This window comes from Mesorhizobium sp. M0496, assembly GCF_040321205.1.
Classification (GTDB): Bacteria; Pseudomonadota; Alphaproteobacteria; order Rhizobiales; family Rhizobiaceae; genus Mesorhizobium.
The window spans coordinates 1-55,903 of the sequence record NZ_JAMYRC010000002.1 but is presented as its reverse complement, the minus strand read 5'-3'; the positions used below and the strand labels follow the sequence as shown (position 1 = coordinate 55,903).

At 58.6% G+C, this 55,903-nt stretch carries 55 protein-coding genes and 4 pseudogenes (1 of these 59 cut by a window edge); 34 read left to right on the top strand and 25 right to left on the bottom strand.

Going from position 1 to position 55,903, the window contains the following annotated elements; genetic code table 11:
• Positions 1-170 carry the 5' portion of an ATP-dependent DNA ligase gene (locus tag NKI73_RS03365; protein WP_352627416.1) on the bottom strand. It extends 712 nt beyond the left edge of the window, so 170 of the gene's 882 nt are visible here — the first part of the coding sequence; its start codon is at positions 168-170; the stop codon falls past the left edge of the window.
• 138 nt (positions 171-308) lie between these two features.
• Between NKI73_RS03365 and NKI73_RS03360 the strand changes: the two genes are divergently transcribed.
• Positions 309-599 (top strand): DUF982 domain-containing protein, encoded by a 291-nt coding sequence (locus NKI73_RS03360; RefSeq protein ID WP_352627414.1) that lies wholly within the window; start codon positions 309-311, stop codon positions 597-599.
• Positions 600-771: 172 nt separating this feature from the next.
• On the opposite strand, the gene NKI73_RS03355 is transcribed toward NKI73_RS03360, so the two are convergent.
• From NKI73_RS03355 to NKI73_RS03345, 3 genes and pseudogenes are all read right to left on the bottom strand, one after another.
• Positions 772-972, bottom strand: coding sequence for a KTSC domain-containing protein (locus tag NKI73_RS03355; RefSeq protein WP_352627412.1), 201 nt, complete (start codon positions 970-972; stop codon positions 772-774).
• 507 nt (positions 973-1,479) lie between these two features.
• Positions 1,480-1,575, bottom strand: a pseudogene (locus NKI73_RS03350) (transcriptional regulator); the annotation flags it as partial.
• Between the two features lie 120 nt (positions 1,576-1,695).
• Positions 1,696-3,096: a phospholipase D family protein gene (locus tag NKI73_RS03345; RefSeq protein ID WP_352627410.1), complete on the bottom strand. Its 1,401-nt coding sequence runs from the start codon at positions 3,094-3,096 to the stop codon at positions 1,696-1,698.
• A 392-nt stretch (positions 3,097-3,488) separates the two neighbouring features.
• Between NKI73_RS03345 and NKI73_RS03340 the strand changes: the two are divergent.
• From NKI73_RS03340 to NKI73_RS03330, 3 genes and pseudogenes are all read left to right on the top strand, one after another.
• A pseudogene (locus tag NKI73_RS03340) lies at positions 3,489-3,764 on the top strand (FdhF/YdeP family oxidoreductase); the annotation flags it as partial.
• Between the two features lie 715 nt (positions 3,765-4,479).
• On the top strand, positions 4,480-5,007 hold the full coding sequence (locus NKI73_RS03335) for a YciE/YciF ferroxidase family protein (protein ID WP_352627408.1): 528 nt from the start codon (positions 4,480-4,482) through the stop codon (positions 5,005-5,007).
• A 209-nt stretch (positions 5,008-5,216) separates the two neighbouring features.
• Positions 5,217-7,022: a PAS domain S-box protein gene (locus NKI73_RS03330; RefSeq protein ID WP_352627407.1), complete on the top strand. Its 1,806-nt coding sequence runs from the start codon at positions 5,217-5,219 to the stop codon at positions 7,020-7,022.
• A gap of 13 nt (positions 7,023-7,035) precedes the next feature.
• Here the strand turns inward: NKI73_RS03330 and NKI73_RS03325 are convergent, their stop codons facing one another.
• Both NKI73_RS03325 and katE read right to left on the bottom strand, forming a co-directional pair.
• Complete coding sequence (locus NKI73_RS03325) at positions 7,036-7,215, bottom strand: hypothetical protein (protein ID WP_352627405.1); 180 nt, start codon at positions 7,213-7,215, stop codon at positions 7,036-7,038.
• Positions 7,216-7,519: 304 nt separating this feature from the next.
• The gene (katE, locus tag NKI73_RS03320; protein ID WP_352627403.1) at positions 7,520-9,631 is read right to left on the bottom strand and encodes a catalase; all 2,112 of its coding nucleotides are present in this window, start codon (positions 9,629-9,631) and stop codon (positions 7,520-7,522) included.
• A gap of 801 nt (positions 9,632-10,432) precedes the next feature.
• Here katE and NKI73_RS03315 point away from each other — a divergent pair.
• Positions 10,433-10,609: a hypothetical protein gene (locus tag NKI73_RS03315; RefSeq protein WP_352627401.1), complete on the top strand. Its 177-nt coding sequence runs from the start codon at positions 10,433-10,435 to the stop codon at positions 10,607-10,609.
• 965 nt (positions 10,610-11,574) lie between these two features.
• Here NKI73_RS03315 and NKI73_RS03310 read toward each other — a convergent pair.
• Positions 11,575-12,651: an FAD-binding oxidoreductase gene (locus NKI73_RS03310; protein ID WP_352627400.1), complete on the bottom strand. Its 1,077-nt coding sequence runs from the start codon at positions 12,649-12,651 to the stop codon at positions 11,575-11,577.
• 91 nt (positions 12,652-12,742) lie between these two features.
• Positions 12,743-13,600 (bottom strand): LysR family transcriptional regulator, encoded by an 858-nt coding sequence (locus NKI73_RS03305; RefSeq protein ID WP_352627398.1) that lies wholly within the window; start codon positions 13,598-13,600, stop codon positions 12,743-12,745.
• Between the two features lie 132 nt (positions 13,601-13,732).
• Here NKI73_RS03305 and NKI73_RS03300 point away from each other — a divergent pair, with 132 nt between their 5' ends.
• From NKI73_RS03300 to NKI73_RS03275, 6 genes are all read left to right on the top strand, one after another.
• Positions 13,733-14,815: an amidohydrolase family protein gene (locus tag NKI73_RS03300; protein ID WP_352627396.1), complete on the top strand. Its 1,083-nt coding sequence runs from the start codon at positions 13,733-13,735 to the stop codon at positions 14,813-14,815.
• 11 nt (positions 14,816-14,826) lie between these two features.
• Positions 14,827-15,180: a Rieske (2Fe-2S) protein gene (locus tag NKI73_RS03295; protein ID WP_352627394.1), complete on the top strand. Its 354-nt coding sequence runs from the start codon at positions 14,827-14,829 to the stop codon at positions 15,178-15,180.
• Positions 15,181-15,455: 275 nt separating this feature from the next.
• Positions 15,456-16,910, top strand: coding sequence for an ABC transporter substrate-binding protein (locus NKI73_RS03290; RefSeq protein WP_352627392.1), 1,455 nt, complete (start codon positions 15,456-15,458; stop codon positions 16,908-16,910).
• Positions 16,911-16,998: 88 nt separating this feature from the next.
• On the top strand, positions 16,999-18,045 hold the full coding sequence (locus NKI73_RS03285; RefSeq protein ID WP_352627390.1) for an ABC transporter permease: 1,047 nt from the start codon (positions 16,999-17,001) through the stop codon (positions 18,043-18,045).
• The gene (locus NKI73_RS03280; RefSeq protein ID WP_352627389.1) at positions 18,042-18,926 is read left to right on the top strand and encodes an ABC transporter permease; all 885 of its coding nucleotides are present in this window, start codon (positions 18,042-18,044) and stop codon (positions 18,924-18,926) included. The genes NKI73_RS03285 and NKI73_RS03280 overlap by 4 nt, the downstream gene beginning before the upstream one ends.
• The gene (locus NKI73_RS03275) at positions 18,916-20,547 is read left to right on the top strand and encodes an ABC transporter ATP-binding protein (RefSeq protein ID WP_352627388.1); all 1,632 of its coding nucleotides are present in this window, start codon (positions 18,916-18,918) and stop codon (positions 20,545-20,547) included. Before NKI73_RS03280 ends, NKI73_RS03275 begins: the two co-directional genes overlap by 11 nt.
• 545 nt (positions 20,548-21,092) lie before the next feature.
• Here the strand turns inward: NKI73_RS03275 and NKI73_RS03270 are convergent.
• Both NKI73_RS03270 and NKI73_RS03265 read right to left on the bottom strand, forming a co-directional pair.
• Positions 21,093-21,767, bottom strand: coding sequence for a protein-L-isoaspartate(D-aspartate) O-methyltransferase (locus tag NKI73_RS03270; RefSeq protein WP_352627386.1), 675 nt, complete (start codon positions 21,765-21,767; stop codon positions 21,093-21,095).
• 575 nt (positions 21,768-22,342) lie between these two features.
• The gene (locus NKI73_RS03265; RefSeq protein WP_352627385.1) at positions 22,343-22,945 is read right to left on the bottom strand and encodes a hypothetical protein; all 603 of its coding nucleotides are present in this window, start codon (positions 22,943-22,945) and stop codon (positions 22,343-22,345) included.
• A gap of 585 nt (positions 22,946-23,530) precedes the next feature.
• Here NKI73_RS03265 and NKI73_RS03260 point away from each other — a divergent pair.
• From NKI73_RS03260 to NKI73_RS03240, 5 genes are all read left to right on the top strand, one after another.
• The gene (locus NKI73_RS03260; protein ID WP_352627383.1) at positions 23,531-24,871 is read left to right on the top strand and encodes a DUF6600 domain-containing protein; all 1,341 of its coding nucleotides are present in this window, start codon (positions 23,531-23,533) and stop codon (positions 24,869-24,871) included.
• A 249-nt stretch (positions 24,872-25,120) separates the two neighbouring features.
• Positions 25,121-25,345: a hypothetical protein gene (locus tag NKI73_RS03255; protein ID WP_352627382.1), complete on the top strand. Its 225-nt coding sequence runs from the start codon at positions 25,121-25,123 to the stop codon at positions 25,343-25,345.
• Positions 25,346-25,523: 178 nt separating this feature from the next.
• Positions 25,524-26,591 carry a glycosyltransferase family 2 protein gene (locus tag NKI73_RS03250; RefSeq protein ID WP_352627710.1) on the top strand — a complete coding sequence of 356 codons (1,068 nt, stop codon included), beginning with the start codon at positions 25,524-25,526 and terminating at the stop codon, positions 26,589-26,591.
• Entirely contained in the window at positions 26,566-27,258 is a 693-nt protein-coding gene (locus tag NKI73_RS03245) for a class I SAM-dependent methyltransferase (RefSeq protein WP_352627380.1), read from the top strand. Before NKI73_RS03250 ends, NKI73_RS03245 begins: the two co-directional genes overlap by 26 nt.
• Positions 27,236-27,685 (top strand): GtrA family protein, encoded by a 450-nt coding sequence (locus NKI73_RS03240; RefSeq protein ID WP_352627378.1) that lies wholly within the window; start codon positions 27,236-27,238, stop codon positions 27,683-27,685. The genes NKI73_RS03245 and NKI73_RS03240 overlap by 23 nt, the downstream gene beginning before the upstream one ends.
• 28 nt (positions 27,686-27,713) lie before the next feature.
• On the opposite strand, the gene NKI73_RS03235 is transcribed toward NKI73_RS03240, so the two are convergent.
• From NKI73_RS03235 to NKI73_RS03220, 4 genes are all read right to left on the bottom strand, one after another.
• The gene (locus NKI73_RS03235) at positions 27,714-28,337 is read right to left on the bottom strand and encodes a hypothetical protein (RefSeq protein ID WP_352627376.1); all 624 of its coding nucleotides are present in this window, start codon (positions 28,335-28,337) and stop codon (positions 27,714-27,716) included.
• Positions 28,324-29,454 (bottom strand): putative hexosyltransferase, encoded by a 1,131-nt coding sequence (locus NKI73_RS03230; RefSeq protein ID WP_352627374.1) that lies wholly within the window; start codon positions 29,452-29,454, stop codon positions 28,324-28,326. Before NKI73_RS03230 ends, NKI73_RS03235 begins: the two co-directional genes overlap by 14 nt.
• 574 nt (positions 29,455-30,028) lie before the next feature.
• On the bottom strand, positions 30,029-30,901 hold the full coding sequence (locus tag NKI73_RS03225) for a ferritin-like domain-containing protein (protein WP_352627709.1): 873 nt from the start codon (positions 30,899-30,901) through the stop codon (positions 30,029-30,031).
• 328 nt (positions 30,902-31,229) lie between these two features.
• A complete protein-coding gene (locus NKI73_RS03220) occupies positions 31,230-31,484 on the bottom strand; it encodes a hypothetical protein (protein WP_352627372.1) in 255 nt (84 codons plus the stop codon).
• Between the two features lie 233 nt (positions 31,485-31,717).
• Here NKI73_RS03220 and NKI73_RS03215 point away from each other — a divergent pair.
• The 5 genes and pseudogenes from NKI73_RS03215 (at position 31,718) to NKI73_RS03195 (ending at position 35,359) form a co-directional block, all read left to right on the top strand.
• A pseudogene (locus NKI73_RS03215) lies at positions 31,718-32,142 on the top strand (Hsp20 family protein).
• A 315-nt stretch (positions 32,143-32,457) separates the two neighbouring features.
• The gene (locus NKI73_RS03210) at positions 32,458-32,889 is read left to right on the top strand and encodes a hypothetical protein (protein ID WP_352627370.1); all 432 of its coding nucleotides are present in this window, start codon (positions 32,458-32,460) and stop codon (positions 32,887-32,889) included.
• Between the two features lie 583 nt (positions 32,890-33,472).
• Entirely contained in the window at positions 33,473-34,009 is a 537-nt protein-coding gene (locus NKI73_RS03205) for a GNAT family N-acetyltransferase (RefSeq protein ID WP_352627368.1), read from the top strand.
• Between the two features lie 941 nt (positions 34,010-34,950).
• The gene (locus NKI73_RS03200; RefSeq protein WP_352627367.1) at positions 34,951-35,130 is read left to right on the top strand and encodes a hypothetical protein; all 180 of its coding nucleotides are present in this window, start codon (positions 34,951-34,953) and stop codon (positions 35,128-35,130) included.
• Between the two features lie 10 nt (positions 35,131-35,140).
• Complete coding sequence (locus NKI73_RS03195; RefSeq protein WP_352627365.1) at positions 35,141-35,359, top strand: hypothetical protein; 219 nt, start codon at positions 35,141-35,143, stop codon at positions 35,357-35,359.
• A gap of 60 nt (positions 35,360-35,419) precedes the next feature.
• Here NKI73_RS03195 and NKI73_RS03190 read toward each other — a convergent pair whose 3' ends face one another.
• Positions 35,420-35,860 (bottom strand): hypothetical protein, encoded by a 441-nt coding sequence (locus NKI73_RS03190; RefSeq protein ID WP_352627363.1) that lies wholly within the window; start codon positions 35,858-35,860, stop codon positions 35,420-35,422.
• Positions 35,861-35,917: 57 nt separating this feature from the next.
• Positions 35,918-36,190 carry a hypothetical protein gene (locus tag NKI73_RS03185; RefSeq protein ID WP_352627361.1) on the bottom strand — a complete coding sequence of 91 codons (273 nt, stop codon included), beginning with the start codon at positions 36,188-36,190 and terminating at the stop codon, positions 35,918-35,920.
• 311 nt (positions 36,191-36,501) lie between these two features.
• On the opposite strand from NKI73_RS03185, the gene NKI73_RS03180 reads away from it, so the two are divergent.
• From NKI73_RS03180 to NKI73_RS03170, 3 genes are all read left to right on the top strand, one after another.
• A complete protein-coding gene (locus tag NKI73_RS03180; protein ID WP_352627359.1) occupies positions 36,502-36,690 on the top strand; it encodes a DUF3008 family protein in 189 nt (62 codons plus the stop codon).
• 517 nt (positions 36,691-37,207) lie between these two features.
• On the top strand, positions 37,208-37,465 hold the full coding sequence (locus tag NKI73_RS03175; protein WP_502909540.1) for a hypothetical protein: 258 nt from the start codon (positions 37,208-37,210) through the stop codon (positions 37,463-37,465).
• Positions 37,447-37,647, top strand: coding sequence for a hypothetical protein (locus tag NKI73_RS03170; RefSeq protein WP_352627357.1), 201 nt, complete (start codon positions 37,447-37,449; stop codon positions 37,645-37,647). Before NKI73_RS03175 ends, NKI73_RS03170 begins: the two co-directional genes overlap by 19 nt.
• Before the next feature lie 379 nt (positions 37,648-38,026).
• Here NKI73_RS03170 and NKI73_RS03165 read toward each other — a convergent pair whose 3' ends face one another.
• Positions 38,027-38,329, bottom strand: a complete 303-nt coding sequence (locus tag NKI73_RS03165) for a hypothetical protein (RefSeq protein ID WP_352627355.1) — start codon at positions 38,327-38,329, stop codon at positions 38,027-38,029.
• 1,216 nt (positions 38,330-39,545) lie between these two features.
• Between NKI73_RS03165 and NKI73_RS03160 the strand changes: the two genes are divergently transcribed.
• From NKI73_RS03160 to NKI73_RS03140, 5 genes are all read left to right on the top strand, one after another.
• Positions 39,546-39,845, top strand: coding sequence for a DUF1236 domain-containing protein (locus NKI73_RS03160; RefSeq protein ID WP_352627707.1), 300 nt, complete (start codon positions 39,546-39,548; stop codon positions 39,843-39,845).
• 171 nt (positions 39,846-40,016) lie between these two features.
• A complete protein-coding gene (locus NKI73_RS03155) occupies positions 40,017-40,382 on the top strand; it encodes a hypothetical protein (RefSeq protein ID WP_352627354.1) in 366 nt (121 codons plus the stop codon).
• Between the two features lie 517 nt (positions 40,383-40,899).
• Positions 40,900-41,148, top strand: a complete 249-nt coding sequence (locus NKI73_RS03150) for a hypothetical protein (protein WP_352627353.1) — start codon at positions 40,900-40,902, stop codon at positions 41,146-41,148.
• A 476-nt stretch (positions 41,149-41,624) separates the two neighbouring features.
• Entirely contained in the window at positions 41,625-43,370 is a 1,746-nt protein-coding gene (locus NKI73_RS03145) for a thiamine pyrophosphate-dependent enzyme (RefSeq protein WP_352627352.1), read from the top strand.
• Between the two features lie 167 nt (positions 43,371-43,537).
• Positions 43,538-44,638: a flavodoxin family protein gene (locus NKI73_RS03140; protein ID WP_352627351.1), complete on the top strand. Its 1,101-nt coding sequence runs from the start codon at positions 43,538-43,540 to the stop codon at positions 44,636-44,638.
• A gap of 60 nt (positions 44,639-44,698) precedes the next feature.
• On the opposite strand, the gene NKI73_RS03135 is transcribed toward NKI73_RS03140, so the two are convergent.
• Together NKI73_RS03135 and NKI73_RS03130 are read right to left on the bottom strand one after the other, a co-directional pair.
• The gene (locus NKI73_RS03135) at positions 44,699-45,301 is read right to left on the bottom strand and encodes a diguanylate cyclase (RefSeq protein WP_352627350.1); all 603 of its coding nucleotides are present in this window, start codon (positions 45,299-45,301) and stop codon (positions 44,699-44,701) included.
• Between the two features lie 95 nt (positions 45,302-45,396).
• Positions 45,397-45,639 (bottom strand): hypothetical protein, encoded by a 243-nt coding sequence (locus NKI73_RS03130; RefSeq protein ID WP_352627349.1) that lies wholly within the window; start codon positions 45,637-45,639, stop codon positions 45,397-45,399.
• A gap of 138 nt (positions 45,640-45,777) precedes the next feature.
• On the opposite strand from NKI73_RS03130, the gene NKI73_RS03125 reads away from it, so the two are divergent.
• From NKI73_RS03125 to NKI73_RS03115, 3 genes are all read left to right on the top strand, one after another.
• A complete protein-coding gene (locus tag NKI73_RS03125) occupies positions 45,778-46,311 on the top strand; it encodes an inorganic diphosphatase (protein WP_352627347.1) in 534 nt (177 codons plus the stop codon).
• Positions 46,312-46,503: 192 nt separating this feature from the next.
• Positions 46,504-47,538, top strand: a complete 1,035-nt coding sequence (locus NKI73_RS03120; RefSeq protein WP_502909539.1) for a YihY/virulence factor BrkB family protein — start codon at positions 46,504-46,506, stop codon at positions 47,536-47,538.
• 451 nt (positions 47,539-47,989) lie between these two features.
• The gene (locus tag NKI73_RS03115; RefSeq protein ID WP_352627346.1) at positions 47,990-48,907 is read left to right on the top strand and encodes a hypothetical protein; all 918 of its coding nucleotides are present in this window, start codon (positions 47,990-47,992) and stop codon (positions 48,905-48,907) included.
• Between the two features lie 258 nt (positions 48,908-49,165).
• Here the strand turns inward: NKI73_RS03115 and NKI73_RS03110 are convergent, their stop codons facing one another.
• The 4 genes from NKI73_RS03110 to NKI73_RS03095 all read right to left on the bottom strand — a co-directional run bounded on the left by NKI73_RS03110 (position 49,166) and on the right by NKI73_RS03095 (position 51,920).
• On the bottom strand, positions 49,166-49,375 hold the full coding sequence (locus NKI73_RS03110; protein WP_352627344.1) for a hypothetical protein: 210 nt from the start codon (positions 49,373-49,375) through the stop codon (positions 49,166-49,168).
• A 93-nt stretch (positions 49,376-49,468) separates the two neighbouring features.
• Positions 49,469-49,657, bottom strand: a complete 189-nt coding sequence (locus NKI73_RS03105) for a DUF3606 domain-containing protein (RefSeq protein WP_352627342.1) — start codon at positions 49,655-49,657, stop codon at positions 49,469-49,471.
• A gap of 151 nt (positions 49,658-49,808) precedes the next feature.
• The gene (locus NKI73_RS03100; RefSeq protein WP_352627340.1) at positions 49,809-51,053 is read right to left on the bottom strand and encodes a PRC-barrel domain-containing protein; all 1,245 of its coding nucleotides are present in this window, start codon (positions 51,051-51,053) and stop codon (positions 49,809-49,811) included.
• Positions 51,054-51,320: 267 nt separating this feature from the next.
• A complete protein-coding gene (locus NKI73_RS03095; RefSeq protein ID WP_352627339.1) occupies positions 51,321-51,920 on the bottom strand; it encodes a cupin domain-containing protein in 600 nt (199 codons plus the stop codon).
• 432 nt (positions 51,921-52,352) lie between these two features.
• Between NKI73_RS03095 and ligD the strand changes: the two are divergent.
• Positions 52,353-54,125, top strand: a pseudogene (ligD, locus tag NKI73_RS03090) (DNA ligase D).
• Positions 54,126-54,210: 85 nt separating this feature from the next.
• Here the strand turns inward: ligD and xth are convergent.
• Positions 54,211-55,008 (bottom strand): exodeoxyribonuclease III, encoded by a 798-nt coding sequence (gene xth, locus NKI73_RS03085; protein WP_352627337.1) that lies wholly within the window; start codon positions 55,006-55,008, stop codon positions 54,211-54,213.
• 51 nt (positions 55,009-55,059) lie between these two features.
• On the bottom strand, positions 55,060-55,263 hold the full coding sequence (locus NKI73_RS03080; RefSeq protein ID WP_352627335.1) for a hypothetical protein: 204 nt from the start codon (positions 55,261-55,263) through the stop codon (positions 55,060-55,062).
• 58 nt (positions 55,264-55,321) lie between these two features.
• Between NKI73_RS03080 and NKI73_RS03075 the strand changes: the two genes are divergently transcribed.
• Positions 55,322-55,843: a hypothetical protein gene (locus NKI73_RS03075; RefSeq protein ID WP_502909538.1), complete on the top strand. Its 522-nt coding sequence runs from the start codon at positions 55,322-55,324 to the stop codon at positions 55,841-55,843.
• The last annotated feature ends 60 nt before the right edge of the window (positions 55,844-55,903 follow it).

The window sequence follows — 55,903 nt, the reverse complement described above, 5'->3', positions numbered from 1 at the left end:
CCGCGCCTGGTGTGGATGCGCACGCCGGCATCGTCGATGACTATCTGAGAGCGGTATCCGTCGAATTTGACTTCATGAATCCAGTCGGCGCCTTCGGGAGGTTTCTCCACCAAGGTCGGCATTAACGGCTCGATAAACGCCAGCCGCCGGCCGCCTGCCCGCTTAAGCATTCGAGCCCCACACCACGCAACCCGTGATTCAATTAGCATGCGCTAAAATGGTTCCGAAATTTTATCTAAAGTTGGACCCGCAACCAAAAATGCCCCTGTTGCGTTATCGGCGCTTCAATGATCGGGAGGTCAGGCATCATGGGCAACTTTTTACCGCTTTCGATTAAGCTGGTGGACGCGAAATCAATGACGGTTTCTTCTATCTGCGAGGCTGAGGCAGCGCTCCAAGGTCAGTGGCCAAATAAGGGAGCGGCACCCTATAGGGATGCGTGCCGGTTAATCGCGGCTGCCAAAGGTGGAAGCTGCAGTCCGGCCATCGCTTTCGCGGCGTTCAAGGCCGCCGCTATCGACCAGCGCCTACTGCAACCCGCAGAGAAGAGTGATGCACTCAAAATGCTGGATGACGTGAGCAAGGACATACAGATATGAAGCTGTCGGATTTAGGTCCGATCATCCCTCGTAAGCGGCACGGCGCCGAGCCTGCGGACGAGCGCGACAAATTTCATGACCTGTCCCGTATGCGGCCAGCGGCTCGACCTGCGCGACTTCCGCCAGGTCGCTTGGCACGATCAGCCCGAACATGAGCCTTGGAGTTGGAGCTTTATGTCACCAACCGGAACGCGTAGCGGTTGCGGATGTGGTCGTTGAAATAGCGGCCCTTGGCAAAGGCGGAATTGAACGCGGCAAACGCCTCAACCGGTACGTCCAAGAACTCGTAGTGCTTACCGCTCGCTACAAACCAGACCGAGAGAACCTTGGTGTTCGGGTCATAGTCGAACTTGCGTATCGAGGTCGACGGCATGGTAGGGTCCAAAAGAGCCCGCCAGCCGAAGCCGGCGGGAGAGTCTGAAGGTGCCAGAGAGTGTGGGTCTGGCACCTTGCAAACGGTCCGACCCGGCTTTTGTTTCAGGTTTTGCTAAAATGCCCTTGGGATATCGCCAGCGCGCATCAATGCCGGCCGCTGTCCTACAGCGCTGGAGCGTCCGGCGCGTCCTGGCGCCCGCCTGTGGCCAGGCCCATGCATTGCGAAGCCATCGCCCGGGAAAGCCCTTCCTGCTTGTCGAGCCAAGGGCCGAAATGGCCATGTGGCAGCGAGGCTTTGTTGCGCAGAAGCCAGCGGCCGATCTGCTCGAGCGACAGATGCCTGCGGGGAATTAATGCGGGTCTCGGCCGGTTTGGGGTCGGCCAGCGGTGCGAGATGGCCGGCGACATGAGGGCAAGACAGGCCCGGTTGCACCTCGGCTTGCTTTTGCGGCGGCAGCTGGTTGAACTGCCGGACCGTCATCCCGCAGCCGAGCGCCAGAACGGCCGTCACGGAAAGTTCGTTCGCCGCCCTGGTGAAGTTTTCGTGGCGCGCCGCCTCGAAGGCTTTAAGGGCGTTGAGTGATGGCAGCCGGCGGGCCAATTTCACACCATGTCATGCCGCTGACAGGTGGGTTGCTGTGGCGCAAGTACGCAGGATAATCATCATGACCTCGATCTGCTGGTCGATGCTCAAGGCCGTGACGGTCCGGAGTATTGCTGCCTAGAGCTGAGACTCGATCGGAAGGTGGCGCACGAGGACCGCCAAAATACGGCGGTAAATTCCGGCTTCTGGTTCGTGGATATAATGCTGGACCCTGCCTTCGTCACGACCATGCCAGTGCAGCACATTGTTTCTCAATTCGAGCCGATAACTCGTTTCCGGTGAGATCTCTGATTGAAATTGCCGTCGCAATTCGGCGACCAGCTTCTCATCCTCAAAAAGCACACCCATTTCCGAATTCAAAGACACAGACCGTGGATCGAAATTGAAGGAGCCGACGAAACCCATCCTGTCGTCAACGCTGAAAGTCTTGGTATGCAGACTGGCGCCCTTAGAGCCGAACACCGAGATCGCCTGTTGCCGGCTAAAGGGCTGAAGCTCGAAAAGTTTGATGCCGTTTCTGAGCAATCGCTTGCGATAATTCGCATAGGCACCGTGGACCGCGGCGACATCGGTAGCCGCCAAGGAATTGGTCAGCACCGCGACGTCCACCCCGTTGTCAACGAGATCGGACAACATCGCGGCCCCCCTTTTGCCTGGGATAAAATAGGGGGAAACGATTTCCAGGCAAATACGGGCTGACTGAATGTGGAGAAGCAGTTCCTTCATCAGCCAGCTGCGGCGCCTCCAACCGCGGACCTTCTCCGGAGGATCGGAAATCACTCGAACATGCTTTATCCAATGCACGTCGTTACTGGTCGCGATAAACTGCGCGATGGATGCTTGGTCACAGATCCCGTCTAAAAGCTTTGACTCGGGTCCCGCATCGCTTCCTTCAAATAAGTCGGCAAGCATGGTCTCAGCGGATGGGCCAAGTTCGCCAATCGGCTTGGCATCTTTGCAAGCCCAGAACTTCTCAAATATTTGGGCGGTTTGCTGCACGGCAGGACCCAGGAGCAGCACGTCGAGGTCACGGAAGTTAGTTTCTGCGGCATCAAAATAGGCATCGCCTATGTTTCGCCCACCGACGATGGCGACGTTGCCGTCGGCGATCCACGCCTTGTTATGCATCCTGCGGGTCAATGCAAAAAGCCGCAGGAGAACTTCCATACTGCGTACAATGCCTCGTGCCCTGACCCCACTCGGGTTAAAGAGCTTCAGCTCGATGTTTGGATGGCTGCCCAGCGCCAGATAAGAAGAATCGCTCTTACGCGGGTTCACGTCATCAAGAAGCATCCGCACGCGCACGCCCCGCTGAGCGGCTTGGAAAACTTCCTGAAGAAGCGAGCGCCCGGTACGGTCGTCATGCCAGAGGTAGTACATAAGGTCGAGAGTGCGAACCGAGCTTCTTGCCGCGAGAACGCGCATGGTGAAGGCATCACAATTGTCCGAGACGAGCAGCAAGCCGCTCTTGCCCGCTTTGATATTGGCGTCCGTTGTCAGCGCGATGGGAACGTCCATGAATTGGTTGCCTTTGGACGGCAACAGAAGTTGCCCTTGCTCAAAATCATAGCAAGAACCCTCGAAGGGCAATCTAGTTGCATGAGGAGCGTCTAATCCTTCGTGGAACCACGCGCCAGATTCCAAGTCCTATGTATCCGGGCTCGGCAGACTGAGCAGTATCCTGGATCATTCCGGTACGTTCTCGAATGTCGCTTCACTTGCCGGCGGGCATCGCGTCGATATGGGTAAGACCAAGTCTGGCCTCGCTTTATGCAAACGAGGCAGAAATGACATCGAAAACAAGGTCGACCACAATTAGACGCTATGGCGGACCGGTCGGCGGCTGGGGCTCAGCGAAATCTGTGGGCGCGACCATCGCGAGAGAGCACGTCCCTCTATAAGCGCCAAGGCTGCTTTCGATCCAGAATAAGCCAGAAGGGTATATATGCGTCAGTTGTGCCTGCGCAAAACCCGCCCAATCGCATCCGCTCGAATTCTGCGAAAGCGGAGCAAAGGCGACAGCTCGGGAAATCACGTCCCGACGGGCCGACCCCGCGTTCTTCGAAAAACACACGCTAAGCGACTTGGAACGCTGGCCAGATCACGACTTGGAGGAACAGGGCCGGTTGACCCATCCTATGCGCTGGGATGCGATCAGCGACAAGTATCTTCCGGTGGCGTGGGCAGAAGGTGGTGTCGCAATCGAGATCGCTGAAATGCCCGAGCAGCGAATATTTGCATCAGCCTGCGTTGGCATTCCCGTCCGCTCATCTGAGTAAAGCTGCTGCGGTCGGAAGGTTCCGCCGCGCTCACAAATTCGCCTGCGGGGACCGATTGCATGCTTGTTGATGACGCTGGCATTGACAGGCTTCGCGACAAGCTTCTGCCTATGCGGCTCCGCCGGCCCTCGCAAGAAGGGGGTCGAGAACGACTACCGGCTCGATAGTTGGGTTGAGCTTTGAACAACTGTTAGCCGTCGCCAAAGAGTACAGTAACGGACCTGAATACAGCCCAGACATCCGCCTCGTTGCTACTTTCCTCGAATGCGGAGGCTGAGCTAGCAGGAGGGAAGCGATGATAAACGGATGTTAAAAACGAAAACGCCGGCGCTCGTAGAGGCCGCCCTTCGAGGCCCGCAGCGCAAAAACGCGCTTGCTCCTATTCCAGGAAAACAGCCACATTGCCCTTCAGTCCGGCTGGCCCTGAAATCGGCATCGCGCTCTCGCGCTGTCAGCGGACCAGCTGAAAAAACTCGGATACGGCCAAACGGCGAACCGACGTTCCGAAGTTTCCTGGACGAGCCATTTAAATAGTTTTGCAAGGGAACCGCCGGCTTCTATCCGAGTTAGGAAATGCCCCTGACGGTTCATTTCAAGCAAGTCAAACAAGGAGGACGCAGCGATGGCAACCACCAAGAAGGCAAGTGCGAAGACCAAGGGCCTTGAGGATCTGTTCCTCGACGGTCTCAAGGATCTCTATTACGCCGAGAAGAAAATTCTGAAGGCCTTGCCGAAGATGGCCAAGGGCGCGGATGATGGGCAGGTCACCGCAGCCTTCGAAAAGCATCTTGCCGAAACCGAAGGCCAGGTGGAGCGGCTTGAGGAGGTTTTCGAAATCCTCGGCGCGGCTGCGCGCGGAAAAACCTGCCCCGCCATCGACGGCATTATCGAGGAAGGATCCGAAATTCTCGAGGACTATAAGGGTTCGACGTCGCTTGACGCCGGGCTCGTTGGCGCCGCGCAGGCAGTCGAGCACTACGAGATCGCGCGCTACGGCACTCTGATTGCGTGGGCCACTTCCCTTGGCAAGGACGATATCGTTGAACTTCTCAGCGCGACCCTCGAGGAGGAGAAGGCTACCGACAAGGCCCTGACGTCACTGGGCGAAGCCGGCGTGAACGACCGGGCGGCCGAACTCCAAGCGGCTTGAATTGAGACGGTTTTCAATGGTCCCGGCGGGTCTGCCGGGACCATTTCTATTGCTGTATGGATGGAGTCAGAGTCAGTTTACTCCAATACGCGAGCGGCCTTCAACGGCATTGAACGCCCATCCATGCGGAAGGTTGAGCCCGGAACCATTGTGGGATGCCGACGTTTCACAAGGCTACCGCGCGTGGCCGGCAGGGGAATTACGGGTTCATGGAAAGCGCAGTTATCACGGGGGGCGGGTTTGGGCTTCCCCAAATTGATTATCAGGACTTTTTCGAAAACGGCGGCATTGGTCTGCACATCGTTGATGGAGCCGGCCTTATTCTCCATGCCAACAAAGCCGAGTTGAACCTCTTGGGCTACGAAGCCCCTGATTATATCGGTCGCGATATCGCTAGCTTTCATGCTGATGAGCATGCCATCACCGATATTCTCGCCCGCCTCGCGCGAGGTGAAGCCGTCGAACGATATCCGGCCAAACTCCGTGCACGCGATGGTTCCATCAAGCACGTGGAAGTCAGTTCCAGCGGTCGTTTCGAAAATGGTCAACTGGTGCATTCGCGCTGTTTCACCGTCGACGTGACCCGGCTCAAGTCTGCCGAATTGGCAATGAACCAAAATGAGGATCGCTTCCACCAAATCCTGGATGCATTGCCGGTCGCGGTCTACACCACCGACGCACGAGGTATCATCACCTACTGTAACAGGGCTGCGGCCGAACTTGCCGGCCGGGAACCGAAGATTGGCCAGGATCAGTGGTGTGTCACTTTCCGCCTGTTCACGGTCGATGGGGACGAATTGCCCCACGACCAATGCCCCATGGCAATCACGCTCAAGGAAAATCGTCCGGTCCGTAATGTCGAGGCCATAGCGCAGCGTCCCGATGGGAGTTTTTTTCCGTTCTTGCCATTTCCGACTCCACTTAGGGACGAGCACGGCAATTTGGTCGGCGCCGTTAATATGCTGTTGGACCTGACCGACCGCAAAAGAGGCGAGGATGCCGTCCAACACCTTTCAGCAATCGTCGAATCGTCCTTCGATGCGATTGTGAGCAAGGATTTGGACGGGTTCATCAAGAGCTGGAACAAGGGCGCCGAGCGGCTGTTCGGCTATACCCCCGCCGAAGCCGTGGGACGGCATGTCACCATGCTGATCCCGCCTGACCACCATGATGAAGAGCCGCGGATCCTCGAGCGTCTCCGGTGCGGCGAACGGGTCGAGAGCTACGAGACAATCCGCCAACGCAAAAATGGGACACAGGTGCCGGTCTCGCTCACCATTTCGCCGGTCCGCAACGCCACCGGCCGCATCGTCGGTGCTTCAAAGATTGCCCGCGACATAACCGCAACCAAGGAGAACGAACGCCGCATCCGCATGCTGATGCGCGAAGTCAATCACCGCGTGAAGAACCAATACTCGGTGATCCTTTCAATGATTCGCGAGACCAACAAGCGTTCGGAAAGCTCCGACGTGTTCGAAAAACAGGTGCGGGAGCGCATCATGGCGCTGTCGAGGTCGCACGATCTGTTGATATCGGCTGACTGGAAAGGCGCCACAATCTCCGATCTGCTCTTGGCCCAAGCCAAACCCTTTGGTCGCGAAGACGCGATCACCATGGCAGGTCCTCCCGTCACGCTCACTCCCCATGCCGTCCAATATCTCGGAATCGCATTCCATGAACTGTGCACAAACTCCGCCAAATACGGAGTGTTGTCCGGCCACCGCGGCATCATTGCCGTCACGTGGGGCGTTGCTGGTGGGCAAGGCAGTCAGACATTCAAACTGACCTGGGCGGAGCAGAACGGCCCTGGGATCAAGTCGATCGGGAGCAATGGCTTTGGGAGCGTGGTGCTCAATCGCGTTACTGCGCAGGCATTAAGTGGGACCGCAGAGCTGATCTACGGCGCCAACGATGTGCACTGGAGGCTCGAGGCGCCGGCATCTTTCGTCGAGGCTTCGCTGTTCGACGACGAGCGCGGCACTGAACATTATTCGACGGATAATGCGGCTCTTTAGGCTGAAGAGGCTGTCAATCGCGTTTGCGCCAGCCTTCAGCGCCCTCGGCCTTGGAATTTTGTGTCGGCTGGTTCGGCAACACGCGCGGTTTGACGCTCGTCACGCCATCGTTTTTGCGACCGTGGTCGCTACGCACATATTGCCCTTGAGCGTCCTTCTCGACTTTGCGGCCGGTGTCCTTCGCTTTCGCCATTGGCGCATCCTCCTCCTGCCAGTCCGTCCTTTGGTCGGAAATCCATACAAAGCCGAAGATTCAACCGCCGCCCTTTTGAAGAAGCCGGGCCTCGCGCAAGATCGACGCCCTGTCCGTCCCGACCAATGAAACGATCTCACGGATTTGACTCTCGGTCACTCCGCACTCGCGCGCCAGCGCCCGCACGGCTTGCGGGGTTATGACCGGGCGCCTGGTTTCTTCGTCAGGCACGACTCATTCCTTTCAGTTCGAAAGGTACGCTCCAGCTCATCCGGCAGGCCGTGGCCTGCCGGATGAATCTCTCCTATAGCTTGACGCTCGCCTCTCGCGCCCACAGTCGAAGTTTGCGGCACGCCTCTATGTACGTTCCAGCAGCGTCCCCATCCGTCAAAGGAATGACGCCTTCATCGGCGACCGGATCGACGCCTGCCTTGGCCAGAAGAGGAACCGCCCCGGGCGTGAACCCGATAAACTTGCAATGGGCGAAGGCATCCGCCACGAAATCCCGGGCTGCCGCCTCTCCCGTGAACAGTTCCGCACCTTCTTCGGTGAGCAGGAGAGCCACTGCGTCAAACAGCACGGACGAGCCGCCGTCGATCATATGCTTCGCAGTAATCTCGGTGCCGTCATCAGCCTGCACACCGCCCACCTTCAGGGCAATGACTTCCATGGTCGCCCCTTCATCTTCGATCGCCGCCTGCAAGGCTTTGAACAGAGCAGCGTCGGCTCCATTGCTGACCAGTACACCGACCCTGCGGCCCTCGAAACTGTCGGGGCCGTTCTCGATGATGCTTAAGGCCGGCGATGGCTCCAGATCCTTTCTCGGTGCCACCGTTGCGTCCGCCGGCTTCGGCAAATCGGCAATGTTGAGCTTGTCGGCGACTGTCGCGGCCAACCCTTCGTCGATGTTCAACAAGTGCGCGATCATTCGCTTCCGGATAGCCGGGGTTTCCACCTTGCTGAGCTCAAAGGTCAGCGCTTGGACGATGTGGCGCTGCTCGGGAGGCGTCTGGCTGTTGAAGAACTGGCCGGCCTGGCTGTAGTGGTCAGAGAAGCTCTCTGGGCGCAGCCGTACTTTTTGCCCCTCCTCGCCATCAGCGAAGGAGCGAAAACCGTGCTCGGGGGATTCGCGCGGTCCAGCACCGAACGAATTCGGCTGGTAGTTCGTCCGTCCGATCGGGTTGCGCATCGCCATATGGCCATCCTGCTGGAAATGATGGAACGGGCATTTCGGCGCATTGATCGGCAGATGGGTAAAATTGGGACTGCCGAGGCGTTTCAGCTGGGTGTCGAGGTAGGAGAAGTTGCGGCCCTGCAGGAGCGGGTCGTTGCTGAAGTCGATGCCCGGCGGGACATTCTGGGTCATGAACGCGACCTGTTCGGTCTCGGCGAAGAAGTTATCCGGCATGCGGTCGAGGACAAGCCGGCCAACGGGTATCGGCGGCAGGACCTCTTCCGGGATGATTTTGGTAGGGTCGAGGATGTCGAAATCGAAGCTGTCGGCAAATTCCTGGTCGAAAAGTTGCAGACAGAGTTCCCATTCCGGGAATTGGCCGGCTTGAATGGCGTTCCAGAGATCCCTGCGGTGAAAGTCCGGATCGGCGCCATTGATCTTGACCGCCTCATTCCAGACGACCGATTGCATGCCGAGCTTGGGCTTCCAGATGAATTTCACGAACGTGGATTCGTCGGCCGCATTGACCAGGCGGAAGGTGTGGACTCCGAAACCCTGCATGAAACGGAACGACCGCGGAATCGCTCGATCAGACATCACCCACATGATCATGTGCATGGATTCCGGCGTCAGGCTGATGAAATCCCAAAAGGTGTCGTGCGCCGACTGGGCCTGTGGAAAATCCCGATCGGGCTCCGGCTTTACCGAATGGATCACGTCGGGAAACTTGATGGCATCCTGGATGAAGAACACCGGAATATTGTTTCCGACAATGTCCCAGTTGCCCTCCTTCGTATACAGCTTCACCGCGAAACCGCGTACATCGCGGGCGAGGTCGAACGAGCCTTTGCTGCCTGCCACCGTCGAGAAGCGAACAAACGCCGGGGTTTTTTCGCCAGCACGTTGGAAAATGTCGGCACGGGTGTATTTGGTGAGGGAGTCGTAAGTCTCGAAGAAGCCGTGGGCGCCATAACCCCGGGCATGCACGACCCTCTCGGGAATGCGCTCGTGGTCGAAATGGAAGATCTTTTCGCGGAAGTGGAAATCCTCGATGAGAGTTGGACCACGTGCTCCGATCTTGAGCGTATTCTGATCGTCGGCGACCGGGCCTCCCTGGGCCGTCGTCAAAATGTGTGTGTTACCTTCTGCAATTTGGTGCAGCTCTCCACCCTGCCCTCGAACAAGGGCTTGGTCGTGGATCGTCGCGGCATTGGGATTGAGGGGAGCTGCTTTACGCGCCATGCGGTCCTCCTTTGGGCTTGCTCTGCGATGAACTGCTGGAGCAACCTGCGGCAAGGCTCCAGGTTCCACGGAACCGGGCTTCCAAGCCAATTTCTTCGACGATGGTTTTAGGCGCACTGTGCGGACCCGACCGCAGGGCCCAGGTGAGACGAACGGCGGAGTTCTTGGGAGTAAACAAAATCAACGCGAAGGGAATCGTGGGCAGTGTCGTGGACTGGCTCCGACGCCGAGATCGCGCGGAAGCTGGCGGTGTAGATCGTGGGAGATTTCAAAAGACACCCGCCTGATGTCTAAGACGCTAAGCAGCGCATGCTGTCCGTTCTCGCAGCGGCCGGCGTCGAGTTTATTCCCGAGAATGCCGGTGGTGCCGGCGTGACACTGAGCAACCCTCGACGCTAAGCGGGATTTTGCGCTTGAGTTTCCATCTCTCGGCGATAGCACTCCATGCGGATGCGTGTGACTACGTGAGGGCATATTTGACCAGCCGGCAAGGTCAGTGTTCGCTGGTCAGGCCAGCGGCCGTCCGCTGATAGCCCCTAACGCTTCGGCGCCTCGTCAAGAAGAAACCGATGATTTCGGCCCAGCGCCTTTTCGCTGCCGGCGCGACGAGGGCGCGCACGATTTGTGAGTACATTAGCATAAGCGTATATTAGGCCTGCAAGAGCGGCCTGCGACGACGTAAGGATGAGTGCACGCCGATGACAGACAACACCCGGCAATTGCTCACCCTCGCCGTCTTCATTTGCGCATGGTGTTTCGCTGACTGGCCTGGCGATCGGGCTAAATGTCGGTGTCGTCGCGGTGTTCCCCGTCAAGCTATTCGGCTTCGCTTGTGATGTCGGCTACATCGCCGCAGGCAAGGAAGCGAATCTGCTATTGAAGCAATGGTTTCGCATGATGTTCGGGATTGCCGTCCTTGTGACCGCCGGGGCGGCGATACTGATCCTCGGCAATTACGCTGCGTTCATAACCGATTGAGCCTGCGGTTGAGTAGCAACGGGTCATGCCGGAGGTACTCTTCGCTGCGGCTGTGGCTCAGAACGGCCAGTCGGCCCGGTCTAAACCCAATCCGTTGCCGCCATTTTTGTCATTTGGCGCCGGCCCGGGGTACCCGACACGCGATTCGTATCTACCCATTGCCCCTCTTGCGAAGACGTTGGCAGGAGTAAGCGTTTCTCGAAAGCTCTGGAGCCCGGTCGAATTGCGGCTGATAGATCGAGCTCCTTTAAAATTAGTGCTGACCAAGTACGCTTAGCACCCTTCGGTCGTAGTCTTCATCTGGCCAGGGGCAGCTGTTTTGGCGTCAGTGTCCTGCTGTCCGGGAGCCGCTTGTTTCGCGCTGCCGGTCTGTTGACCAGGAGCGCAGTCCTTCGCCGAGTTTGGATTGGTCCCACTCGTTGTGGTAGAGTCTGTTGCCGGATCACTGGTACTTGGCACCGTTGTAGTGGTCGTCGTTGTCGCTGACGATCCGCTGGTTGTGGCGCTCGACTGAGCGAAGGCAAGGCCGGTAGATAACGCCATTATGACTGATGCGAAAAGAAGCCGTTTCATTCTCATCTCCTGTTTCAGGCGACAATGTCCCTTCGGTTTCATAACCGGGAAACTGGCAGAGGGTTCCTCAAATTAGGAATGGCTCGGGGCCAAAGTCGGCGCGGGCAAACTGGGCCCTCGGCAAGTTATCGTTCCAAGAAATCTCTTTCCGAGTTGCGGCCCCATGGCGAATAGGCAAGCAAAAGCGACGTCACCATCATATTCAGCAATGCCTTAGCGCTTATGTCTTCCCCAGCACTTGGAGCTACGGGGGAGAGGTGAACCCGGAAACTGAGGTAGACAGGGGACGGGCCTGCGCGCCTCAATGGCGGCGGCGGCTTCTTATTTTCAAGCCAGCCCATGAACGCCAAAGCGTGCGACCGCCGACATCTTCAATGCTCTGCAGCGCGGGGTTAAACGTCGAGCAAAACCGATCCTTGCGGGCGGCTGCAACATGCCAGGACATAGCCGGCCGACTTCTCTTCAGCGTTCAGTCCGCCTAGGTCGTCCATGACAACTTCGCCGGATAGTTTGGCTATCCGGCACGTCCCGCAAACGCCCTGCTGGCAGGCAGTTGGAATGTAAATGCCACAGTTCCGTGCCGCTTCCAGCAGGGTCTCTCCGGACGTGCAGTGATGCTCCACACCCGAGCGGGAGAAACGGACCGAAGACCGAACCGCCGAACCCAATTCCGGACGCGAACTGCTGCTGCCTCCGAAGCTTTCCTCGTGATACTGTGCCGGTGCCAAGCCAATTGCGTCAAGGCAGGCGCGTGCCGTCTTCATGTACCCTTCGGGCCCACAGGCAAAAACGGTGCGCTTGTGGAGATCGGGAACCAGGTTCAGCAGCATCCGACCATCAATTCGACCGGTTGAGCCCGTCCAAGCGGGACCTCCCTGACTGCAAACCAAAGTCACGTGCACGTTGGCAAAGCGAGCGGCAAGTGCGTCCAGTTCCGATCGGAAGATGATGTCGCCTGGCGTTTTCGCACTGTAAATGAAGTGGATCTGCCTGTCGTCTGCGCGGTCGGTAAGCGCACGTAGCATGGACATGGTCGGCGTCACGCCGCTGCCGCCCGAAAGGAAAACGGGCTTCTGAGACGGCAACTCATCAAGATTGAACGAGCCGAGCGGCCCTTCGATCTCGATCTTACTGCCCGGCCTCAAATTGTCATGGAGCCAGTTAGAAGCAAGCCCACCCGGCGTTCGTTTCACCGTGATCTGAAGATCAAGCGGTCGCGTCGGCGGTGATGATACAGAGTAGGAGCGCGTCATCGCGGTACCGTTAATTCTGAGATGCACGAGGACATATTGGCCGGCGCTGAAGCAGAACATCCGATCCGCGGCAGATGTGAGAACGAATGTTTTCACATCGTGCGTCTCGTCGATTACGTGACGGCAGAGAACAACATTTCGCGTCTTTTCTGCCCATTGCCGCTGACGCAAGGTGGGCACAACATCGGAGGTTTGGACGGAAGCGTGTGCGTTCATTGTTCGGCTCGGCTTTGAGGTCGAGCGAACATGCCAGTTCTTAGCCCGTAAAACAGCAACATTAACCCAACGTTATGATCGGCAATTTCGATTAAACTTCGAGCGACATAACGGCGAGATGGAGAGCTCGGATGCCTTTGCGAATGATCAGTTCGTGTTTGCGACGTGCCAGTATCGCCGTGTGGACTGGCTGATGCAGCGTCGGCGCTCCTTCGACGAGGAACGATGGAAGCTCAGCGGTAAACCGGCGCGCATCGTCGCTTCGCATGTAACAAGTGCCGCCCGTTCGCCGGAGCATGATCTCCGCCAGCGTTTCCGATCCGGTCGAAAGTCGACAGATCGCCAATTGAGCCAGCAGCTCTGCGTGCGTTTTCTCCAGTAGAACGGTGTAGCCTGGGCGGATGTAGGTGTCAGGATCAACGTCCGAGAGCGTTCTGGCCGCAGTCGAAACCATTACATATTCCTCGACCATCAGGTGCTCATAGGCGATCTCAGGCAAGTAGCGAGGGGCATAAAGCACCGCGATATCCAGATTTCCCATACTCAGATCGCTGACCATCTGGTTCGAGTAATCCGACTCGATATGGATTGAGGACTTCGGAAGTGCTTGGCACAGTGTTTCAACCCAACCGGGCAGGACTGAGCGGGTCATGCCCACTTGGGCGGCAACGCGCAAGGTGCCTTCGAAACGGTTGAACGCGCGTACATCGTGGCGAGCTTGCGACCAGGTCGAGAGCAGAGACCTGGCGTAAGCTTCGAACCGGCGTCCTGCGGCTGTCGGCTCTGCCCCGGCGCGTCCACGCTGGAACAGTTCGGACCCGATTGCGCTCTCCAGGTTCTTGATCCGGGTGCTGATCGTCGATTGGGTCAAGCCCAACCGATCCGCGGTCCGATTGAAATTTCTCGACTCGATAATGTCGAGAAAGGTTTCGATGTGATCAAGCTGCATTGAACCTCCGATCGAAAAACTCGATCACATTCGCAGGTTTCATAAGCTTGATCAAACGAAACCCGAGGCGGAAGCTGCACCCCAGTCAGCGGCCGGCAGCATCGCCGGGAAGAGGCTACGGAGCGGAACAAAGTGCTTATAATCGACTGCGATTGTCATAATTACTGGTCAAGCGCCACGGTACTGCAGCCCTATCTTTGCGGCCTGTGGAAAGACATGTTCATCGAGGGCGAGAAAACAGGTCCCGTTGGCGCCTTTCCGCATGGCCATCGCCCCTGGTTTCATCCGCAGGACTTCTCTCGCAAGGACGTCCGTCCAAAAACTGAAGCCGATAACTATCTCATCATGAAAGAGAAGCACCTCGACAAGTACAAGGTCGATGTGGCGATCCTGACTGGCGATGAGCCGATCGAGGCGTCAACTCTCGCCAACCCCTATTATGCCAGCGCCCTGGTCAGCGCCTACAATGACTACCAGATCGATCAGTGGCTGCCGAAGGACGACCGTTTCATGGGCTCGATCATCATCGCGCCACAGGATCCAAAGCTCGCCGCCGCCGAGATACGTCGCCTTGGCAACCACCCGCGCATGGTGCAGGTGCTCGCTTCCCAAGGGTCCGTCAAGCCGTATGGCGACCCGTTCTATCACCCGATCTACGAAGCCTGCGCTGAAGTAGGGTTGCCCTTCGCTATACATCTGGGCGGCCATGGCGGAGTGAATTCAACTGCCATCGCTCCTGCCCCAACGACATTCTTCTGGGAGACCCACGCTATCCTCCACATGTCGGCAATGTCGCACGTGGCAAGCATGATTGCGCATGGCGTCTTCGAGAAATGGCCGGACCTCTATTTCGTGATTATCGAGTGCGGCGTCGCTTGGGTCCCATCGGTCCTGTGGCGCCTGGACGCCGATTACAAAGCGCTGCGCAAGGAAACGCCATGGCTGAAGATGCTGCCGTCGGAATATTGCCGGCGCAATATCCGCTTTTCCACGCAGCCGCTGGAACAGCCCGCTAACATCCAGCATCTGTGGTCCACGCTCGAGGCGATGGACGGCGAAAACACGCTGATGTTTGCGTCGGACTATCCGCACTGGGATTACGACGATGCAAACACACTGCAGATCCCTCCTGCCTGGAAGAGCAAGATCATGGGACTGAATGCGCTGGAGGTCTACAAACGCATCCCGCGCGCGCAAGCGGCGAATGCCGCCTGAGGAACCATCTGATGCCCGAAAAGACCTACATCTGCCGCGTCGACGAAATCGAAACCGGGTCCCCCTTTATCGCCAAGATTCGCAGCCTTTCGGTTGGCGTTTTCCGCATTGGAGAGTCGTTCCACGCACTGCTGAATGTTTGTCCGCACCGCGGCGCTCCACTTTGCGAGGGACCGCAGTGTGGAACGACCGCGCCCGTCGAACAGGCGCAATTCATCTATCATCGCGAAAACGAGATCGTTCGATGCGCCTGGCACGGCTGGGAATTCGACATCAAGTCAGGCGCGGCCTTGGTCGATCCGTCCGTTCGCGCGCGCACATTTCCAGTCACCGTCGAAGCCGGCAGCATCTATGTGACGGCCTGATTGGCGCAAAGCCGATTGGGATTGGAAAAAATTCGAAGGAAAGGTGGCCGCAGCCAACTAGCAGATTTGTTCGCAGGTGCTTGACGAGAAATAACGCGGAGAACTCCGCAATGGGAGAGTCAAATGTCAGAATCTGAATACAAGCTTGGTATCGCTCAAAGTCTGATCGGTCGCGGCAAGATTTCCCGCCGCGACTTTATTCATCTTGGCTGGCCGCAGGCCTGACCGTAGCAGCTGCCGACACGCTCTTCGTCGCCACGGCACGGGCCGAACCGATGCAGGGAGGCTTCGCCAAGCTTGGGATGGCTCATGGCGCGACGACGGATTCGATCGATCCGGCCGGCTACCCTGATACCTTCACACAAACCGCATTCTCGGGCTCGCTGTCCAACAGCCTCACTGAGGTCGACGCAAAAGGCAATGTCCAGCCGGACCTCGCCGAGGGCTTCGAATCCTCGGACGGGGCCAAAACCTGGGTCTTCAAGCTGCGCAAAGGCGCAACGTTCCACAACGGCAAGACAGTGACGGCGGACGACGTCGTGACCTCATTGCGATACCATATGGGCGCTGACACCAAATCGGCGGCGAAGTCGCTTTTGGACTCCGTTGCTGACATAAAGGCGGACGGTCCGGAAACGGTTGTCTTCACTCTCAAGAGCGGCAACGCCGATTTTCCTTACATCATGAGTGACTACCATCTGGTCATCATGCCAGCCAAGGACGGCAAGGCGGATTGGGCCTCAGGCGTTCGCACTGGCGCTTTTGTGCTCGAGAATTTCCAGGCCGGCGTTTCGGCCAAACTCAAGCGCAATCCAAACTACTTCAAGAACGGCAAGCCCTACCTCGACGAGGTGGAGTTCATCGCCATTACAGATCTTGCCGCTCGCATGGCGGCCCTGTCGACGGGCGAGGTGGACTATATCGGCCGTGCCGACTTGAAGACCCTCGGCATGTTGAAACGCAATCCGAAGGTGGAAATCGTCGAGGTCACTGGCTACGGACATTATACCTTGCCGATGAATGTCACGATGGCGCCGTTTGATAACCCGGACGTGCGAATGGCATTGAAATGGGCGATCAATCGCCAAGAAATCGTCGACAAGATCTTTCTCGGCCACGCCACCGTGGCTAATGACAACCCGATCGCGCCGGCGATCAAATTCGCCAAGGATCCGCAACCGCAGCACAGCTTCGATCCGGAAAAAGCCAAGCACTACCTGAAAAAAGCTGGAATGGAGAACCTGAAGGTGGATCTCTCGGTCGCCGATGCCGCTTTTGCAGGCGCGGTGGATGCGGCTTCGCTTATACGCGAGACGGCAGCCCAATGCGGCATCGACGTCAATGTCGTGCGAGAGGCCGAGGACGCTTATTGGGACAATGTCTGGCTCAAGAAACCCTGGTGCGCATCCTATTGGAGCGGTCGGGCCACCGCCGACTGGATGTTCACGCAAGCCTTCGCCGCCGACTCCAGCTGGAATGAGTCTTTCTGGAAAAATCCCCATTTCAACGAATTGCTTGTTAAGGCGCGGGCCGAGACGGACGAGGCCAAGCGAGCGGCGATGTACGCCGAGATGCAGCAGTTAACCCACGATGATGGCGGCAGCATCGTGCTGGTCTTCAACAATTTCGTCAGCGCCCAATCCAAAAAGCTCGCACATGGCGAAGTGGCGCCTAACTGGGAGAACGATGGACTGAAAATGGCCGAACGCTGGTGGATCGCCACGGCATGAGATGGCGGGCCGGAGCCGCGATGGTTGTGAGGCTCCGGTCGGCTTGCTCCGAGTGCAGGGCTGCCGCCCAAAGGGAAACGCCACTCATATGAACCCCGTCGCAAGAACGGTTCTGCAGCGCCTTGGCCTCGGCCTGGTCACTTTGTTCATCGTGTCCATCATCATCTTCTCTGCGATCGCGATGCTTCCGGGCGACTTCGCCAAGGCCACGCTCGGGCAGTCGGCGACGCCCGAAACGGTGGCCGCCTTTCAGCGGGAAATCGGCATCGATCGTCCGCCTGTCGAGCGCTATTTCGTCTGGGTCGCGCAGATGCTTCACGGCGACTTCGGCTCTTCGTTCACGAGCCGCACCGGATACCGGCGTACCGTGGCCGACATCATCGCGCCACGCCTCTACAATACGATGTTTCTTGCAGCGGTGACCGCGCTGATAGCGGTTCCGCTGGCGCTTGGGCTTGGCATTCTCGCCGCGCTGTACCGCAACGGCTGGTTCGACCGGCTGGTGAATGCCGTGACGCTGACAACGATTTCGTTCCCGGAGTTTTTCGTCGCCTATATGCTCGCCTACCTGGTGATCTCGCGCGACACGTTCATTGGATCCGATTTCGCTCAATCCCTGCCCCATTGGCTCACGATCTCACTGAACTGGGCACTCAATGCGGTTCCCAAATTTCCGACATTGTCGAATGTGAACGACCAGACGCCGTTTGGGGAGCATGTCTGGAAAGTGGCGCTGCCGGCAATCACCCTTACACTCGTGATCGTGGCCCACATGATGCGCATGACCCGAGCGGCCATCATCAACATGCTGGCAAGCCCCTACATCGATATGGCGCGCCTCAAGGGAATGTCCCCGATGGTGATCGTGCTGAGGCATGCCCTGCCCAATGCCTGGGCCCCCATCGTCACTGTGGTGGCGTTCAATATGGCATATCTCATCGTCGGAGTGGTCGTGGTCGAGGTCGTGTTCGTCTATCCCGGCATCGGCCAGTTGATGGTTGATGCGGTAAAATCCAGGGATGTTCCGGTTGTCCAGGCCTGTGCCCTGATTTTCGCCGCGACCTACATCCTTCTCAACCTGCTGGCCGACATTATTTCCATCGCCACCAATCCCAGGCTCTTGCACCCACGATGACCAGATCCGAATCTATCGCGGCGGTTCAGAGGCTGAGGCGCTCGCGCGCCACCCGGGCGAAAACAGCGCTGAAGAAGGCACCGTTCAGTGCATGGTTCGGCATCGTCGTGATCCTCGGCTACGTCTTTGTTGCGGTCCTCGCGCACTGGATAGCGCCATACGGCGAGACGCAGGTCTTCAGCGAAGCCTTCGCACCGTGGAGCCAGGAGTTCAGATTGGGAACCGACCAGCTTGGCCGGGACATGCTCACCCGCTTGATCTACGGTGCGCGCAACACCATCGCTATCGCAGTCGCGACCACGTTGCTGTCCTTCGCGGTAGGCGTCTCGCTCGGTCTTCTCGCCGCGTTGTACAGGGGATGGCTCGACCAGGTATTGTCGCGTTCGGTGGACGTGTTGATGTCGATCCCAAGTCTGATCTTCGCGCTGGTGCTCCTTTCGATCTTCGGCTCGTCCATCACCAGCCTGATCGTCATCATCGCGATGCTCGATTCCACCCGCGTGTTTCGGCTCTCGCGGGCCGTCGGACTTAACGTGGCCGTGATGGAATATGTCGAGGTGGCGCGATTGCGCGGCGAAGGCCCCAAATGGATCATCGCCAAAGAAATCCTTCCCAATGTAATGCCGCCGCTGGTCGCTGAGTTCGGCCTGCGATTTTGCTTCGTATTCCTCACCATCGCCGCACTGTCGTTTCTCGGTGTCGGTATTCAGCCGCCGACGGCCGATTGGGGGTCAATGGTGCGCGAGAACGCAACCCTGATCACTTACGGCGATGTCACGCCGCTGCTTCCGGCCGGTGCGATCGCCCTTCTCACGGTCTCAGTGAATTTCGTTGTGGACTGGTTCCTGCACGCAACAAGCGGGTTGCGGGATGAAAAGTAGCGGTCCAGGCTCGCGCGAAAAAGGAAAGGATCTACTGCAGATCCGCAATCTGCATGTGGAGGGATTCTCGGACGAACGGTGGCATCCCATCGTCCGTGGGATTGATCTGACGCTAAAGCGGGGCGAGGTTCTTGGCCTGATCGGCGAGTCAGGCGCCGGCAAGTCCACCATTGGCCTTGCCGCAATGGGTTATGCCAAGCCGGGCTGCCGGATCACACAAGGCTCGATCCTGTTCGACGGGATTGATCTTCTGGCAGTCAGTGAAACAGGGCGCCGCCGCGTCAGAGGCTCCCGCATTGCCTATGTCGCGCAAAGCGCGGCGGCTTCTTTCAATCCGGCCCACCGGCTCCTTGACCAGACGGTCGAAACTGTAGTGGCGCACGGGATTGCCACCCGGGAGAAGGCAAACCGGAATGCGATCGATCTTTACCGACGTCTTCAGCTGCCGGATCCGGAGACCATAGGTTTTCGCTATCCCCATCAGGTCTCCGGCGGACAATTGCAGCGGGCAATGACGGCGATGGCGATGGCCTGCCGTCCCGACCTGATCGTGTTCGACGAGCCGACGACGGCACTTGATGTGACCACCCAGGTCGAAGTTCTTGCCTCCATTCGCAACATTGTGGAGGAATTCAACACGGCTGCAATCTACGTGACGCATGACCTGGCGGTGGTGGCGCAAATGGCGGACCGCATCATGGTTCTGCGTCACGGACTTACCGTGGAGGAGGCTGACACACGCGAGATGCTAGCCTTACCCAGCCAGGAATATACCAAGACGCTCTGGGCCGTGCGCAAGCTCGCCAAGGTCGAAGTTCCTGCCGGTGAATATCTACTGACGATAGACCAGGTCACCGCCTCCTATGCCCGGACCGTCAAGGTGCTCGACGACGTCTCCATCAAAGTTCCACGCGGAAGAACAGTGGCTGTGGTCGGCGAGTCCGGTTCCGGGAAATCGACGCTCGCTCGCGTCGTCACCGGCCTCCTGCCACCGCTCTCGGGGTCAATCTCTTTTGCCGGCCAGCCCCTTTCGAAGAGCCTGAAGATGCGCCCGAAGGAAGTCCTGCGCCGCATACAGATGATTTATCAAATGCCCGACAACGCGCTAAATCCGCGCCAGACGGTGGAAGACATCATAGCGCGACCGCTTGAATTCTACCTCGGCCTCAAGGGCGCGCAGCGGGATCGCCGGATCGGTGAACTTATGCATATGGTCGAGATGAGCGAAGCTTACCTTGACCGTCTGCCGGCCGAACTGTCGGGTGGCCAAAAACAGCGCGTTTGCATTGCTCGTGCGCTGGCGGCCGATCCAGAGATCATCATCTGTGACGAGATCACGTCCGCACTCGACCAGATTGTGCAGGAGGAAATCCTGAAGCTCCTCATGCGCCTGCAGCGTGACCTCGGTATGAGCTACATCTTCATTACTCACGACATTGCCACCGTACGAGCAATAGCCGACGAAATTGTCGTCATGCACCAGGGGAAAGTCGTTGAGCAGGGTTTGAAGAGCGAAGTTCTTACGCCGCCGCATGCCGCGTACACCGAACGGCTCTTGTCGTCCGTACCGGAAATGGATCCGGACTGGCTGACAAGGCTGCTCGCCAGTCGCAAGATCTGACGGAATGATCGAGGCAGGAAGAGACCCCTCCACGCTGGCCGCTGCCATCCGCCTATGCCCTTTTTGAGGGCATGGTCGCACTCTAACTCGATCGGCTGCGGCCCATGTGATCGTGCTGTGAAGGCGACTGCATTACCGCCCGCGCCTTGACACCAGTTCACAGTCTCGCGGGGCGGAAATATTCTGACGACAAAGGAACGCTGGTATTCTCGAGGTGTTCAGCTGGCGACAGATAGGCAGCTTCGAGTCTACCTAAGAGAAGCAACGCGAATGTCGGTTCTTGGAGCGCTGCTGACCAACAAAGGCTGTTTTTTCGAATGTCTGCTATTGGGCGAAGCAATAGTGGATCAAGACGGCCGACATGAAGCGAATTGATGGGGCGGTCGAACACTTCCAGGAAAGTGGACTCCGAAAATAGTCACCTGAGCTGACGCAAAGGTCCACCTCTCGCTGATCGCAGCATCCGCTTATGCCGGGCACTACGATGACGCTGGCATCGGTTGACGGTCGGAAATGGGGTCGCGCCAGGTTCCGCACCCCACTAATTAGACGGTTTCGAGCCGGCTGAACCGAACCGGGATGAGTTTCCGGGTCTTGAGTTGCCCTGTCGCATCCTTGCCGATGACAGTCAGAAACTGTGCTTCTTCAGATCCCAAAGGCAGAACCAGACGTCCCGCTGGCTTGAGTTGCTTCAGTAAAGCCGGGGGTGTCTGCTCAGCCGCCGCCGTGACCAGGATCTTGTCGAATGGGGCGTGCTCGGGCCAGCCGCGAGACCCGTCTCCGACACGAATGCCGACATTGGATAAGCCGAGGCCCTGCAGGAGAGCCTTCGCATGGATTGCGAATTCCTCGATGATTTCGACGCTCCAAACTTGCCCGGCAAGCTCCGCGAGAATTGCGGTTTGATAGCCCAGGCCGGTGCCGATCTCGAGTACCGCCTCGTGCGGTTGGGGAGCAAGGAGATCGGTCATCAGAGCGACAATGAAAGGCTGCGAGACGGTCTTATCGAAGCCGATCGGCAGCGGCATGTCCTGATAGGCATAAGGCGCGACCGGGACTGGCACGAAGAGATGCCGCGGCACCCGCCGCATTGATGCCATCACCCGCTCATCGAGCGTTGCCTTGCCGAGTTCTTCGCTTACAAGGTCGGCATGGATCGCAATCATCTCGACCATGTGCCTGCGTAAAATCGCAAGGTGCTCTTCGGTCATCGGTTTCATGACGGTGGGGCTTCCTCAAACAGTCTGCTGCCACATAGCTTTATATCCTGTTCGTCTTGTCACCGAAACGCCCGCCACCGTTTCCAACGAGAGACCCGAGGCAAGCGCGGGTGACTTGGGGCCGCCGCAATATTGGCAGGCTATCGGCCGCGATCCTGGAGATTTGGCGCCAAGTCGCCATGATCCACGGAAAGGTCGTAGTAGGTGGAAAGACGACCCACCTCTATCGCCGTCACCGGTTCCTGGCGCAAAGCGGTCCTTGCCCAGCAATGTATGCTGCTGTGCGCACCAGCACCGGCTCGAGCTGTTCAGCGGTGGTCAGCGTTGCTGGTTGGTGTCCATCAAGGACCATCTCGACGAGTGGCACCGGCGACGGATTTATTTATGGCCCTGTCGCCCGCATGGAAGAAGGACTGAATTTCCTCCATGTCGACGCTGTCATCGCCGTTCTCGTGACAGCGTTGAAAATCCGTCCAACGAAATCCTGAACTTCGACCTGCGAAAGCGCCCTATGGCGAACATAATCCGCATCCCTGCACCATGCATCATGCCGGCTCCCATACCGCGGCCTCCGATCATTGGCCGCCCTTCAGGTGCCAGCGCCCGCCACCGTGCCGCTCTGCTTGGGGACCGCGATTTTCCTGCATTCTTTCCTGCATCATCTCACCCATCATCTGGCGCATTATTTCGCGCATGGAGTCTTGGGGTCGTCCGGTCCATTCGGGCAACTGTTCGGGGCCATGATCCTGTGCAGGCACGGGTGTCCCGCTCGACCGGCCAGCGCGGGCGAGGCCAACATGATCAACACAGCCGCAACTTGGCCTATTCGCCTCTCCGTGGAGTATCGTCCCGCCTCGGGATTGATCCCATTCACCAAAAACGCCCCCACCGCATTCCGACGCCCAAGTGGCGCAGACCTCAGCTTCGATCCGCGAGTTGGGCTGGACGAACAGCGCAGCGCCGAAAAATCCTCGATGGCGCTTGCCAAGACTTTTGCGAGGCCGCCCGTCTCGGCCGGCCTTGTCTGGTCCGAAGGCTAGGCGGCATTCCAAGGCTATCCCAGTTTCGATATACGAAGCGCTGCGCATGATCAGATCCTCCATCAACGGGTCGCCGATCGACAACAGCGTGCTTGAGGAACTGATCTTCGAAAGCGCCGCGACCAGACACTTGGCCATTCTACTGGACAGCCGATAGAGCTTTATCGCGGCTTTCCCACGGCGAGACGGCCGACGCGGTGCCGGTGAGACAGTGCGCGTCGGCCACTACGGCATTTACTTCAGGGGGTAAATGCCGCCGGCCAACCTTAGCATCTGCTAAAATGTCAGGCAACGAAGCTGCTACCTCGCCGTAGAGGGTTATTTGCTGGAAACTCTTTAGACCCGTCGCCAAGCTCCGGGCTGCTTCTTCGATTGCTGCACGATCGTTGCCTAGCCGATCGATTGGCCAGAGGTGATCTTTTGCCCGGTGGTGCTCTGGATTGCGAAATTGGGTGACTGCTGCGGCAAGCGTACCAACGCCCAGCAAGAGGAGCACCAAGAGCGGTCGCGGCAATCGCCGTGACAGCATTCTCCTGCCGGCGCGCTTTCGCCACCGGTTGGTGACCTGTTGCCCTCATGAAGCAACTCTGTTGTTTGATCCCTTATCATTCTGCGATGCCAAAGCCGCTGCGTGAGCGAATGCGGGCCGCGCTAGTAAGGCGGAACAATTCGATTGCCGGCGAGTTTCCGAGATGAAGGGCGATCTGTTTCGGAGGAAACGGGATGAAACGCGTCCTTGTCCAAAATGCACTACGAGTGATGCTGGGCGGCGTAACCGCCTGTCTGCTCACAGTCGTCGAGATCCCCAATCCGATTACGCCATTGCCGCTCGTGTCCGAGGCAAGGGCCGCCACCGAAGTTTCGATCAGCACATTTTACGAAGACCTGTCTTCCTATGGCGATTGGGTCACGTATCACGGCGCGACCGTTTTCGTGCCGGTTGATGTACCTGACGATTGGCGTCCGTATACGATCGGCCACTGGGTCTATACCGAGCAGTATGGCTGGCTGTGGGTATCTGAAGAGCCGTTCGGTTGGGCGACGTACCATTATGGCCGATGGGGCTATGCCGACGATATCGGCTGGTACTGGGTTCCGGGCACTCGCTGGGCGCCAGCATGGGTGAGTTGGCGTCGTGACAGGGAGCACATCATTTGGGCTCCGCTGCCGCCGCGCCGTGATCCGGATTTGATTTCAATCGAGGTGACCTTCGACACGACGCCGGACTATTACTGGGTTGTGGTCCCCACCCGCGAATTCCTTGTCGCGGACATTTCTGTGGTCGTTATTCGTGATGAGCCCGAGTTTGTGCGCATTGTCGAGGCGGCCGAGCCGGCCGGCGAGGTGACGATCCAGAACAACGTGGTGATCAACAAAGTCATTGATGTTGATGTGATCGAAAAGGAGACGAACCAGAAGGTGACTGCCGTCAAGGTCAGCAAGACCGACGCGCCCGAGCAGTCCGGCAAATTGGAAAACGATACGGTCGCGGTCTTTGAAGGTGAGGTGAAAGCCGACCCCAAGGCCAAACCAGCCAAGCTCAAAGACATCGAGGAGGTGAAGCAGGTTCAGGCTAGCCGGAAATCGAAGCCGACCGAAGGCGCAGCAAAGACCGAACAGGCCCAGCCGGAACAGGCGGCCAAGCCTGAGAAGCCGAAGGGCAAGAAGCAGCCCGCCGCCGAGCAGCCGCAGGCCGAGCCAGAGCAAGCGGCCAAGCCTGAGAAGCCGAAGGACAAGAAGCAGCCCGCCGCCGAGCAGCCGCAGGCCGAGCCGGAGCAAGCGGCCAAGCCTGAGAAGCCGAAGGACAAGAAGCAGCCCGCCGCCGAGCAGCAGCAGGCCGAACCGGAACAGGCGGCCAAGCCTGAGAAGCCGAAGGGCAAGAAGCAGCCCGCCGCCGAGCAGCAGCAGGCCGAGCCCGAGCAGGCGGCCAAACCTCAGAAGCCGAAGGCCAAGGAGCAGCCCGCTGCCGAGCAGCAGCAAGCCGAGCCCGAGCAGGCGGCCAAGCCCAAGCCACAGAAGCAAAAAAACAAGGCGTGCGATCCGCAGACTGACGCGAACTGCTAGCTGTGAGCGGCACCGCGAATATTCCATCGCGGTGCCGCTGAACGGCAATGCGCGAAAAGCTGCGAACCCTCGCCACTTTCCTTCGCTGCCGCCTGCTATCCTCTAACGCCCGTCAACGAACACAGGGTACGCATGCCACCCGAAGACGGTGAGACGTCACCTCGCGCCCGAGGCTATTTCGAAAGGCCTGACAGTGTCTGTTACCCATCCAAGGTTTGTCTCGGCAGAGGTCGTTATCCAGAAACCGCCATGATCACCCGCGGTGCCGACTTTCTATACAAATGGATTTCCGAACATATGCCGGAAGGGCCAGCCGACGACCCGGGCCGGCTTGTGACCGATATGGCAGACCAGGCCCTGCGGGCGGCCGCCGTCGAAGGCATCCCAATTCAGGAGATCGATGAAGAGATCGGTAGCGTTTATGAAGCGATCATTCATGCCGTTGAACATCGCGACGGCGGTCTCGCGGGTTAAAGATTTTGTGGTTGCCTCAGGCGGTTCGCGGTCGCGACGAGGCTGCAGATATGGACTATTGAGTTTTGAGCAGGTGCCAGCAGCGCGCCTGTCTTTCCCCCCGACTCGCCATATCTAAAATTTTCTAAATTAGCTACGACTTATGGAACTTTGGCGCGGGCGTTTCATTTTCATCCGCATGCGAGCCTCTGTGATCCAAAGCGTCGGGACGGGAGTGAACGCGTCGCCGCGCTACTCGCTGGTCCTGCCGATATATAATGAAGAACAAGTGCTGCCGCGACTGATCGAACGGATCAGGTCACTGATCAGTCGGCTGGACGGAGAGACCGAGGCGATTTTTGTCGATGACGGTAGCCATGACGGCAGCGTCAAATATCTTCGGCGGGTGGTCACCGCCGACCCTCGCTTCCGGCTTATCGAGCTTTCCCGCAATTTCGGACACCAGATTGCGATCACGGCTGGCATGGATGCTGCTGCGGGGGATGCCGTCATCGTCATGGATGCCGACCTGCAAGATCCACCGGAGGTCGTTCTTGATCTCGTGGCAAAGTGGAAGGAAGGTTTCGAGATTGTCTACGCCCGCCGTGTCAAGCGCGAGGGCGAATCCTGGTTCAAGCGGCTTAGCGCCGATCTTTTCTACCGTTTCCTGGAGAAGATGACGCCGGTCAACATCCCGCGCAACGTCGGGGACTTCCGCCTGGTCGGCCGCCATGCGCTGGATGTCTTCAGACACATGCCTGAACACGATCGCTTCGTCAGGGGCATGTTCGGCTGGATGGGATTCAAGCAAGCGGGGGTGCCATTCGAACGCCCCCCGAGGACCATCGGCCAGACCAAATACCCTTTCTGGAAGATGATGCACCTTGCCGTCCACGCCGTTGTCAGCTTCTCGGAAAAGCCGCTCCACTTTGCGCTTTGGGGCGGATCGGCCATTTCCGCACTTGCGCTGACCTTTGGCGCTTATGCCGTGTTCGCCTGGATTTTTGAAACCGGCGTCATTGCCGGCTGGACGTCCACCGTGGTGATCGTATCGTTCCTGTGTGGCATCAATCTTTTCATGACCGGCGTGGTCGGCCTCTATGTCGGTAGCATCCACGCCGAGGTGAAACGCCGCCCTCTTTACGTGATCAATCGGCTTACCGGCTTCGACGAGCCGATGCGTGCCATCGCTGGTGGGCGCCGGAGATCGTTTCGCAAGCCCAAGAACGGAGTCGCTCCCAGTGTCCGAACTCTTCGACAGCTATAGATCCAGTTATGGAGAGACGATCGATGGGTCGATCCGCTTTTCCGGACTCAAGCACGATTTCTTTTTGGTCGCAAAGGCCGACCTGCTGCGGCGCCTAGTCGCCGAGCGAGGACTTCGTCGCCGGGGAGCCATGGTGCGGGCCCTTGATGTGGGCTGCGGTGTCGGTTCGCTCCATCCTTATCTAGACGGCGCTTTCGAGCGCCTGGATGGCTGCGACGTCTCGCAAGGGTCGATCCAGCGCGCCAGCGAGGACAATCCGGGCGTCGTCTATAGGACATGCACCACGACGGGCCTGCCTTATGACGACTGCGTGTTCGACTTGGCTTTTGCCAGTTGTGTTGTTCATCATATTTCGCCCGCATCCTGGCTCGATTTTTTTCGCGAGATGCGACGCGTCGTGCGGCAAGGCGGCGTCGCCTGCATCATCGAGCACAATCCCTATAATCCGCTGACGCGTCTGGCGGTGCTCCGGTGTCCGTTCGACCAAGACGCGGTCCTGCTCAACACGGTCAAAGCAGCGGCCCTCCTTCGACAAGCAGGCTTTATGGAGGTTCGATCCGAGCACTTCCTGCTGCTCCCGTCGGCCGGCGGGTTCGCCAGAAAGGTTGAGCGTGCCCTGGCGCTGCTGCCGCTTGGAGCCCAGTATGCGTGCAGTGGGCGTGTCTGAGCATCGGTCTGCCGGCGCCGCCGCCCTAAAGCTTCTGGCGCGCTTCGGCCTGGTCGGCATCGCCGCCACAATCCTGTATGCCGCCTTGGCGGCCGCCTTTGTCAAATCGGAACGGTTCGGCTTCAGCCCCGTCGAGGCGTCCCTTGCGGCTTACGCGGCCGCCGGCCTGTTTTCCTATCTCGCACATAGGTCCATAACCTTCATGTCGAGCGGACCGCATAGATCGGAAGCTCCGCGTTTTCTTTTGTTGGCGGCAATTGGCTTAGTCATCGCCTATGGTGCGCCGGCGCTGTTGACGGCGAAGCTGGGCCTGCCGCTCATCATTCCCATTATGATTACCTGCTTGCTTGTGCCAGCGATCAATTTCGTCGTGCTCGACCGATGGGTTTTTGCAGAACGCATTCCCGATCAGTCCGACGATGGCTGACGCCTAATTAGCCAGAGAGATTGACTTTCTAACCGGCGTCCAGCCGGAACGATACCAACTTGATGGAGCGTTTGTAGATGTTGCTTGCGGCCGGGCTGGGCGGAATCCCATCGCGATAGTCGAAGGTCATTTCAAGTATCTTTGCGCTGGCGAACGCTGCATGCGGGATCGTGAACGAGATTGTCTTCGGTTCTTTGCCCGACAGTGTTACGTCGTGCACCCGAGCGCCGTTTACCGAGATCATTACCCTTTGTGTGATCTGTGGTGGACGAATTACGGCGGACATTTGTAGCGTTGCCGTAAGCCCGTTGCGAAGCAACGGTATTTCCAGTCGGAGCCGAGAGGTCTCGCCCAGCGAATGGGTTCCGTCGGCTACCGCGCCCGACCAACCACAGACCGTCATTCCGGCTGCTTGTTTCGCGCCGTCGGACCGGAACGACACCGTCTGGCCAAGAGTGTAGGTGCCAACGGCATCGCGGTTGAGGCACGTCGTTGTCCGATCGATGTAGTAAGCTCGATAATCGGCGTCGACATTTGGATTGAGGGCGAGCGCGAGGATGATAATTTCGGACACGGCCAGAACCGCCGCGATAGCATAGCCGCCAATCGAGACAGCACGCCCATAGGATTCCGGTGCGTCAGACCAGGGCAAGGTGGCCTCCGATCCACGCCACAGTCATGAAATAACAAGCGCTCAGGAAGAGAGCCAAAGCCAAGACATAAGTCAGCTTCGACGCCGACAACAGCACGGCGATCAATATTATCAGAGGCGCAAGCGCAATGACATATCTGACCATGGAAGCCAAATTCGTAGTCAATGGCAGGATGATGCTAGCCGCGCAGAAGAGCGCGGCGCCATATTGCCTGCGAGCCGCCAGAACGACCGACAATGTCAGTCCGGTGACCGCCGCAAGGGCGCTCCATTGCGGCGCTGTGGGCAGCCACCCTATCGTCGGTACGGAAGAGAGCCCGTCCCATAGGAAAAGGAGCGGATTGCCGGCCACTCGCCCAAACGCGCGCTGGACGTGCAAGAAAGCAAAGCCGTCCCCGACAGTGACATGCAAAAAGAGGATGTAAGCAAACAAACCGGCTGGCGAGATGAAGATTGCCACAAGCATATCCGGACGACCAAGCAGCCATCGTGGGAAAGACACCACCGATCCGCCCTGCTGGCGGTGCTGCCTGAACATTTGAATCACGGTTGCAAACACAGCAAGGACCCCGACCAGCCTCGTTGCCGACAGCAAAGCGGATGAAACGCCAGCGGCCAGATAGTTGGAGCGCTTGAGTGCCAGAAAGACGCACGAAGTTAAGAGCACGAAAAGAGGTTCGGTAAGGAAAGTGGTGAAATGAAAGGAGAAAGGGCCGCTAAGCAGGAAAGCGCAATACAACACATAGGCGCGCATGTTCTTCTCCAGCAGTGGCCATGCCACAAGGCATGCGACGTAGCTGCATGCAATCGAGGCGATCATCGCGACCAGGATCGTCGGAAAGGGGAAAACAAACCGAAGCGCCGTCACGAGCATGGGATACAATGGAAAGAAGCCCCAGCGTCCAACATTGCTTTGGTTTGGAATGGGAAAACGCTCATAGCCGTATTGGGAAATATCCACATACCACTGGCAATCCCACCTGCAGAGCACATGCGCATAAGCTTCGAAGCCTGGCTCTACTGATACTGAAGCGAATGCAGCATACCGAATGACAAGCCCGCCGATCATGAACAGGAGCGGCACCGCAATAACCCAGAGGCGACCGCGAAGCTCCAATTGTGCCTCCACCGGTGATAGGCGCCACACTCTGCAATGGCGATTGCCTGCTCCGGCTTGACGGGCGCTGCGCGAGCCACATCCCGTTCATCCCATCAAACGATGATGCGAAACTTCGGTTCCTTCGGCAGACCCTGTCGAGGTGATGTCGAGCACCTAAAACATGGCGCGACTGGCAGATCGTCAGGGAGGCCGCCGGCGGCGTGCGCATCTTCCGCGCTCTCGACTGCACGTCCAAATAGACTCGCGAAAGCGGTCGGCGAGCTCGGGGTGGAGAGCGCGATCGTTGACGGCGAGATCAGCGCCTCCAGTTCAGCCAGGCGCTTCGCCGACGATGCAAAGGCAATCTTCCACTCGTGGACCAGACGGGATTTGAAGGCCTGGTCGCGAAGCGCCGGGAGAGCAAATATCGTAGCGGCCTATCGATGGCGTTGCTCAACGCGGCACCGGCTGCTATGTCGGCTCGGCATTCATCAACCTTTGAATCAGAAGAAGCGCGAACCGCTCTGGAAGCGCGTCCGTCGCCAGGATTCGCCGCGGCAGTGCCACTCGTGTGCCTGCTGCGCCTCTTGGCTCAGGTGCTCTTGAGCGTGCCGTTCATCCCTTCCGGATAGAAGCCGCCCTTGCTCACTCCGTCTTTGTCGGTGAGATAGACAATCCGCAGCACCTCTTGCGGCGTTCTTGTGAACGCGATCGCATCAGGCGTCGACGGAACGATATTGGCTTTTCCGTCAACCTGGATGCCTTGGTCCTTATCCTCCGATCCATCGATCTTGTCTCGGGCGTCTGAGACTGCGTTGGCGGCCTTCCAAGCTTTCTCCCCCTTCCGATACAGAGTGGAACGCGCCATTCCCATATGGTAGGCCTCGACCGCCAATATGCCAGCGGCGGCGGCCAGGAAGTCCTTGTTCTTCAGAATCGTCGCAGCGCCGGCATAGGCGGTGACGCCGACATCCTCGAACAGCATGCCGCCGAGAACGAAGTTCGTTTCGTTGCCGAAGGGGTCGAAGTCCGGCCCGAGGCCAGCTGCCTCCGCAACCGCCTTGAACCCCGCATCGAAATCGATGGCCGGCCTGTCGACGGCGTTCGTTCCAAGCGTCTTGCGGTAGAATCGAACGTGCGCGAGTTCGTTTTCAGCAACTTCCTGCATGAATTCGCCGATGGCGGGTGTTTCGAAGGACACTTTCTTTCCCCCAACGACGTCGCCGGGCTTCGAACCGGCATCGGCGGCGGCGATGCCTTTTCCGGTGGTGCCGCGGAGATAGTATTCGGCCTCCATGTATTCCAGGTTCAGCGCAAAGCGGAAAATGTCCTCGTCTTGCACTTCCTTCTGGGCATGGGCGCGAGAAACTAGCGCCAAGCCCGTCGTGGCGACGAGGCTAGCTCCCAGCCCAAATTGCAATGCGCGGCGACGGGAAAGGTGGAGCGGAGAGACGGCACAAATCATGGCTTCCTCCAAAAGCCCGCTGCATCACCTGTTGGCACCTAGCGGGCCAACCTCACTAACGCCGTGAATCGATAAATGTTCCTTAGGTTGTCGGGTATTTGCGCCGATGTTCTGGTTCGAATCCAAGGGCTGTCGATTCCGGCTGCGGACGCCATTAGTGTCGCCAAGCCGGTGACGTTTGACGCCGTCATGGATACACTGCGCCTAGATGACAATCGCGTCGACGTGGAGTGACTTCAGGTAACGACTGGATCGAGAACGCCCGCAAAGGCTTGATGCTTGAACCTGCCGGAGAAGGAACGGGCGTCGACCAGGGCACCTTAACGATTCAACAGACAGCGCTCGGTTTCCCTCGGGCCAAATCCGCCACATCTTCTTCGTCGGGCTCTATCAGGTCGATTAGCGCTGCGATCCGTGTTCCCGGCAGCGGTCGGCCTTGGTTCATCAACGCCTCATCACCAAAGGCCCAGGCCCATGCCTCTCTCAACTCCTCAAGCGAGGCACCGGACATGATGATTTCAGCAATCGTCCCGTCGTCCACGGGTCCGAGGACCGACACAACGTCTTGGCGTGTTATGGTCATCTTTTTCTCCGTTCGGAATACCAGCGAAGCAGGTGAGTACTCGGTGGAGCGCTTGCCATTGGCCCATTGGTAGGACGGCCGTGAACTGCCTGATCAGTGTCCCCCTTGACGCAGCGGAAATCAATTCTCAACTTATTTTTGTCGGTCGCTTTGGGCCCGATGTGTCAGGGAGCGCCAGCTTCTTGGCGTTCTCTCGTACCGATGTTGCTCCAAGGAGGAGCTATGAGAGCGACCTGGATTTTTCCCCCTTCTACCGGTCGAGCATCGGCTTTGACCGTATTTTCAATCTGCTCGAAAACGCCAGACCGCTACAGAATGCGGTGACTTGCGATATGAACTCGGCGACGACAGCTACCGCGTTGTCGTTGCGGTCGCCGGTTTCGATGAAAACGAGCTTACGATCATGCATGAGCCAAATATGCTTATGAGGGCGCCAGGGCGGACAACGAGGAGGTGCAGTACCTTCATCATGGCTTGGCGCTGAGGCTATTCCTGCGCCGTTTCGAACTCGCCGATCATATGAGCGTTGTCGGGGCAAAGCTCCTGGTCATTGAACTAAGAAGGAAATTCCCGAGGAGATGAAGCCGCGCCGCGTCGCCATCAACGCCGATCCGAGAAGCTGGCCACGAAGCGGATTGAAGGCGATGTAGCGGCCTAATCTTCGATGACTGGCCTGCGCGAACGCTGGAGTGGGTAGTGGAGACGACCCGTCATGGGCCGGGGTGCCGTCGTAGTCTGTCGCCGAAATACATCCTGCGACCTGAGTGAGCCGCCGACCACCTGCAAGATCTCGCCGGTGATATAGCTTGACTGCCGGCGTGTCAGCGCCGGATCTAGACACGTCGCCGGCTTGAGGGGGCCGACTGTTACGGGGGCTGATGAAACTCCTTTTCGGCGACGCACTTGTCAGGACATCCCGTCGCGATAGTTCCTAAAAAAAGGGGGGAATACTGCGTCCAACAGGAGCCAAACCATGAAACACCAGACCCTCCACGAACTGCAGACAATCGCAGATGTTAAACCCACGGCGGAAAGCGCCGTCGTAACCAGAACACAAAGGATCGAACGTTGGGCGGAGCTTCTCGAGCGGAACCCCTCGCGATCCCTTGGAGCACTTGTTGGCACCGAACATCTGCATCCCAAAGTCCGTGAGGAAGCACGCACGGCTGGATCGGCTATTGCCGTTGCATTCGAGGATCCGCTGCTGCGTGCATCGGGTCTCCAGGATGACAGCTATGGGGAGGCAAAACGCTTCTCCCAGCTGGGCGACTGGCAACTGCACGAAATCGTCTGCAGTTGTCACGTCGGGACGACGATGCAAGCCAGTTGGGCCGCCGTCAGGGTGCGCAGGACCATTCGCGGAAGCAGGTTCACGGCTTGGCTGAGAACTGTTCTGCTACACTGAACCGGATATGCGGTGTTTTCGCGGACGTTCGGCGACCTGACAAGGGAAGGATAGTTCCCTGCACGTTGAGACGCCGGATGCCCTGCACGGACCCCGAGCGACGGAACGGAACGCGGTAGAACCACCCGCTGGCTGACAATGAACCTGGCTCTCCAGGCTGCTTTCGTCGAGACCGTCATCCTGATACAGGTGCCGAGGGCCGGACAGCCTGCTGGTTATAGCGCTCGGAATGGCACACGGGCGCCCTGCAGCGCTTTTTAGCTGCTGGGCATGGCTGTGGGACCGGCCTCCTCCAATGGCCTGCTTCGGACGTCGTCGCTCGCCGCGTGGCGGAGGTTGGTCTGGGCGCCATAGGGGACCTACGCCTGCCGGCGCCCGAAACTCTTCACGGTAGCGGACCGCCCGCAATTAGGATGAACTTATCAGGAACCGGCCATTCCGCTGACCTAGGGTCCGGACTCATCATCCGAGTGTCAGGCGGCGGCGAAGGGCGAAGCTTCGACCCGGCTATGCCTTAGGTTTTTCCCATCATCGTGACGATCTGTGCTAACTTCAAAACGGTTTGCACTGGACATGCCGAAGAATGCCGAAGATCGGCCTTGAGCACCGGTTGGCGACACGTGCCGATATGCCGGCGCTGGCTATACTGATGAATGCAGCCATCGGCGAGCTTCAGAAGCCGTTTCTCACAGAGGAACAGATCGCTTCGAGCCGATCAATCATGGGGCTCGATACTCAACTCGTCGATGATGGAACATATTTCATTGTGGAGCAAAATGGCGTCTTGGCCGGTTGCGGCGGATGGAGTCGGCGCGCAACCCTCTACGGCGGCGACCGTTCACCCGGGCGCGATGCAGCGCTGCTTGACCCGACGAAAGACGCTGCGCGCGTGCGTGCCATGTATACGCATCCCAGCTTCATTCGCCGGGGCGTGGGTCGTCTCATCCTCACGCTGTGCGAGGATGCCGCCCGCGGCGAGGGCTTCACAAGTGTCGAGCTTATGGCAACGATGGCTGGCGAACCGCTCTATCGGGCCTGCGGCTTTGAGGCGGTTGAAGAAGTCGTCGACAACAGAGGCGGAGCGGGCGTGCCACTGTTGAGGATGAGGAAGGCGTTGTGACTGATCGGCGGGCTCGACCTCATAGCAGCAGCTGACGGTAGCTGCGAGGCAGACTGCGGCATCGACGCACATCAATGCAATGGCGGGCAAGCGCGCCTCGGCCGCGATGGCTGATCCGGGTCAGGGCTTGCGGTAGAAGTCCTCTTTGAATGAAGAGCAGAAAAGGATCGATTAGGCCAGTGGCTGAAAGTCAGCTAATGAGTCGCGCTGCGAATGACCGGTAGTGACGTGACCGAGGCGGGCCGGGATGTCGGCTCGGATTATTCCGCGACGGAGCGTTCAACTTCTCATTCAGTTGGAAAGAGGATGGCACTTATCTCGCGTCCGATGCTCCGAAGACCCTTCGGACGACATTCAGCATCCGTATCAAAGCAGCGGCCGTGGCTGAGCACGATCCGCCGCGGTCGCCATGATTGGATTTTTCCGATCGCCGCGTTCGCCTTACGTCGCTGGACGAGTAGCGGCAGGCGCATTGAAGCCCCTGTGCAGAGGTCTCAATTTCGGCAACGCCAGCGGGGTGCAACCTCCGAGACCGCGCTCAGGATGATGCCAATCCGACGATATTCGAAATTGCCAGCCGACCATCGTGTCGAGGCCGATCCATTCAAGTGCAGACGGCCCTTGGGCGGGTTCAGATTTCAGCGCGCCTTGCGGTGGGGCTTTGAGGGATATCCTCAGCATCCTGCGAGGCTTTTCCCGAAGAACAAATATGAGCTGATCGTCGTGCCGAAATCGGCGACTTCAGGTGAGCCCTGGACGATTGTCCGATACAATGCTTCGCTCCACGTTGCCAGGCGCGGGGCCTGGCGATTTGGACTTTGCGCACGCTGGCGCGGGAATCGCCACGCGAAGGACTATTTTCGCACGCTGTTGTTCACGCCGCGCGCACTTCGCGGAACAATCGACCATGCTATCGGTTCTTCTCCAGAAGGAGTTCAGCCATGAGTAAGAAGTTGCCGCCGGTCCCCGCCGAAAATCGGAGTCCCAAGGGCGTCGGCGAACGCAAGTCGGTTCGGCTTGACGAGGCGGGCAAGCGCCAGGCTTCCAACCCCGAGAAGCAGGGTCAGCAAGGCAATATCAACGTCAACGCAACCCATCAGATCAATCAGCAAGATCGCTGAGGTGAGAGAGATGTCCACGTCCAAGAAAACGCCGGCGAGCATCCGGCAGGGTGGCCCCGGTGCTTCGCACGAGAACGCCAAGGCTCCGTTCGAGATCAGCAAGCCGCCCGCGGATTCGGACCAGCGCAAACGCAGCAAGGTATCAGGAGGCGGCGGCGAGCGTGACAGCCACCATACACATGACGCAGAAAAGAAAGGTGGTGGCAGCAGACCTGCCCACCAAGGTTGAGAAGAATTGAAGGGTGGCGGTCGGAAGGCTCTGAGTGCGTCTCCGTCTGGGATCGCTAACTCACCGCGCTACCAACTCATGAAATTGCTCGCGTACGCCGGGCCTGTCATCAGCCACTACAAGTGCCAGTCCGCGGGCGTCAAAAATCTCGAACCACTCCTCCCATTCAACCTGTTCCGGTCCGCCCATGGTCGGGGGTCGATCCGCTCCTTGGTCTTGGTCCTGATAGGCGTGTTGGCCGAATAAGATGACAAGCGAGGGCTCTTTGTCCGCAATCGAAGGTTCAGCCGGAACGAGCGCGGGGAAGCCAGCGCGTGCTGCTGCCCAATTACGAATAGCCTCGTGATCGACAAGAGTAACCATCCTCGGCGACACTGGCTCCGGCGCGTTCGGCGCCTGCGACACCCGATCCGACCGTCCGCTCTTGCGCACAGATTCCGTCTGCCTTGCGTTCAGTCCACGGTCGCGGATATGTCCATGTTCATTGCCACTTTTTGCCATAAGTCACTCCCGATATACTCCTGGCAAACAAACTGAACCGATTGGGAAATGTTCCAACTACGCAGCAAGAGATCCGCGTTGGTAATGAAGCCACATCAATGTTACCGGCGTTTCGGATCCATTGGGCGCGACGGTGGTCTCGCCCGACGGTTCACTTTCTTTCGGATTTGAATTAAAATGCGACGGCTCCGATGCCAACACGACCACCGGGCTTCCGGTTCCGATTTTGAAGTTCGACCACGGCTTTTCTGGTCGGTGCATCATCCATCTTGGTGCGACTTCGGCAAGAAGACTTTGTAAGATCACGTTCATTGCGACGCGTCTGGCCATTTAACCAGCCATCGACGTTATTCGGGCAGGCTCCCGCATGAAGTTTGTCGGGATGCGCGTTCACCATAGGCTGTGCCTGGAGCCATCGTCCACTTGCCATCAGGGCCGAGGAACCAACCCGCCAGATGATCCTGTCCAGCAATTGTCTCGCCAGTCGCCGACAAGCGCTTCGGCTTCGCTGGAGGGGTTCCAAGGCGGAAGAACCGGACGGGCCAGTGGCCGATGTCGCTGAGGTTTTAGGCTTTCTTGGCCAAGGAAGGGAACGTAAATCAGGTGACCGTGTTTAAGTCGGTAATATCGGAGGTAGGAAAATGCCAGCCAAATCGAAGGCTCAGCAGATGGCGGCGGGTGCAGCCCTTTCGGCCAAACGCGGCGAAAAGAAGAAAAGCGAGTTGAAAGGGGCATCGAAATCTATGGTCAAATCCATGAGCGAGAAAGAACTTCACGACATGGCATCGACCGAGCGCAAGGGCAAAGCCGGGCATGCCTCCAAATCGTGAGAGGGCGGTTAGATGGCAGCAAGACTGCACCGTACGCCAATGACCCCATCCTGTCGGTGAGATCGGCGACGTAGTGCTAAACGGCGATAAGAAAGTCGACGTTGTCATCATTGATGTCGGCGAGGTTCTTGGGCATTGGTGAGAAGGCCGTCAAGTTGTTCGTGACGGACAAGAACGGAAAGCGCTCACCTAGCAGCAACTGGAAGCGCCAGCGGCCTGCGATAATCACCTACGTACAATAACGCGACGAACAGCGGATGATCATCCGTTCGCTAAACTATGTGTTGCCTCTTGGTTTCTCGTAGGAGGACCTCCTCGGGTTCTCCGGTCCCTACCAAGATCGCTGAAGCTTCGACATCTCAGCTTTCGTGTCAAGGCCGGAGGGGCAGCTACAACCGTCCCCCAACTGGCGAGGAGCCAGTTGGTAGGTCCGGCGGGAAAAGCGCGACCGGAACGAGCCGGCATCCGCTGTCCGACGCTGATGGGGAACACTCCTCGCCTCCAAGGGTTGAGGTTGATGACAGAGGCAGATTCACGGACCGGACTTATGCCAGCGGATATGGATTTGGTGCTTCAACACCTGCCGCTCAGGATCGGTGCCTATGTGCCTGATGATCTCTTGGAGAATTGGTTCGCGCCGCACACCGGGATGAATCCGCCCTCCGGCGAGGCGCTCGCGGCCGCCGCATCTTATGGGCGTCGCTTCGAATGCGAGTTCAAGCATTATCCCGATCGAAAAGAAGGAGTTTTCTGGAAATGGGTGCCAGCGTTATAAAAGGGCAACCCCTCGAGGCGAAGGCTATCGCCGGGGTGATAGAGGAACTCGAAAGACAGGCGGCCGAAAACCCGTCGAAACTCAGGGTTCGACGGCACGACGAGACAATAGTCGTCGATGGCGAGATTGACGTCGACGCGCTTGTTATGGTGGTCGTGGGCTCGATGGCCGGAGGTCCGTGACGCCCAGCATGAGCCGACGATAGTCCCGTGCCGGTCAGCCGGCCAGTGATCACGGCTTCATCTGGAGGCGCCAAATTCGATCAGCAATTCCATCGACCCGCAGGGAATATCTATTCTGACCGCAGGACAGGCACCTCAATGTCGTTATCGTTGGCGCGGGTTGTCGGCCCTCACCGTGGCGCCATTTCTATGAAGCCGGTCAGCCGGGTCGTCGACAAATCCAGAGCCCTGCTTATTGCCAGCGATGGCGGAAACACGATTTGGCGGGAGGCCTCCGCCGGCAACTGAGCATGCCGGCGGATGCGCTGACCGGAACCCGCCGCTGCTGGCCATGCCGCAATGAGGCCATTGAGACTTTTGCTGGCGACAACCGCGACGATCACTCCGGCACGCCCAGCGCCTCGACGTAGCGCTCGTCGAACACCTTGTCCGGCCACGGGTTGATCTGTCTCTGCAGGGTGAGCGTGTAGGTCGGGAACGCCTCCATCAGCCGCCGCGCCGCCGACCGCGCCTCGTCCAACGGCATCTCGTGCAGCGGGCGTTCTCCCCATGCCAGCGCTTTCGAATTGGCGTACGTCCTGAGGTTCGCAGTTTCGACCTTACGGTCCTTGGCTTCGGCATAGCCGAGCTGATCGCGAGGATAGCAATAGCTACGAGAGCCGTCTTGCGCGCCATGCTTCAAAGGAGCACCGGCCCATGTTGAATTTCATCCATCGATGGGACGACGCGGGCTCATCTATATTAGCTAACGCGTGACGAACGGCCGAAGTCGCTCCGCAGCTATACAGGCCAAGCCCGCGCCTCTGTGGGAGAGCGCGGGCCGATCGGGTGGTGCGTATTCCGATCTTCGGCAGAGATGGGGTGAGCATCCCCTGCCGCAAGCGAGAAACTTTTAGAGATAGCTAATGTTCCATACCCCTGCGATGGAGGGCCCGCCGCCCCATTTGCGAAGCGACGGTCCCTGCCCAGCCCCTGGGAACTAGCTCTGGTCGGCAGCCGCGAGAAGATGCCGTCGGGTCGAGCCCAATCGCTAGAATCCAGGGGCTAGACTACTAGAACCGAAGCACGATCCCGGCCCGCCTGCGGTAGCACCGGACGCGCCGGCGACCATGTCGCCAGTAACTACGGCAGACCCTTCTCCAGCCCCGCCGGCGGTGGTGGCGGCGGCGGTAATAGTGGCCGTAATCTGGGTCGTAATCTGGCTCGTAATAGGGGTCGTGGTAGCGCCGATGGTTGACCGGCTCCACTTCCGCCTGAGTACCTTCGTCATCGAAGGTTGGTGAGTCTGGCGCGTCGAGTTCATCGAGAATGCCGCTTTTAGCCCCTGGAACACCGGCCACTGCGTCGATAGGCCGAACCGCGCTTGCAAAGGCCGCTGCCCCTGCAACGCCAAACATTGCTGTCAAGAAGGATCGCCGATCCATAGAAAGCCTCCCAATGTTACACAACTCTAATGTTACCAACTCTTAACGCGCGCGGCCGGAAAAGGCAGGCCTCGCGCCCGTTACAAATTGAGGATTCGCCAACCTCGGTGCGGCCCGTGAACCCTATCAGCACAGGAAGGGACGTAGCTGCGCCGATCTGCAAATATGTCAGCTAAGCGCGAATCCTATCACCAGAAAGGTGACGGGTCGCGAACAGCGGTGCGAGCAACCAGCGAGCCTGGCTAACACTTCTATCCATCTGATTTCTCCGAACTTTCCGGAGAAACAATAACCTTGGAAGCAAGCTGTTCCACGCCACATCATCGGTAAGACCATTGCGTTTTACGCTCAGACTTAAGTCCTACCCCCCGCCCGACCGAAGCCTCAACCCGGAACGTTTGACGTTGCCCCAAGTTCGGTTTGGAGGTCGGCTTGGACGATGTCGTGGTGCGCCGGCCGCAAGAGGAGAAAACCATGAGAATGCATCTTACGGGCGCCGCTGCGGCGTTGTTGCTCTTCGCCGGTGTCGGCGCGGTCGCTGCTCAGGACGTGATCATCACGCCCGAACAGGATACGGTCATCCATGAGTATGTGAAGAAGCAGCCGTTGGCATCGGTGAAGGTTCCCGGCGTGGAACTCAATATCGGCACAGCGCTGCCCGACACGGTCGAGCTGCATGAAGTGCCCGACGTCAAATACCGCTATGTCGTGATCGACAACCGGACGGTTCTGGTGGATCCAGGCACTCGCAAGATCATCAAGGTTTACGACTGACCAATCTTTCGGCTGAAGCCCGCCGCCACATGGGCGGCGGCTCGTCGCATCGCCGGCCGCGCCCTTGGCGCCGTCCCTGGGTTTCTTGGACGCATTTCCACAGCCGGTCGGGCATTTGCCGGTTCAAGGCGATGAAGGCGCTGCCAACATAGCGCCGGTCCACTATGGTATTTGCTGTCGCGGCGCTTCGACACGATGCCTTCGAGGCCGGCCTATTCGAAAAGTGATAAATCGACTTGGGCGCCCGGCAGCGCCTCGCTGGATACGCCCGGGGTCGATCATGCTGGCCAGGATCTCGCGCCGCTCCTCCAGCGCCACGTCGCGCAGATCGTGGCCAATCAGGTGGAGCAGATCGAAGGCGACGAAATAGAGTCATGCTGCCGCGCCTTGCGCAGTTCGCCGAAGTCCGACAGTCCCGCCTCGTTCAGCACGATGATCTCGCCGGTCGACGATAGCGCTTTCGGCGCCAAGGCACTCTTGGCCTCCGTCCCCAAGTGGCGATATTTCGCCGACCAGTCGTGGCCCGTGCGTGTGTAAATCGGGTGCCCTCTTCATCGATAATGAGCTGCGAACGGTACCCGTCAAACTTCACCTCGTGAATCCAACCCTCGCCCTCGGGAGGCTTCTCCACCAAGATCGGCATCAAAGGGCGCTTCGAACTTCTAACGCATGCACCAATCGCCGCGATCGAGAGACTGCAGCTGCAGACGACGTTGAAGCCGCCCGCTCCGAATATTAAAGCGTAGCTCAGGATCTAATTTCAATCGACGTCGTAGGACACTGCGATGAGCGCAAGAGAAAGGCCTCAAAATTGACAACTTCCAGGAATCATCCCGCGAACGCGAAACCGACCAGTCAGAGCAAGCTTTTGACCACGTGTTGAAGAAGGTGATTGAAGCCCGCCCAAGAGAGGTGCCTCTCCGATACCGACCAAGAAGGCGGTAAAGGCGCCACGCCAAAAGATGAGAAGGCTAGGCCGACCAAGTGACCGCCACTGCGCCATGGGGGGGTTTGCTTACGGCGATTTCGTTCAAGCCCTCCCAGGGGAGCCGGCTTGCATTTTCCGCCTTCAAACCTTGCAAGTGCGCCGCAGTTCGGCGGCTTCAGCCACAAGATTCCGAAGGTGGTTCTCGATCAGGATCAAGGTTGCCAAGGTTCCGGAGACGGCAGCCGCCATCAGAAACCCCATAAGCAGACCGACTACAATCCCGACGAATCCGGCGCTCGCCCCTTGTTCGTGAAGCTTCTTCCAGCCGGCCGCACCGCCGCCAAGCGTTATGATTACCGCCATCCCCCGCGTTGAGTGTGGCAAGCATATCGATAGTGCGCGTGTCATGTTAAATCCCTTATGTCTGCAGGGTCCGTTTATCGCGCCACATGGAAGCCCGCCAGCGAGCCCGGAACTTGGCGAATGGTTGCGGCTGTCAAGCAGGCCCCTCCAGGGAGCCAGCTTGCATCCTCATATCTGCTTGACATGCCACAGGTTCCCCAAAAGGGATTGAACGATCCCAATTTCTGGCTCCACGTCGCGATCGATAGGTGGGAGTGGGACTATCGGCTCGGAGCTGCTCTTAAGCTCGGACGCCGAGAAGCAAATCCGGATCCAGTGAGCGAGACCCCGTCGCGATTGCTTGCCGTTATGGAACAACCCGGCCCGTCCACCGTTCGGGCCATTGGTAGCGAGGTGTCCACGCCTGTGCGTTCGAACGGCTGGAAGCGAAGCGCCGTTCGCTGCAAGAGCCGGCCAAGCTAAGCACATCAACACGAGAGGAGGTTACGATGCCCAACACTGCCGATATACTTGTCGACACGCTGATCGCATGGGATGTGCGCGTGATCTTCGGTCTTCCAGGAGACGGCATCAACGGGATCATGGAGGCGCTGCGCACCAGACAGGACAAAATCCGTTTTGTTCAGGTGCGGCACGAGGAGTCGGCGGCGTTCATGGCGACGGCCTATGCAAAATGGACCGGCAAGCTCGGTGTCTGTCTCGCCACGTCCGGACCGGGCGGCACCCATCTGCTGACCGGCCTCTACGACGCCAAGCTCGATCAGGTGCCGGTCCTCGCCGTAACCGGAATGCAGTTCCATGACCTGATCGAGACCTTCACGCAGCAGGATGTCGATCTGACCCGCGTCTTCAACGACGTCAGCGTCTTCAACGCTCATGTCGCCGATGCGGCGCACATGGAAAACGTTGCCGGCCTGGCCTGCCGCTCCGCGCTTGCTGGGCGCGGCGTTTCTCATCTCTCGATAGCGAGCGACGTGCAGGAACAGACATCGGCGAAGCGCTCACCGCGCAACCTTCCAAGGCACACGCCTAACCGATGGTTCGAAGGCAGCAAGCAACCGGACGAAGCCCAACTCGATCTCGCGGCGAACATTCTCAATGCAGCCTCGAAGGTAGCGATCCTTGCCGGGCGTGGCGCGCTCAATGCCAAGGCGGAACTCGAGAAAACCGCGAAGCTGCTCGCTGCACCGGTTGCCAAGGCCCTGCTTGGCAAAGCCGTGCTGCCGGACGACCATCCGAACGTCGTCGGCGGCATAGGAATATTGGGAACGCTGGCCTCCCAGGAAATAATGGAGCAGTGCGAGGCGCTGCTGATCGTCGGTTCGACCTTCCCCTACATCGAATATTACCCCAAGCCAGGCAAGGCGCGCGGGGTTCAGGTCGACCGAAATGCGCAGCGCATAGGTCTGCGCCAGCCCGTCGAGGCTGGCCTCGTCGGGGATGCAGCCGTCTCGCTGCAATTGCTCAATGAAAGGTTGACGCAGAAAACGGACAGGTCATTTCTCGAACAGGCGCAGCAAAGTGTACGGCGCTGGCGCGGCATGATGGCCGAAGCAGAAAGCAAGGACGACGTACCGCTCAAGCCGCAACGCGTGGTGAAGGCCTTCGGCGACCGCATGCCAGCAAACGCCATCCTTGCCACCGACTCGGGCCAGAATACCGAACTTGCCGCCCGCCACATCGATATCAAGGCGGGTCAGGACTTCGCCGTCTCCGGCTCGCTGGCATCCATGGCCTGCGGATTGCCATATGCGATCGCGGCCGGCATTGCCTTTCCGGACCGACCGGTTTTCGCCGTGGTTGGCGATGGCGGCCTCGCCATGCAGCTTGGTGAATTTTCGACGGCGGTGCGCTACAAGATTCCGCTCAAGCTTCTGGTGATCAAGAATAATATGCTCAACCAGATCGCGTGGGAACAGATGATGTTTCTCGGCAACCCGCAATTTGCCTGCGAACTGCAGCCAATCGATTTCGCCATGGCCGCACAGGCGATGGGTGGGATCGGCTACAGCGTTACCCGGCCCGAGGATGTTGAGGGAGTTCTGGACGCAGCTTTCGCAGCCGAAGGTCCGGTGATCATTGAGGCGGTCGTTGACGCCTATGAGCCCATGCTGCCGCCGCGCATGCCAGAGGAGTACCGCAAGAACATGCGCACCGCGCTGAAAGAAACACCGGGTCGACAGGAGATAGAAACAAACCTCGCCCAGGAGCCTCTGAAGACGATGATGGGCTGACCGAATGGACGCACGTCACCGCTCATTTCCGACGTGGGCGCATAGACGGCCGCCGCTAACAGCCTGACGTCTTTTGGACGCTCGGCGACCGGTGGGCGCGAACCATAACCCTTCCAGCGCGTTTTCCTCCGTGTCTGCTAACGGCGTTCAAAAGGTTCTGGTTCTCGATGAAAACGTCCGGTCAACAACCTAACGCACCTTTGCCGCGCAAAGGCATGCCAAGTCCCAAGCTAGAAGAAGAAGAATTCAAAACACGATATCTGGGCCAGTTTGAAGATCCGGCATTTCGCGGCCTCGACCCCGAATTGTCTAAGATTGCCGAAGTCGCGTGGCAGGCTTATGCCGAGTCCCGTAAGAGCCCAATCACCAGGAAAGCCGGAGAGGGATTTACCGATCCTGACTACGAGCTTTCGGTAGACTGGTTAGCGGCGCGCGATGCCATTCAAGCCGCGCAGGCAAGTCATGACGCCCCTTCCAAAAAGCCTCTGATATTGCTGATCAATGCGTCCTCGCGCAGCGAGCATACCTGTCCTGGGGAAATGTCGAAGAGCTACCGGCTGGTCGAACTGTCCCGGGACGCGATCCTGAGCGAAGGCGATTTCGAAATTGAGATATTGGACCTATCCCGCCTCGCTTCGGAATACGGGCGCAAGATCCATCCCTGTAAGGCATGTTTCTCGACTGCGGCTCCGCTGTGCCATTGGCCGTGTTCTTGCTATCCAAACCACTCACTCGGTCAAACGCAGGACTGGATGGCTGAAATCTATCCGATGTGGGTTGCGGCGCATGGGATCATGATCGTCACTCCGGTCAATTGGTATCAAGTAACCTCCCCCCTGAAGCTGATGATGGATCGCCTGGTCTGCGCGGACGGGGGAAACCCGGACCCGACAGCCACCCACGGCAAACACGCAGATGAAGCGAAGGCGATCGAAATGGCCGGGTGGAACTATCCGCGCCACCTGCAAGGCCGATTCTTCTCTGTGGTCGTTCATGGTGACGTCGATGGTGTGGAGAATGTCCGACATTCGATATCGGATTGGTTGCGATTCATGAAACTGGCGCCGGCGGGTCCACTGGCAGAGGTGGACCGCTATATTGGCTATTGGAAGCCCTACGCTACGAGCCATCTTGAGCTGGACGCGGACAAAGACATTCAAGACGAGGTCCGAAATGCTGCAAGAACGCTGGCTCAGGCCGTTAACGCCCAGCGCCAAGGCAGTCTTTTCATAGCTGGCAGCGATTTCGCGGAGCCGAGAGAAAAATAGTTGGCCAATCCGGTAGCTTTTGCAGGGGTGGCTCAAAGCAAATGAATTGCTTGAAATGAATTAGCGCCTTGTTGAAGATCCCGATTTGGCGCGGCGCGCCTTGTAGGGAATCAGTCTCCACCCGTTGGCGTGAAGGCCGCGAACAAATTCCTCCAGGTAAGGGAGCAACTCGAACAAAAGAACGAGGATCATAATCGTCGCAATATAACTCACGGGCAGTGGCTCGGGTTTCCAGGCAAACTCGAACCGAGCAGGTTCTTCTCCGAAACCGAACAACGCCCGAAATTGCCCCCAGTGAAGCGAGACCACGCTGACAATTCCAATCAGCGGAATCATCTCCAGAAAGCTGTGCACGTGCTGCTCGACGGGCGAAACGGTTCGGGCCGTGGTCGCATAACTGACGTCCCACATGGCCGTTGCCTCATGCGCAACGAAAGCCGCCAGCATCGTTGCGATAATCAACGCATTGACTTCCAGAAACATCGCCGCCAGCAACGGTATACCGACTTCGACAAACATCAGCAGATGAATGAGCGATTCCTTGGCACCGGTGGTCGATTCGATGTGCGAGGCGCGGTGGCACAGCCAATCGGCAAACCCTGCGATGAGCCATAGCGGCAGCACGAAATACATCAGAATCAGCACGGTCGGATCAGACAGCATCCTTGAATCTCCGGAACAGCCGAGTTCACCCCGTTGTGAGCCAACTCAAAGGGGAGTGACGACCATGACAGGCGGGCTTCTCTTGCGCCGGCGAACTAACGCCAGCGAGGATAACCTGTTCCGTCTTGTTGCGTGTCCTCTCGGCGCTTCTCAATTTCGTATGTCAGCCAACGGCAGAACATCCCAACAATGGATGACGCGCCGCCGCCGAGCAAACAGGCAGTAAGCACAGGACTGTTTGAAGCGCTCGACCAACTTACGATGGCTAGCAGAATCACGCTCACCGTTGAGATCAAATAGCCCACGCCTTTCAGTACGTGCAGGGCAGCCTTTGTCATGCCTAACCTCCTCAACAGCCTCAAGTCCTCGGAACATTCTTCGCGTTCTGAAGTTCCATCGCGTGCCAAGTCGGCGACACAAGGCGTTGGTTGCTTCCCCTCGAGCGTTGCAATCGAACCGAAAGAGAGAGGCTCTTGATGCCTAATTATCTAAAGCTACCAACAACCACGAAGGGCCTCATCAGAGTGGTAATCGAAAGTCCGCGTGGCGCGACGGCGAAATTGGCTTTCGAGCCGGAAGGGCAGGTTTTCGGCTACGTCCGTCCTCTGCCGGTTGGAATGATCTACCCCTACGACTGGGGCTTCATCCCCTCAACGTTAGGTGAAGATGGAGATCCTCTCGATGGGCTTGTCATTCATCAGGCCGCTACTGCCCCTGGCGTGGTCATCAAATGCAATTTGCTTGGCGCATTGCGCGTCAAGCAGAAGGACGTGGGCGGCGAGGTGTTGCGCAACGATCGCTATATCTTCTGTCCCCACAGGGCGGATGCTACTGACGAAGCGGTCGCGGCGGATCATGTTCCCGACAAACTGCGGCGCGAAATCGAATGGTTCTTCCTGTCGTCGGCGCTTGGGACGGGCAAGACTGTCAAGTTCGAGGGATGGCAGAATGCCGACGAAGCTCGCAGGGCGATCAAGAAAGGTATGAAGGCCTTTGCCGCTCGAGATTGAGAAGGACAGCTATCATTCACGAAATTGACGGGGCCTGATTTTGGACGGACCGCTCATGCTTTTGTCGCCGAGCTGGTCCGCCGCAGCGGCGCCCTATGAACGTGACAAGCCCGGCCTCGTTGAGTGGGCCACCGTCAAAAACGGACCTGATGCTCGCCCATCGGAACATCGGAAGTTTTCGAGCATTGCTAAGTGGACGCCATCGCAACTCACAGCCTTCAAATGCCATCCACGATAGCAGATGCCTGGAATTTGGCCCGAGAATGCATAGTTGGCTTTGTCAACGACAATGCCCTTAGTCATGGCGCTGCAATGGCTTTTTACGCCACCACGTCGCTGGCTCCAATCCTGCTGATTGTGATCGCTATCGCAGGTCTCGCTTTCGGCCATGAGGCTGCACAACTAGCTTTGTCTGCGCAGATCTCGGGGCTGATGGGTCCAGAAAGCGCAGGTCTCCTTCAGACCGCGCTCGAGAGCGCATCTGGCAAGCCATCCGGGGCTTGGGCGGCGGTCATTGGCATGGTCACGTTGTTCGTGACCGCTTCCGGTGTATTTGGCGAAATGCAGCAGTCTTTGAACATAATATGGAGGGTCGAGCCGCAGGGCATGTCGTTGTCGCGTCTGGTACGGGCACGTGCGGCAAGTCTAGGTTTGGTCGCCGCACTTGGTTTTATGTTGCTCGTATCTCTTGTAGCGAGCGCAGCGATCTCGGCGCTGGGTAACATCATAAACGCTCAGCTGCCGTTCGGCACAATCGTCCTCGGGGTGATCAACGCCGTCGTTTCGTTCGTCCTGATCTCAGTGATGTTCGCTGCTATCTACAAAGTTTTGCCCGATCGAACCCTGGAATGGCGCGATGTCGGGATTGGTGCTGTAGTGACCGCCGCCTTGTTCACGCTCGGAAAGTCGCTGATTGGCTGGTATATCGGCACGAGCGCGATCGCGTCTTCGTACGGAGCCGCTGGTGGACTCCTCGTCATACTACTCTGGGTTTACTACTCGTCGCAAATTTTTCTGCTCGGTGCGGAGTTCACTCGCGCCTATTCTGTTCGTCACGGCAGTAGGTCCGATCTGGATCCGGTGGCTCATAACGCTTTGCCCGCAAAAAACGTCGTGCCATTGCAGGCAGACCAAGAGGTCAACGCTTCTGGCGTTGTCGCTCTGATAGCCATGGCGTGCGTGAGTGCATTGATGACCATTCTTATGCTGGGTCGCCGCCGCCAGTAAGATATGGAGCCGGTGCAGGCGCGAGAGCCGACGTCGGGGCAGGTTCTGCAGGCGCCGGAGCTTTTACGGCTGAAGGGGTTCTGCCGGCGCAGGGCGACAACAGCCAGAATGATCGCGAGGGATCCGGCTGTCAAATGCGGCGCGATGCGAGGCAGGAGGCAGGCGCGGAGTAAACTTGCGCACGTCATCGGAGGGACAAGTTACGACAACGCGCGGCTTGCCGCCAGTCGAGTAAGTTCCGTGCCTGGACAGTCTCGCGTCGTGGCCCCTCAGAAGAGCTGCCGTATCATAACAGCGGTAGCTCTGGAACGAAAGCCTTCATGGAGAATTGTTACTTCGTCTCAGCACCTTAAAGGAGGTCGATATGGGCCGAGGTATTTTGCTATGGTTGCTCGGGGTTCCGATCCCAATCATCATTCTGATTATGCTTTTTGCGCGGTAGGGGGCGAAGATGGCAACCGTGCTTTCATCGACAGACATCACGCCGGTCTCTGAATCATCCTCATCGGCTGTCAGCTGGGGGCCGATCGTCGCGGGCGCCTTCGCGGCCTCGACGCTGACGGTTATTCTGATGCTGGTCGGCTCCGGTCTAGGACTGACCATGGTTTCGCCTTGGACTGGATCGAGCGCTTCGACCACAACCTTCGCGGTTTCGGCGGCTGCCTGGCTTGTCATCGTTCAATGGCTATCAGCTGGCGTAGGCGGCTATCTCACCGGTCGGCTGCGCACCAAGTGGGTAAATGTCCACACCGACGAAGTCTATTTTCGTGACACCGCACACGGTTTCCTTGCGTGGGCGCTGGCAACGTTGCTTGTTGCCGGCGTGCTCGGCTCGGCTCTTGCAGCGGCGCTGGGCACGGGTGTGCAGGCTGCATCCTCAGTGGCGTCAGGCGCCGCGATGGGGGCAACGACGGCAGCTGCCAGTGCGGCCGCGACAGATGCCCCATCTTCTGGCACCTGGACCGGCTATTTTGTAGATTCTCTATTCCGGTCGGCGAACCCCGCCGCAGCGCCGGCCCATGAACAGAACAGCCCCACCGCTACGGAACAAGCAACGCGCATCCTGTTAGCGGGGGCGGCAAATGGCGAAGTATCGCCTGAGGACAAGGGCTATCTGGCGCAACTCGTCGCCGCCCGCACAGGCCTGTCGGACGCCGATGCGAAGACCCGAGTGGATGCGGTGATCGCCAAAGTCGACGACGCCAAGGTCAAGGCCAAGCAGGCGGCCGATACAGCAAGGAAAGCCACTGCATCCTTCGCGCTTATAGGCGCATTGTCGATGGTTATCGGCGCCTTCATAGCGAGCGTTGCAGCAGCGTTCGGTGGCAAGCAGCGCGACGACGAGGAGGCTCTCGTTCTGACCCGTTGAAGTTTGGATCGCATCGGCCGGCGGCAGGCTTGGCCTCACGGGTCAATTCACCGCCGGTCGAGCCAATGAGATGATCCCAAGGAGCAATGAGGCGTCCTCACTGACGATGATCTTTGTCGAATTGACGGGCAATCGCGACCAGCTGCTGGGGCGTATCCCGGAGCGATATGGGACCGCCAAGCAAGAAAGCAGAGTGGCAAGTTGATCACTGGTGCAGAGGAATCTGAATCGTGAACGCGAGTCTCGGTCACTGCACAATCAGAGAATCTTGCTGGTGAGTTCCAAGACAATGAGCGAACCGTCGGGGGACTCACCTTCAGGTAAGTGCAACACCCGCGAAACGCGCAGATTGGCAGAGGCTCCGTGGAGCGACATCGAAATGCTCTCGCCGATACGTGGCACCACCTGAAATGTAATATTGTCGATGAATTGGCTATCGTCGACCGAAACGCGACACTGGACGGACATCAGAAGAACCTCCCAAAATGCACAGGGCCAACCGGGCGCGCGCGATCTGATTTCATAACTGGGGCAACCTGCCCTTGGCCTGTTGGTCTCGCGCTATCGCGTGCCAAGCGCCTTTGCCTCGCGCTCAAGTGTTTCACGGTCGTTCCCATGCTTGGCAACAAGTTCGCGGACCTGCGGGATGGTGAGGCCGAATTTGCTGGCGACATAACCAACCTCATACTCCTCGTCGCCCGCCAGCCTGTCTCTGTCGCGAAAATCCCGCTTGCTCTTATCGTCGGCCATCTCGGCGTCTCCCTTGAAGGTTCTGTCCCCTCGATAAAGTTCCCGAACTCAACGCGCCGCCAGACCCTTAGTTGCTTCGCGGACTTGGTCGGCCGCTGGTAACTTCTGATACGACAAAGCCCGCATCGTTGCGGATGCGAGCTTTGACGGGTTAGCGCAAGATCATGCGCTGTTCGTCGCGTTTTTGCACATAGGTGCCTTTATCATAGGCCGCTTGAGCCTCGAGCTGCTCCTTGGTGAACGTCGTGTACAGGTAACGCCTGCCGTTCTTGTCGGTCATGAACTTGAGATTGTCCATGCCGACCGCTACCTCTTTCTCGCCGACACCGAGAAAACCACCGACGTCGATGATGACCGCATCGACCGCCTTGTCCCCATTCAGCACGACATCGCCGATCTCGCCCACATTGACGTCGTTGGCGCCGTAGACGGTCGTTCCAACGAAATCTTCGACCCGAATCTCTCCTATCGGCGATTCGGTCAACGTCGATTTGTCGATAGACCCGGTTGTGGTCTGGTCGGCGGGCGCCGGCGCTTTCTGGGCGGAGTCGCTGGGCGGCGCTGCCGGCACAGTAGCGGTGGGGGCCGGCGCAACTTCATTGGATGCGGTGGTCGCCGGCGGTGGATCATAGGCTTTGCGGTCGAAACCTGGCTGTGCCTCCAGCTCTTCCTTCGTGGTCTGTGCGACCACAAAGTGCGAGCCGTTCTTTTCAGCCCACTGCGCCTTCTCGAAATCGTAGGCGACGTCCTTTTCGCCAATCCCGAGGAAGCCACCGACTCCGAGAATGAGCGACTTCGCCTTGCCGTCCTTGGCTAGAACAATATCGTTCACATCGCCGATGTTCTGGGCGTCGTTGCTGGTGCCATTGTAGACGGTTTTCCCTGTGATGGCGGTTGCAAGAACTGGCATAGCCACCGGCACGCTCTGCGTCGTATCGGTCGACGTCGAAGGCGGAGTTTTATTCGCCGCAGCAGGCTCCAAAGCCACACGGTCGAAGTCTGGCTGGCCCTTCAGCTCATCCTTGGTGGTCTGGGCGACGAGCCAACGATCGCCGTTCTTCTCGGCCCATTGAAGCTTGCCATAATCGAAAGCAACTTCCTTGGTGCCAAGCCCAAGGAAGCCGCCGACGCCAATAACGACGGATTTCGCCCGACCATTGGTGTCAAAGACAACATCGCTAACCTTGCCGATGTTTTCGGCATCATCGCCGGTTCCATTATAGACTGTTTCACCGATGATGTTGGTCACCAAACTGCCGTCAGCGCGCGTTACCTGCGAAGACGGCGCCTCCGTAGCGGGTGCCTGCGCGGGTTTCGGCGTCGTAGCCTGCTGCGCATAAACGCCCGTGGCGGTCAGCATCGCAAGCGCTGTCGTGGCTAAGAGATTGCGAAACATGTAAGTCTCTCCTTTTGCCTCACTAATGCACGCCGCTCGTCTCCGACGACATCAACGCGGCGTATGCTGCCTTCAAAACGTTGTCACCCGGGCTCTAGTTCCTGTGTCGCTGTGCGGTGACATGCAAAAGCGCGAGGTCTGCAGTACTCCGCGGGTGCAAGATCACGGAATGTGCACCCGCGGCAGGGGCCGCTGGCCCGGAACGACCTTCGATGCGGCACCTCTACAGCGTCGCTCGTGCGCGTCTCAACGTAGCGCACTTCGTCCTCATTTTTTCCATACTGACAGCAGCGGGCCTTTGCTTCCATAGACCGGATCCTTCCGTGGACGGCCAACCCTGGGAATCGTTCGCAATGCCCGCTCATGTTCCTGGGCTGTCGTGCATTCGTCATAAGTGCCCGATGCCGGATAGGCACCGACCACCAGGAAGTCATCACTCTCGTAGAGGCATTGGTGTCCGGTGCCCGCCGGAAGAACGGCCACGTCGCCAGTCTTCAAGGATAATATCCGGCCCCTTTTGCCTCCGAACCGAACCCTGCCGGTTCCGCGCGCAACCCCAAGCACCTCGTGTATGCGGGAATGGTAATGAAGGTAGTGATAAATGCCGTCACGCCAGCTGTCACGCCAGCCATTCGCCTCGAATAGCTCTTCCAGCACAGCCGCGACGTCGAATTGCTCCAGCGGCTTAACGGCGCCACGATAGACGACAAATGGCCAGAACGGATGGTTCGGCACGAGGCCATCGTCCTTGAACCGAAATTCGAGTGGTTTTTTCAACCTCACCAGTTCGGCGAGTTCTTGCGTTCTCGGTCGGCCAATACCCGTTGCCAGCTCGGCCGCCTTCTTCACGCTTTCAAGAATACCCACGGCTATCCTCGCGCTGGATTGTAGGGGCCAGACAGAGCAGTGAGGACTGCCTCCGCTCTGGTCTCGACAAATCTCAACCAGCGGCACCGCACTTTGTTCCTTTTGCCGGATGGCCTTGGTCCAAGTCGCGATGTCAGAAAAATGCTTCACTTTTCGGGAGCGACGATCATCCCGCCTCACGGTTAACATGTCCCGCAATCGAATTTCGTTCCACGAGGTGGCCGCCAGCATACGGTGCTGAAGGTTCGTGGTTTGCGCCAAGCGCCTTGAGGTTGCCAGCTGGCAAGGCGCGGTCGGGTGCCCGCCTGCATTGTGCGTGGCTAGTTCATTGGTGGGAAATCCAACGGCTACACAAACCGCCAACATGCAATTTTGCCAAAATACCCGGAACCTATTGCTGCTCCGCGCCTTGAATCGCCGTTCGGAGGGTGCATGAGTAAGACTGCGGACGGGCTCTCTTTCGTTGAGTTTCAATCGCCGACGCTTGCCGCGAACGCGCCCGAAGGCAGCCAATGGCTTCACGAAATCAAGTATGACGGCTAGCGCACCGAGCTGATCATTGAGAACCGCACAGCGCGAGCCTTCACGCGGCGCGGCTACGACTGGTCGCGTCGATACAGACGAATTGTTCAAGCGGCGGCGGGTTTGCCGGTGAAGGCGGCGATCATCGACGGCGAGGCTGTCGTTCTCGGCGACACCGGCCTGCCGGATTACCAAGCCCTGGAACGGGAGCTGGGCAATCCCAATTCGCCCAGGCTCATCTTCTACGCGTTCGACCTGCTGCACCTCAACGGGCGCGATCTCCGACAGCAGCCACTGGTGAAGCGCAAGGCGGCCCTGGAGAAGCTGCTGGAGAACGCTGCGCCGACACTGACCTACGCCGAGCATCTGGAGGTGAGCGGCACGGACGTGTTTGAACATGCTTGCCGGATGGGGCTGGAGGGGATTGTCTCCAAGCGCACCGATGCTGCCTACCGCTCAGGCGTCCAGACCAGCTGGCTCAAAGTGAAGTGCACCAAGAGCGACACCTTCCCCATCATCGCTTTCGTCGAAAAGCTGGGCGCTCACCCGCGCCGGATCGCATCGCTCTACATAGGCCGTCGCGAGGGCGACCGACTGCTCTATGCCGGGAAGGCCCGGAGCGGCTACACGCTCAGCGCGGCAAAACGTGTTCGCGAGCGGCTTGATCCGCTGATCATCAGCAAGTCGCCTCTGTCAGAGCCCATCGTGAAGCCCAAGGCGACGTGGGTCAGACCCGACCTTCTGGCTGAAGTTGAATTCAGCGGCATCACCGATCGCGGCTTGCTGCGCGAGGCAGTGTTCAAGGGGCTGCGCGAAGACCTCGTGCCGATCCCAGCCAAGCCTCCAGCCCCATCAAAGCGACGCGGGCCAGCCCGAGAACATGGTCTTTCCAGCGAGAACATCCTGCAACTTCTGCCCGATGCGGTCTCGCCCTCCAAGGAAGAGCTTGCGCGCTATTGGAAGAGGGTTGGTGATCACGCCCTCGTCCATCTCGGGTGTCGACCGCTGAAGTTGGTCCGCCATGCTCATGGCGCAACCTTTTACCACAAGGGTGGGCTGCCGGAGGTCCCAGCAGCCGTGCATCAGTTGTGCATTCAAAAGCGCGGCGGTGGCGAAGGTGTGCGCGTGTGGGTGGACGACCTTGCCGGCTTGCTGGGGCTGGTGGAGATGGATGCTGTAGAACTGCACCCCTGGAACGCCACTGTTGACGATATCGAACATGCCGATCGCATTGTTCTGGACCTGGATCCCGGCGAGGGCGTCGAGTGGGGTGACGTGATCGAGACCGCCCTGGCGCTTCGCGATTTCCTGGAAGCGGCAGGGCTGGAGAGCTGGCCAAAGCTGACCGGCGGCAAGGGCATTCACCTGATGGCCCCACTCGAGACGAAGATCACACACGACGACGCCCGGTTCCTTGCCCGGTCCTTCGCCAAGCGGCTTGCTGAAGCGCATCCTGATCGTTATCTGCTGTCTGCCGCGCCGGCAGCCCGAAGGGGCCGCATCTTCATTGACTATCTTCGCAATGGGCGCGGCAATACTGCGGTCGGCGCCTTCTCCCCACGGGCGCGACCCGGTTTCCCAATCGCGCATCCGGTGACCTGGAGCCAGGTTGAGGCTGCCATCCGTCCAGATGCCTTCACCGTCGACCGTCCGTTCAGGGCAGCCGCCAGAAAAGCAGCATGAGCATGAAGGGTATGAGACGAGGTTCCCTCAGGGAATTTATTCGCGCTTTGGCGAAGACGCCTGGCGATCCCCGCTGAACAACAGGTCATGTCAACGACCGGCCGGAGAGGTCGAGCTCGATCCAGGCTGGCGCATGATCACTCGGCTTTTCCCAACCTCGCAAGTCAGCGTCGACGCCGGCATTCCGTAGCCTGGTCGAAAGTGATGGGCTGACGAGGAGATGGTCCATCCGCAGGCCGGAACTCCGATCAAAACCTCCCTGGTAGGAGAAGTTCCAATAGGTGTAGATGCCTTTCTCGGGATGGATACGGCGAATGGCATCGATCCAGCCGTTACCAACCATTTCGGCGTAGGCTTGACGGCTCTCCGGAAAGTAGACTGCGTCGCCTAGCCAACGTCTTGGTACCACGGCATCAATCGCCGTTGGCACGACATTGTAGTCGCCGCAAAGAACGCTTGTGACACCTTCCCTGAGCAGTAGCTGGCCGTAGCTGATCAGACGGTCGAACCAACGGAGCTTATAGTCGAATTTCGGGCCAGGCGCAGGATTGCCATTGGGCAGATAGAGGCAGCCAATCACAAGCCCATCCACCTCGGCCTCGATATACCGGCTGTGGGTGTCGTCGGGATCGCCTGGCAGGCCGCGTCGACGTTCCACCGGCTCCCTCCCCCGGGCGAGTATTGCCACACCATTGTAGGACTTTTGCCCGTGCCAGATGGCGCCGTAGCCGGCGTTCCTGATGGCTTCGACGGGAAATTTCTCGTCCGAGGTCTTCAATTCCTGAAGGCACACGATGTCATAGTCGGTCTCACCCAGCCACTTGATGAGCACGGGCAGGCGACCGTTCACGCCATTCAAGTTGAAGGTTGCGATGCGGATCATCCGAGTTCTCAATAAACTCTTGGTGAGCAGGAAAGACTTAGCTGTTGATCCTCAGTGGTCTTTGTAGGACTTGGCGGCCTCGTCAATCTTTCGCCAGTCATTTCCGTAGCGACGCACCAACTCCCGCGCCTGCGCTGGTGACAGATCATGTTTCTCGATGACATGTCTCACCTCTGCGTCCTCCCCTTTTATGGGACGCGAACGAGCCTTTTTCGGCCGCTCGGCTTTAGCCGCACTCTCGTCTGATTTCGACATCGTTGATCCTCTCGGACCCTGCTTAACTGCCGAGCGTGGGGAAAGTTTCACACACGTCTTGAGCATTGGCATCATTCAGGCGCCGTATTCCTGCGGACTTGCCAGGCTGATGAACCTTTGGCCCGGCGCCGCGTTCCATGCAGCGAACTCGGTTGATTTTACAATGACGGACCCCAACGCTCGTCCTGCGCCACACAAACAGGATGCAATTGGTGCCGAAGCCGGCTTTTCGTACGATCGAATGGCGGTCGAGCGGTTTCAGCAAGCTTTTCCGCGTGCCAGATGGAGCGACGAGCGTAAGAGTTGGTTCGTGCCCGGCAAGACCGCGGCCCGGCGGATCGACCGCTGGCTGGAGCAAGAGGCGGCGTTGCGGGCTCCCCATGACGATAGCAAGGGACGAGATGCCTTCACCTTCGACCCAATATCGAGCCGGTATCTGGAAATCGCGGACGACCTGCGCATTCGCACGCCCTATTCCAGGACGGTGCTTGAAGAACTGCGTGCCGTCCCATGGGCGAGTTGGGACGATGCGTTGCGGGCCTGGAGAGTTCCATTGATCGTGTCCCGCTGCGTGGTGTAGCTGACGGCTTGGTCGCCGCGCTCTCCGGCATGGGGCCGGGCTGATCAGCGTGCCACGGCT

Excerpts from the sequence above, each read along its gene's own strand:
- NKI73_RS03305 (WP_352627398.1), bottom strand. The coding sequence starts at position 13,600 with ATGCAGCTTGATCACATCGAAACCTTTCTCGACATTATCGAGTCGAGA.
- NKI73_RS03125 (WP_352627347.1), top strand. The coding sequence starts at position 45,778 with ATGCCTAATTATCTAAAGCTACCAACAACCACGAAGGGCCTCATCAGA.
- NKI73_RS03275 (WP_352627388.1), top strand. The coding sequence starts at position 18,916 with ATGAAAAGTAGCGGTCCAGGCTCGCGCGAAAAAGGAAAGGATCTACTG.
- NKI73_RS03170 (WP_352627357.1), top strand. The coding sequence starts at position 37,447 with ATGGGTGCCAGCGTTATAAAAGGGCAACCCCTCGAGGCGAAGGCTATC.
- NKI73_RS03185 (WP_352627361.1), bottom strand. The coding sequence starts at position 36,190 with ATGGCCAGACGCGTCGCAATGAACGTGATCTTACAAAGTCTTCTTGCC.
- NKI73_RS03265 (WP_352627385.1), bottom strand. The coding sequence starts at position 22,945 with ATGGCCAAGTGTCTGGTCGCGGCGCTTTCGAAGATCAGTTCCTCAAGC.
- NKI73_RS03130 (WP_352627349.1), bottom strand. The coding sequence starts at position 45,639 with ATGACAAAGGCTGCCCTGCACGTACTGAAAGGCGTGGGCTATTTGATC.
- katE (WP_352627403.1), bottom strand. The coding sequence starts at position 9,631 with ATGGCGCGTAAAGCAGCTCCCCTCAATCCCAATGCCGCGACGATCCAC.
- NKI73_RS03285 (WP_352627390.1), top strand. The coding sequence starts at position 16,999 with ATGAACCCCGTCGCAAGAACGGTTCTGCAGCGCCTTGGCCTCGGCCTG.
- NKI73_RS03240 (WP_352627378.1), top strand. The coding sequence starts at position 27,236 with ATGCGTGCAGTGGGCGTGTCTGAGCATCGGTCTGCCGGCGCCGCCGCC.
- NKI73_RS03100 (WP_352627340.1), bottom strand. The coding sequence starts at position 51,053 with ATGTTTCGCAATCTCTTAGCCACGACAGCGCTTGCGATGCTGACCGCC.
- NKI73_RS03330 (WP_352627407.1), top strand. The coding sequence starts at position 5,217 with ATGGAAAGCGCAGTTATCACGGGGGGCGGGTTTGGGCTTCCCCAAATT.
- NKI73_RS03140 (WP_352627351.1), top strand. The coding sequence starts at position 43,538 with ATGAAAACGTCCGGTCAACAACCTAACGCACCTTTGCCGCGCAAAGGC.
- NKI73_RS03105 (WP_352627342.1), bottom strand. The coding sequence starts at position 49,657 with ATGGCCGACGATAAGAGCAAGCGGGATTTTCGCGACAGAGACAGGCTG.
- NKI73_RS03310 (WP_352627400.1), bottom strand. The coding sequence starts at position 12,651 with ATGAACGCACACGCTTCCGTCCAAACCTCCGATGTTGTGCCCACCTTG.
- NKI73_RS03205 (WP_352627368.1), top strand. The coding sequence starts at position 33,473 with ATGCCGAAGATCGGCCTTGAGCACCGGTTGGCGACACGTGCCGATATG.
- NKI73_RS03145 (WP_352627352.1), top strand. The coding sequence starts at position 41,625 with ATGCCCAACACTGCCGATATACTTGTCGACACGCTGATCGCATGGGAT.
- NKI73_RS03200 (WP_352627367.1), top strand. The coding sequence starts at position 34,951 with ATGAGTAAGAAGTTGCCGCCGGTCCCCGCCGAAAATCGGAGTCCCAAG.
- NKI73_RS03280 (WP_352627389.1), top strand. The coding sequence starts at position 18,042 with ATGACCAGATCCGAATCTATCGCGGCGGTTCAGAGGCTGAGGCGCTCG.
- NKI73_RS03295 (WP_352627394.1), top strand. The coding sequence starts at position 14,827 with ATGCCCGAAAAGACCTACATCTGCCGCGTCGACGAAATCGAAACCGGG.
- NKI73_RS03195 (WP_352627365.1), top strand. The coding sequence starts at position 35,141 with ATGTCCACGTCCAAGAAAACGCCGGCGAGCATCCGGCAGGGTGGCCCC.
- NKI73_RS03270 (WP_352627386.1), bottom strand. The coding sequence starts at position 21,767 with ATGAAACCGATGACCGAAGAGCACCTTGCGATTTTACGCAGGCACATG.
- NKI73_RS03110 (WP_352627344.1), bottom strand. The coding sequence starts at position 49,375 with ATGTCCGTCCAGTGTCGCGTTTCGGTCGACGATAGCCAATTCATCGAC.
- NKI73_RS03135 (WP_352627350.1), bottom strand. The coding sequence starts at position 45,301 with ATGCTGTCTGATCCGACCGTGCTGATTCTGATGTATTTCGTGCTGCCG.
- NKI73_RS03290 (WP_352627392.1), top strand. The coding sequence starts at position 15,456 with ATGCAGGGAGGCTTCGCCAAGCTTGGGATGGCTCATGGCGCGACGACG.
- NKI73_RS03250 (WP_352627710.1), top strand. The coding sequence starts at position 25,524 with ATGCGAGCCTCTGTGATCCAAAGCGTCGGGACGGGAGTGAACGCGTCG.
- NKI73_RS03260 (WP_352627383.1), top strand. The coding sequence starts at position 23,531 with ATGAAACGCGTCCTTGTCCAAAATGCACTACGAGTGATGCTGGGCGGC.
- NKI73_RS03080 (WP_352627335.1), bottom strand. The coding sequence starts at position 55,263 with ATGTCGAAATCAGACGAGAGTGCGGCTAAAGCCGAGCGGCCGAAAAAG.
- NKI73_RS03115 (WP_352627346.1), top strand. The coding sequence starts at position 47,990 with ATGGCAACCGTGCTTTCATCGACAGACATCACGCCGGTCTCTGAATCA.
- NKI73_RS03255 (WP_352627382.1), top strand. The coding sequence starts at position 25,121 with ATGATCACCCGCGGTGCCGACTTTCTATACAAATGGATTTCCGAACAT.
- NKI73_RS03225 (WP_352627709.1), bottom strand. The coding sequence starts at position 30,901 with ATGATTTGTGCCGTCTCTCCGCTCCACCTTTCCCGTCGCCGCGCATTG.
- NKI73_RS03160 (WP_352627707.1), top strand. The coding sequence starts at position 39,546 with ATGAGAATGCATCTTACGGGCGCCGCTGCGGCGTTGTTGCTCTTCGCC.
- NKI73_RS03190 (WP_352627363.1), bottom strand. The coding sequence starts at position 35,860 with ATGGCAAAAAGTGGCAATGAACATGGACATATCCGCGACCGTGGACTG.
- NKI73_RS03210 (WP_352627370.1), top strand. The coding sequence starts at position 32,458 with ATGAAACACCAGACCCTCCACGAACTGCAGACAATCGCAGATGTTAAA.
- NKI73_RS03175 (WP_502909540.1), top strand. The coding sequence starts at position 37,208 with ATGACAGAGGCAGATTCACGGACCGGACTTATGCCAGCGGATATGGAT.
- NKI73_RS03355 (WP_352627412.1), bottom strand. The coding sequence starts at position 972 with ATGCCGTCGACCTCGATACGCAAGTTCGACTATGACCCGAACACCAAG.
- NKI73_RS03345 (WP_352627410.1), bottom strand. The coding sequence starts at position 3,096 with ATGGACGTTCCCATCGCGCTGACAACGGACGCCAATATCAAAGCGGGC.
- xth (WP_352627337.1), bottom strand. The coding sequence starts at position 55,008 with ATGATCCGCATCGCAACCTTCAACTTGAATGGCGTGAACGGTCGCCTG.
- NKI73_RS03360 (WP_352627414.1), top strand. The coding sequence starts at position 309 with ATGGGCAACTTTTTACCGCTTTCGATTAAGCTGGTGGACGCGAAATCA.
- NKI73_RS03220 (WP_352627372.1), bottom strand. The coding sequence starts at position 31,484 with ATGACCATAACACGCCAAGACGTTGTGTCGGTCCTCGGACCCGTGGAC.
- NKI73_RS03335 (WP_352627408.1), top strand. The coding sequence starts at position 4,480 with ATGGCAACCACCAAGAAGGCAAGTGCGAAGACCAAGGGCCTTGAGGAT.
- NKI73_RS03325 (WP_352627405.1), bottom strand. The coding sequence starts at position 7,215 with ATGGCGAAAGCGAAGGACACCGGCCGCAAAGTCGAGAAGGACGCTCAA.
- NKI73_RS03180 (WP_352627359.1), top strand. The coding sequence starts at position 36,502 with ATGCCAGCCAAATCGAAGGCTCAGCAGATGGCGGCGGGTGCAGCCCTT.